Origin of the sequence: Paenibacillus gyeongsangnamensis (assembly GCF_027533625.1) — a bacterium.
In the GTDB taxonomy this organism is placed as follows: domain Bacteria; phylum Bacillota; class Bacilli; order Paenibacillales; family NBRC-103111; genus Paenibacillus_G; species Paenibacillus_G gyeongsangnamensis.
On sequence record NZ_JAQAGZ010000024.1, the window covers coordinates 1 to 57,671 of the forward strand.

A 57,671-nucleotide genomic window follows, 5' to 3' on the forward strand; every position below is an offset into this window, starting at 1 on the left:
GACTCTACGAACCCCAGGAGGTGATCCGACAAAAAGCTTGACATAACACATCCAACACATCCACCTATTTTCTTGCTTATTAGGAAATATCTGAAAACGGCAAGATAGGGTGGGTCTAGTTCGATGCGGACTTTTTTAGGGACACCTCCCAAAAAAGTTACGGTACTTCAAGATTTTTTCCAATTAAGGTCTTGACATCGTACCGCTGCTCTTTTCTTGCCTGCATTAGGCTGTCTTACATTCCCCGTGTAGAGCCCGGAGCCGGAAGCATGATCACTTCCGGTTCGACCGGAACCGGAGCTTCTCCGGCCCGGTTCTTATCCTTGCGCACATCCCGAAGGAAGACGCTCAGCACCAAGCCGAAGACGGAGATGATCGTCGTCCAGAAAAAAGCGTCGTTGATGCCCATCACCGTCGACTGCAGCTTCGCTTGGCCGGCCAGAGCGGACACCGCTTGGGACTGAGCCTGCGCGAGCGGCAGCTGGGCCGAATCCATGATCCGGTGAACGAGAGCGTTAAAGGAATCCATAAATGTCGGATCCGTCGTGTCCATCTTGTCCGTGAAACCGGCGAAATGCACCGTCGAACGGTTGGTAAAGATGGTTGTGATCAGACTCGTGCCGATGGAGCCGCTGATTTGCCGCAGCGCATTGGACATTGCCGTGCCATGCTTGCTCAGGTGCGGCGGCAGCTGGTTCATCCCCGCCGTCATGATCGGCATCATCAGCAAGGACATCCCGAAGAAACGAATCATATACAGGATGAGGATGAAGCCGTAGGAGCTGTCGAGCGTCAGTCTCGTAAACTCAAACGTCGTCACCACCGTAATGATCATCCCGATTACGGCAAGCGGCCTCGGACCGACCCGGTCGAACAGAATGCCGGATACCGGCGACATAATCATCATGACGATCGCCCCGGGCAGCATAAGCAGCCCGGAATCGAGCGGCGTAAAGCCGCGTAAATTTTGCAAATAAATCGGCAGCAGAATCATTCCGGCGAACATGCTGGCCGTGACGAATACGTTAATGACCGTGGACAGCGAGAAGACGTTGTATTTAAATACGCGCATATCCAGCATCGGGCTGCTGGAACGCAGCTGCTGCAGCACGAATACGATCAGCAGAATCAGACCGGAGACACTGCAGGCCAGTACGACCGGATCCGTCCAGCCGTTCGAGCCGGCTTCACTCAGCCCGTAGAGCAGGAGTCCGGTGCCGGCCAGCGAAGTGACCGTTCCGAAATAATCGAGCTTGATATTCCGCGGCTCTTCGATGTTCTTGAGCTTGAAGGCCGCAATGATCAGCACGATGACGCCGAGAGGAATCATGCCCGAGAAGAGAAGATGCCAATCGTAATTTTGCACGACCCAACCGGACAAGGTCGGTCCGACGGCCGGCGCGAACATCATCGCCAGTCCGAACAGCCCCATCCCTTTGCCCCGCATTTCCGGAGGGAAAATATACAGAATCACGCTCATGACGAGCGGAGACAGCACCCCGCCCCCGACCGCTTGAATGAGACGGCCAGTGAGCATAACCGGAAAGGTCGAGGCAAGACTGCAAATCAGCGCCCCTCCGGTGAAACAAAGCATCGCGATCAGGAAAAGCTTGCGCACGCCGAACCTTTCGATAAGAAAGGCGGAGAGCGGAATCAGCACGCCGTTGACCAACATGTACCCGGTCAGCAGCCACTGAATCGTTGTCGTTGCTACGCCGAACTCGGCGGTCATATGCGGAAGAGCGACGTTCAGCAGCGTCTGGTTCAGAATAGCCAGGAACAGCCCCAGCATCAGAACGATCAGCAGCGGGATATGCCCCGACACCCCGCCGCCGCTGCCCGTCGCCGCCTTAGTGGATAAAGCCATAAGAGCAGCGCCCCTTTCTATGCCTGGTGTTCCGGCTTATTTCTTCGTAATTTTCACTTCAGCGTTCATCCCCGGCAATACCGTGTCGGAATAGTTGCCGATCGAGATTTTCACTTGAACCTTTTGCGTGACTTTGGTGAAGTTGCTGCTGGTGTTGCTCGAAGGCATGAGCGAGAAGACCGAGTTGGTCACATGACCGAATTCTTCAACCTTCCCTTTCAGCGTATTGGACGGATCTCCGTCAACCGTTACGTCGACAGCCGAGCCTACTTGAATATCGCGGAGCTGATCCTCGTCGATATTGGCCACAACATAGAGCTTGCGCATATCGACCATCTGTGCGAGGGATTGTCCCGGCTGTACGGCTTGCCCTTCCTTAGCTTGGTTTTTCACAATCGTTCCGTCCAACGGGGCTGCGACGTTCACGGATTTCGTACCGTCCGATACTTGTCCGACGGCGCTCGTTTTGGCGATTACGGACCCTTCTTTGGCCGTCCAGGAGTTCAGCGTCCCCGCGGCCGGAGCCGATACGCTCATGATATCGCCTGCAACGCGCGCATCATCCGTTTTAATATATTGAGACGTTTGGACATAGTAGTAAAAACCGCCCATCACCAATGCGACAATAACAATAACGCCAATAATATTGGCTGCAAATAAACGACCTTTCATACCTCAATATCCCTCCGGTTATTGTTAAAATTTTTAACTACTTTGTTATAAAGTAATTATATGATAAAGTTACTTTAACACATAAAAAAACAGAATACAAATACCAATGAAATCCTGTATACTGTTTTCATAACCAGTTATCATGACATTGAATAAGGAGCAGGAAGATGGACTACTCTAATGAGGAGATTGCCGACCAAGTCGAAGCCATGGACCGGCTGACGGAAACGTTTCTTCGCTATAAGCAGAAGCTGTTAGAGAATATGGACAAGGCTTACGATTTCCGGTTGAACCCAACGAAATATCATATCCTTAAGACGATTTATAAAAAGCAATCCTGCATGGTTATCGACATTGCACGGGAGCTTCAGCTGTCCTCCGGAGCCACGACGATTTCCCTGAATCAGCTGGAAGAAGACCGCCTGATCGTCCGGCTGCGCAGCAAAGAAGACCGGCGGACGGTGAAAACGACGCTGACGGACAAAGGCCGTCAAGTCATCGAGGAGACCATGGCCGCCCGTCAGCGGCTTTTTGCCGATCTGCTGGAGCCGTTGACCGGCGGGGAGCGGGAGCAATTCTTCGAGTTAATTCATAAGATGTCGGAGCAGCTGGCCCGCAAGATCGATTCCGATTCCATTTAACGTAGAAAAGGCTGCGACAACGGAGGTTCCGTCGTCCAGCCTTTTTTAGTTGATAAGACTTTATAAGTTTTTCGCGGGCTTATAGCTTCGCATCAACCTTGATAAACGCGCTGGTCCTTGTAAGACAAGGACGGCGTAGCCGTTTATCCTGGCGTATTCGTTGGCCTGTACCTGATTATCAAGACTGCTTCTTCTTCAGATCGCGATAGAAGTGGACGAGACTGAAATGCATATACGGGATTAACCAGAAGAGTCCGATTCCGAGTGTAAGGACGGATAACAGCAGCCAGCCCAGAAAAGTGAGATAAAGGCAGAACAGCTTCCATTTGTAACCGTCCATCATCCGGCGGCTCTTGGTTATCACCTCGTTCGCCGTAAGCTCCGGCTCGTCGACTCGAATGAATGGCGCCATGGCGTAAGAAAACCCTTTAATGATACCCGGAATAACGAGCAGCAGGCTCCATAAAAACAGGTAGATCCCCATCAGAACATAAAATAGGATGGCCTTGGCATATCCCCCGTTCGAGAAGTAAGCGAATATCGTTCCAAGAGACCCCTCTTCCCCCCGGCTCACCTTCAAATATAATGCATTGACTCCGAGCTGTATGGCATTCACCACGAGCAAGCTGTAGAGTATGGAAAGGATGGTCCCTATACCGAACGTATCCTTGGGATCGATCTTCTCAAGCATATTCGGAATCGCGGCCGTGAGAAGAAGAATAACAAAGGTATATCCGGCAAACGACAGCCATCTTCCCTGCAAGGTCTTGCGCGCCCCGGCGCGTAATTCGGTCAGGCTCAATTCCGCCACCCGCTTTCCATCAAATTGTTGATAAACGAAAACGCGCCTTCGGCCGGATTCGGCTCCGAAAGCGCCGCGATCCGCAATTAAGCCTTGTTATTTCGACCGGGTTGAAGTATGGTATACAAAGATCGTCTCTATTTACAATATTTTAATATTTGGAGTGAATGGTTTTGAAGCTTCTTAAACATGTGGTTCTGGTAGTGCTCAGCTGTCTGTTAAGCTACTGGCTCGTCGGTGGTGCCCTCCTCGATCTTCTCGGCATCTAGACGCAGCAGGTCGGCGATGATCGCTCCGGCCTTCCCCGGGTCCCCTTCAGAGCATCCTAAGGTCATTCCGGCACAGGCCTCATTGTATGATCTCCTTTCATCCCGATTTTTCTGAGTTAAACCCAACTATTAATGAATACACATCCTTCCCGGCCGATAAACCGTACGCCGCAAAAATAAGCCCCGTTCTTCTCGAACGGGGCTTCCTCATACACTTCTCCCCGTTCGCTTAAGCATATGCAAGCAAACCGTTTATCTTCACTCTTACGCAGTGCAGATCCCTGCTTTCTTGCCCGCCTCTCTATAACGAGTGCAGCAGCAAAGCCGCGGCGATCCCTGTGATCGCTCCCCAAATCACTTCCTTCGGCTCATGGCCGAGCATTTCTTTCAGCTGCTGCTTGATCACATTTTTGTGCTGCAGCCCTTTGACCGGATCGATGATCTTCTCGCTGAGCAGCTTATTGAGCGTGACCGCTTGCCGGCCGGCATGCCTCCGGATGCCCATGGCATCATACATCACGATCAGCGAGAAGACGGCGGACATCGCAAACAGATCGCTGGCAAAGCCGTTTCGCATCCCGACGGAAACGGCCAGCGCCGTGACCATGGCCGAGTGGGAGCTGGGCATCCCGCCCGTCGAGAACATCAGCGTGGGCTGGAAGCTGCCGTCCTTGAACAAGCGCAGCGGCACCTTCACGAACTGCGCGAACAGCATGGAAAGCAGCGCAGTGACAAGCGGAGCTTGAAACCAGCCGAGCATACGGCATCCCTCCTTCTCTCCACCTATTACCCTCTTTAGTAATCTATATCATATACTGCCCCAAAAGTATTCCGCCTGCCTAAGAGAGACAAAAAAAGCCGGCTCCTCGTATAGGAGCCGGCTGCTCACGGGTATATCAGCCCTTAACGGACCCTGCCGTAATACCCTCGATAATATGGCGCTGCATGGCCAGGAAGAAAATGATGATCGGCGTCACGCCCAGCACCAACGCGGCCAAGGCCAAATCCCACTGCTTCGTATACTGCCCGAAGAAGGAATTCGTTGCGAGCGGAATCGTCTTCAGCCCGGGACTCTGCAGAATAAGGAACGGCAGCAGGAAGTCGTTCCAGATCCACAGACTGTTCAGCAATATGACCGTTACCGCTATCGGTTTAAGCAGCGGAAGCACGATGCGGAAGAACGTGCCGTAATTGCTCGTTCCGTCCACGACGGCCGACTCCTCGATCTCCTGCGGGATCGACTTGATGAACCCGTGGAACAGGAAGATCGACATTGGGGCGCCGAACCCGAGGTAACAGACGATCAGTCCGAGCCGGCTGTCGAACAAGCCGAACGTCTTGGCTACTTTCACGAGCGGAATCATGATGGATTGGAACGGAATGACCATTGCCGCAACGAACAGCGCGAAGAGCAGGTTGTTCAGCTTGGACGGATGCCGCACCAAACGGTAGGCCGCCATCGCGCTGATCAGGGCGATCCCCAGATTCGCGAATACGGTAATGATCAAGGAGTTGGTCAGTACGGTCGGAAACTTGATAATCGTCCACGCCCGGCTGAAGTTGTTCCACTGAAGCGTTGTCGGCAGACTCGTCGGATCGATCAGCAGCTCGGCGAACGTCTTCAGCGAGTTGACGATGACGAAATAAAAGGGAACGAGGAACAGAAGGCCGATGATGACCGCGATAGCCTCCATACCGAAGACGCGTCCGGTGTAGCGCGGTTTGGATTCCATTACACCTCAACCTCCTTGCTCTTCGTAATGCGCACTTGAATGCTCGTAATGACCGCCACGACGATGAAGAAAATAAACGCTTTGGCGGTGCCGAGCCCGAACCGGTTGTTTTGGAACGCCTCCGTATAAATGTTCAGCGCCACGGACTCGGTCGATTTGAACGGACCGCCCTTCGTCAGCGCCAGGTTCAGGTCGAACATCTTGAACGAGTTCGAGATGGCGAGGAACAAGCAAACCGTAACCGCAGGCATGATCAACGGAACGATGATGCGGGTCAGCAGCTGCCAAGGCTTGGCTCCGTCGATTTGCGCCGCTTCCATCACGTCCTTCGGCAAATTCATCAGGGCCGCGATATAGATCACCATGAAATAACCGGCGGTCTGCCAAGCGAAGACGATGACAATTCCCCAGAAGGCGGTATTCTCGTCGCCGAGCCACGGCAGATTGAAAAACGGGATATGCGTAGCCTGGCCGATGGCGGCGAAGCCTTTGACAAAGATAAACTGCCAGATAAATCCAAGGAGCAGACCGCCGATGACGTTCGGCAGGAAAAAGACCGTCCGCAGCGCATTTCGCAGCTTCAGCGGCTGGGTCAGCAGCATGGCGATGAGGAACGCGAGCAGGTTCGTAATGATGACCGCTACGACAGAGAAGCGGATCGTGAACCAGAAGGCCTTCAAAAAGTCCGGATCGTGAAACAAAATTTGCTTAAAATTGGAGAGGCCGTTGAAGGTGACGGTACCGGATACCCCGTTCCAATCGGTAAACGAATAGTACATGCCTAGAAAGAAAGGCACGATCATAATCAATGCAAAGCAAATGAACGCCGGTCCGACAAACACGAGCTGTTCCAGCCAGCTTGCCGATTTTCGTCGATTCATCGCAATCCCCTCCTTAATTCGAGCTTTTTTTTCGCTGAGAATTTGTCTATAGTACAGAGTGTAATTAAAAATCTCAGCGGAGGACACCGAAGATCATGAACCGTTAGGTGTAAAATATTGACCTTTCCGTCGTTAATGCGCCGTCAAGAGAGGAGGAGCAGACCTGGGACGCAACAGCTTGCGCCTGAAACTGATTCTACTGCTGCTCATTGCAACTATCGCCCCGATCGTTACGTCCATGATTGTGACGAATATGTATACGAAGCAATCCGTGAAGCAGAAAGCGATTGTCGAAAGCACCAATTTGCTGAACCAAGGGAAGCTGAACCTGATCAACTACATGAACCAGCTGAATGAGCTCACCTTTTCCGTTTACCGGAATCAATCGTTCAGCCGCCTGATCGACCTCGGATTTACGGGGTATGAAAGCGAAGCGGAAATTTACAATTTAATGCAAACGATCTCGCTTAACCAGGACGTGTACCAGGTCTATTTGAATATTTTTGAACGGGGCCCGGGAGAGCCGCGGTCGTTCCTTCTGCTCAATTCAAGAAAATATCCCAGTCTGAGCCCGGAAATCACCGTCCCGACGGATCAATGGAGCCGCAAGGATTCGTACGAGTCCGTGGTGGAAACGACGCACCTGAGCCATAATTACAATCTGGGGCCTTCCTTTTATTTTCCTCCCCGGTACGTTTTGACTATTCACAGGCAAATTTATCGGATCCCGTCGAAGGCGCTCATCGGTTCGCTCTCGGTGGATATGAAGACGGAAACGTTGAACGGGCTTCTGGGCCAGCTGCAAAATGAGCAGGAAAACATCTATTTGCTGGATGAGCAAGGGAAGCTCGTCTACTCCAGCAGCCTGGCGGATTCGCTTGGAGTGAAGCCCCGGGACGTATGGGTCGATGAGATTCTTGCACGGCCGGAGAACGACGGGACCCTCGAGACGAAGGACAGCATCCGTATATTCGAGCGCGTGGAAACGCCGTTCATGAAGTGGACGCTCGTGAAGCAAATTCCTTATGAACAGCTGTATCGCGGTGCCCGGGAGCTCACGCAAATTCAATCCGTCATTCTGGGCGCGCTGCTGTTCGTCGTCGTCGCTTTAACGCTCTGGATCTCTCTGCGCTTCACGCGGCCGATCAAGCGTCTGATCGGATACATCAACCAAATTCAGAGCGGGCAGCTGGAAGTGGATATCCAGGTGAACTCGAAGGACGAGATCGGCATTCTCGCCCGGCGCTTCCGCCATATGATGGAGACGATCAACCAGCTGATCAAGCAGGAGTATATGCTGAATCTCGCCAACAAGACGAATCAGCTTAAAGCGCTGCAGGCGCAGATCAATCCTCATTTTCTATACAACTCCCTGCAGTCGATCGGCACGCTCGCGCTGCAGCACGATGCGCCGAACATTTATAAGCTGCTCTCATCCCTGGCCAAGATGATGCGCTACAGCATGAATACGGACGAATCGATCGTCCCGCTCCGCAAGGAGCTGGAGCATATCAAAGCGTATCTGCAGCTTCAGACGCAGCGCTTTGAAGATGATCTCTCGGTGAGGTATCATATAGATGAAGAAACGCTCGACATGCTTTTACCGAAAATGACATTGCAGCCCATCGTCGAAAATTACTTCAAATACGGGTTCGATCCCCGCTCCAAGCCGGACGAACTGGTGATAGCAAGCCGCCTGCTTCCGCAGGACCGCATGGAAATTATCGTTTCCGATAACGGAAGAAGCTTGTCCGAGGAGGAGCTTGCCGAATTGAACCGCAAGCTGTCGGAAGGCGTGCGGCCTGCCGGGGACGAAGGCGAAGAAGAAGGCGGAAGCATCGGACTCTTGAACGTAAGGATGAGGCTATGGCTGTATTTTAACGAAATGGCGGACTTGACCGTGCAAAATAACGAGCCTACCGGCTTTCGGGTCACGCTGCATATGCCCTTCGAACAACGGGCAGGAGGTAACTCAATTGAAAGCGATCATCGTTGATGACGAAAAACATGTCCGGGAAGCGATCAAGCTGCTGGTCTCGTGGGACGAGCATGGGATTGACGAGGTATTGGAGGCTCAGGACGGCCTGGATGCGATCCGGCTGATCGAGGAGAAGAAACCGGAGATCGTCTTCACCGACATGATGATGCCGCTGAAAAACGGAATGGAGCTGCTGATGTGGCTTCAGCAGCATGCTGCCCGCGCCAAAACGATTGTTATTAGCGGGCACGACGATTTCGAGCTCGTCCGGCATACGATGCAGCACGGCGGGCTGGATTATATCCTGAAGCCCATCGATGCGGATCAGCTGGAGGCCGCCGTGAAGAAGGCCGTCTCCTGCTGGAAGAAGGAAGAGGCGGAGCGGAAACGGCAGCAGGAGCAGAATATGGAGCGCAATCAATACAAGCCGGTCTACTGGGAGAAAATATGGTCCGATTCCCTTACGGAGCCTTCCGGCCAATCCGCGCTGCGCAGCAGCCTGGATATCGGAGTCAGTCTGACGCAGCCGTTCCCCGGGGGACTGGCCGCAGCCTACGGCGAAGCGAAGACCGCGCTGCGGCGGCGCAATCTGCTCTCGAAGACCAAGGAAGTGCATGAATATACAGCGGAGCCCCCTCCGGCCAAGCTGCTGTCCTTCAGCGAATTTGCCGAAGGCATCCGTCTCGCCATCCGCAGCGGGAGCGAAGAGCAAATCCGCAAGCAGCTGGACGAATGGATCGCCTCCGTCCGCCGCCTCGACCGAATCAGCATCGAGCAGCTTGAGATGTGGTGGTATGAATATAACGCCTTCCGCAGCCGCTGGCTTGCCGAGCTGCCGGGCGAGCAGCCTTCGCCCGCCGCTGCCAAGGAAGGTCTCACCCCCTTCTCGGTGCCGCTGGACGAGCAAGGAACGCTGTCCATCGAATTATGGCGGGAGCAGCAGCTCCGGAGCCTGACCGAGTTGTCGCGGCAGTTTCTCAGAAGGCAGCATCAAGACAGCAATGTTATCTATGAAATCGCGAAGCATATTCAGAATCATTATCATCAAGATATCACTTTACAAGAGATCGCCAGCCATTTTTACTTGAGCCGTGAATATATTTCCCGCAAATTCAAACAGGAATTCGAAGTCAATTTATCCGATTATATCAGCGGTATCCGCATGGATAAAGCCAAGATGCTGCTTCTGAACCCCCACCTCCGGATCTCCCAGGTGGCCCAAATGGTAGGATACGAAGACGAGAAATATTTCAGCAAAGTGTTCAAGAAAATGGTCGGCCAATCTCCGAACGAATACCGGAAGGAGAACCAGCCATGAATCAATTACCTATCGAGCCGGCCGCGGAACAGCCCTTCACGCGAACCGGCAAAGTCAAGAAAGAACAAGAGCATCCAAGAACCTATCTTTATCTGTTCCTCGCCTGGGCTCTCTTGATCGGTCTCGGCGTCTGGGGAGCGAAGGCCTATACGGACCATCTGCGGCACCAGATCGCCAGCGAGATTGCGAAGCAAACCGAAGATCAGCTGGCTGCCGTGCAGGAGGATTACAAGAAGCAGGTGACCCAGCTGAAAGACAGCGTCACCGCCGATATGTCGAAGATGCAGGCCAAGATCGATTCGGTGAACGAGCTTCTCGCTTTCACGAAGGATAGCGCCAACAGCAAGACCGACAACAGCAATCAGCTGTATACGCAGCTGGCCGACGTCAAGAAGAAGCTGGACGATCTGAAGAAAAATCTGGATGCACTGCAATAAGGCGGGTGAATCAACGAAATGAATGCGATACAAGGCATTAACCGGACCATGCTGCTGGCCATGGCCCCTTTCCTCGGACTTATGCTGTTTCTGTTCTTCTCGCAATTATCCGTGCCTCTGCCCCAGCCGCAGCCTAAGTCCTCTTCCACATCGGGCTTCGCGATCGATTTGCAGTCGGTACTGACGAAGCTCGACCGGATGAACACAGACGCCGTACAGACACGCAGCACAATCGAGAAATATTACGAGCTGTACGCGAAGAGCTCGGCCGATTCGGCGGTTATGGTGCAAACGGCTGACGCCGCATCGAAGCGGCCGGCCGCCGTGTTCGACTCCCGCATTAGCGCCAAGCTCGGCGGCAAGCCCTCCCGCAGCTCCAATTCTTCCAATGTCGATCTGAAGCTGTTCACCTTTAACGAAACCAATTATCAGGGCTATGCGCTGAAGGTGGACCTGCGTACGGAGAAGGGCATGGCGATGGTGCTCGGGAACGACAAAGTCGGCGGCAGCGAGACGACGCTAAGCGCGGCCCGCCGCTACGGCGCGATAGCCGGAGTGAACGCGGGCGGCTTCGCCGACGACAGCAAGACGGGCAAACGGTTCCCGCTCAGCACGACGGTCATGAACGGGAAGTATGTCTACGGCTTCGAGCCGACCTTCGAGGACTTGACGTTCATCGGCATGAGCACGGACCGCAAGCTGATCGGCGGCAAGTTTTCCCGCCAGGAGGATCTCGACAAGCTGAAGCCGGCTTACGGCGCCACCTTCGTCCCGGTTCTGCTGCAGAACGGCAAGAAGCAGCCGATTCCGCCCCAGTGGCTGAATTCGCCGGCCCGCGCCCCAAGGACGGTGGTCGGTAATTTCAAGAACGACCAGCTGCTGTTTATGGTAACGGACGGATTCGATGAACGCGGCAATTCGGGTGCCACGCTCTCCGAACTGCAGGATAAGCTGCTGGCGCTGGGCGTCAAGGACGCCTACAATCTGGATGGAGGCGGCTCCTCGACGCTGATCTTCGACGGGCAGGTCATCAACCGTCCGTCCGATAACGGCCGCCTGCGTCCGCTCGCTACGCATTTCTTGTTTTTCAAGTAAAAAGTTCACATATTTATAAGTTTTCAAATGTTTTCCCGTTGGTTATAATAAGGGGCAGGAGGTGCAGCCGATGTCAGCCACTTTTTGGATCACAATTGTCGTTTTCCTTATGTTCATCACAGCGATGCTTACCGCTGCTTACAACGAAGACCAGACCAAGGGTCTGTAATAGGCTACTCCTTATAAGGATCGGTTTGCCCCAGGCGAACCGGTCCTTATTGTGTTTGACTCCGCCGAGCAACAAAGAGGGAGATGAAAAAAACATCACGGCAGCTTTCCTAAGCTGCATTCGTGATGTTTATTTTTTCCGGGGCTATTTGGTTTCTTTCAGGACGTTCATCTCAGTAAGGCATTCGGCGCAAATATGCCGCTCCTTAAATTCGCTGACCTGCTCCATTGAACTGCAGAAGACGCAGCGCGGGCGGTATCTTTCCAAAATAATGTGATCGCCGCTCACCAAGATCTCGACAGGATCGCCCTCATTCATTTGATATCGTTTACGAAGCGATTTCGGAAGAACAATTCTTCCGAGCTGGTCCACTTTTCTGACAACTCCCGCCGGCTTCATTATCAATTCACCTCACCTTTCACATACGTTCCCTATGTTTCAATATAGAGTTCGACGCAGATGTGAAAAATCCTTCCTTATTCCGTTAGTTTTTCTCTGCAATTTCATGAGAGAACCGGCTCCCGATCCGGCGGATTTCGGAGGATATGAGGATTAATACCCTGATTCGGTTACACTGAAACCTTACCGGAGCATTTTATTATGAGAGTCCGCGAAAGCCTGTCTGTCTTAGTCCTTCGTATAAGATGATCGCCGCGCTGTTGGACAGATTGAGCGAGCGTACGGCATCGGTCATCGGCATTTTCATAAGCTGTCCCGGATGCGCTTCTAATATGTCCGAAGGCAGCCCTTTCGTTTCTTTCCCGAATACCAGGAAATTGCCATCTTGAAATGTAAATTCTGTGTAAAGCTTATCCGCCTTCGTTGTCGCAAAAAAGAAGCGGCCATCCGGATACCGGTCCTTCACTTCCTGGAACGAATCGTGATATTCGAGTTTGACCGAATGCCAGTAATCAAGCCCGGCCCGCTTCAGCGTACGGTCGTCCGTATCGAAGCCAAGCGGCCTTACCAGGTGCAGCCACGTTCCCGTCGCGGCGCACGTCCGCGAAATGTTGCCGGTATTCGCCGGAATCTCCGGCTCCACAAGTACAATGTGAAATGCCAATGTCCCTCATCCTTATATACAAATTTAACACTCGGTTTACCTTTCATTAATATCCGGTTGATAGTCGTCTGAGATAATAGAATCATTACAGCGCTTACTCAAAAGGAGATTCCCCGACATGATGAAGAAGAAAATTCTTGTCGTTGATGACGAACCTTCCATTTCCATGCTCATAGAATTTAACCTAAAGCTAGTCGGTTTTGAAGTGCAATGCGTGTATGACGGCGAGGCCGTATTCCAGTCGATTCAGCATTTCCGTCCCGACCTGATCGTTCTCGACCTGATGCTGCCGAAGATGGACGGCATCCAGGTGTGCCGCAAGCTCCGCTCGCAGAATAATCTGGTGCCGATCATTATGCTGACTGCGATGCAAGATTTGACCGACAAGATCGCAGGACTGGATAACGGTGCGGACGATTACATGACGAAGCCGTTCAGCCCGCAGGAGCTCATCTCCCGCATCCAAGCGATTCTGCGCCGCATTCAGACGCTGCCGTCCACGGCGGAGCAATCGCCGATTCAGATCGGCCAAATCGCCATACAACCGGATCAGCGGGAAGTAGCCGTTAAAGGGCAGCCGATTGAGCTGACGCCGAAAGAATTCGATCTGCTGCTGTTCCTTTGCAAGCACCGCGGCAAAGTGCTGAGCCGCCAGCAGCTGCTGCACGGCGTATGGGACTATCACTTCCTCGGCGATACACGGATCGTTGACGTGCATATCAGCCACCTGCGCGATAAGATCGAAGTCAACGCGCGCAATCCTGAATATATTGTAACCATCCGCAACGTCGGCTACAAGCTGACCGAGCCGGCTATCAAAGAATCGCTTGCCTAAGCTGCGTTCGTTTTTCCCGCCTTACCCGATAGAAGAGGAGTGCTGCTGCCTTGCGCCGGTGCTCCTCTTTTTGGCGCCGGTATCGGTTTGGAATTGAAAAGAGCCCCCGCAGCGGAAATCCGCCGCAGGAGCCGTCCATTCAGGGCAAATCGTTAGCTATTGCGCTTCTGGAAATCCGCCATGAATTCCGCCAGCGCCTTGCACGCTTCATAGGGCACGGCGTTGTAAGTCGAAGCGCGCAGACCGCCTACGCTGCGGTGTCCCTTCAGGCCTACGAAGCCGTTCGCTTCGGATTCCTTCACGAATTTCTTCTCGAGCTCCTCGTCCTTCATGCGGAACGTGATGTTCATAATGGAGCGGTAAGCTGGATCGACTACGCCGGAGTAGAAGCCGCCGCTGCCGTCGATCGCTTGATAGATCAGGTCCGCTTTCTCGCGGTTCCGTCGCTCCATGGCCTCCAGTCCCCCGTTTTCCTTAATCCACTTCAGCACCAGGTTAACCATGTAAACCGAATATACCGGAGGTGTGTTATATAGCGAATTGTTCTTGGCGTGAATCTCGTACTTCAGCATGGTCGGAATGTTCTTGGGAAGGTCTTCGAGCATATCCTCCCGCAGAATGACGACCGTTACGCCGGATGGGCCGAGGTTCTTCTGCGCGCCTGCATAGATCATCGCGAATTTGGAAATATCTACAGGACGGGACAAGATATCGCTGGACATATCGACGATGAGCGGTACGCTGCCGGTATCCGGGTATTGCTGATACTGGGAGCCTTCAATGGTTTCGTTCGAGGTAATATGAAGGTAAGCGGTGTTCTCGCCGAGTTGAAGCCCGCTCAGGTCGGGAATCTTCGTGAACTTGTCCGCCTCGGAGCTCGCCACAACCGCGGTTTCGCCGAACAGCTTCGCTTCCTTGAGCGCCTTGTCCGCCCAAGAGCCGGTATGAACGTAAGCGGCCGTCTTGCCGGCTTTCAGGAAGTTCATTGGAATCATTGCGAATTGCGTGCTTCCGCCGCCCTGCAGGAACAGCACCTTGTAGCCGTCAGGGATGCCGAACAATTCCTTCATCAAGCTCTGCGTTTCTTCGTTCAACTGCTCGTACTGGGAGCTGCGGTGGGAAATTTCCATGATGGACATGCCGATTCCCTGATACTCAACCAATTGCTCCTGTGCTTTCTGAAGCACTTCCAAAGGAAGCGCAGCCGGTCCCGCGTTAAAATTGTAAGCGCGCTTAGCCACTGATCTCACACCTTCGCTTTTTCATTAGGATATGGTTATGATAGCAAAGTTGGACACGCTTCATCAAGTGTACGTTTCATGACAATCGAGGGAGGTATGGACCGCTTGGAGCCGAAGCAGCGGCTGTTTGTTGCGGTGTCTTTGCCGCAGGAGATCAAGACGTTCGTAAACGAATGGATGGAGGAGCTGAAGACGGAGCTCCCTTTTCAAAAATGGATGCATCCGGAGGATTTGCATGTGACCGTGAAATTTCTCGGGGAAACGGAAACGGAGAATTTGGCCCTCATTCGCCAGGCGCTCCTGCCAGCGGCTGCAGCTGCGCCAGCTCTGAGACTAAAGCTGACGTCGCTCGGGATCTTCGGGAAACCGGCGCTTCCAAGCTTGCTATGGGCCGGAATTGCCGGAGATACCGAGGAATTGACCACACTTCAAAGCCGGGTCGAGGACGCGATGGAGCCGCTCGGCTTCGCCAAGGAGGATCGGGCTTACAAGCCGCACCTGACGCTTGCCCGAAGAGGCTGCGGCTCTTCGGGCCGGCAGTACGGTGAGCTGAATCGGCTTAAGCCCCATGACGGCTTCCAGCCGGAATGGGCCGCGAACGCTTTGACCGTGTATCGGAGCCGCTTAAACCACAGGCCCATGTACGATCTGCTCATGACGATTCCGTTCCATGAATTGAAGAATGCAACTGCCCGGGAGTTGGAAGAACTGAATTAAACTTTGGAGGATTGCGGGGAGGCGGGTAGAGGCATCCCGTTACTCCAGTTTTCCGATGATGGGGTCCCGCTCTGAATATCGAGCTCCGGCTGGGGCCCTTTTTCCGCTTCAAGCGACATGAAAGCCAAAGCCTTGTCCGGATTGATCCCTAACTGACGGAGCGCATGCACAACATCTAAAGGTATGGTTTTCTCCATGGCTACCTCTCTCTCGTCTCTTTTTCCGTGACCTGCTAATTCTTTTATCGGAAAATATGCAGCTTATAATAGTCATTAAACGGCATTTGTTGAGACTATAAAGATTTTTTTAGACGGGCCGCTGTATACCCGTTCGAAGGAGAGGATTTCCTATTTAACGAACGGCCGTGTGATCAAATGCGATAGCCTCGGTTGTCTTAAGCTGGGTGAGCATGCTTCGAAGCGAGTCTTTATTAATTCCGAGCGCGCTCAGCTCTTGAATAATTTGTACCCATTCCGTATCGAGAGGATCCGGCTTATCCGTTTGCTCCTGAAGGATGAGCGATTGTACGTTGACCCCCAGAACCGGAGCCAGCTTGCGAAGAAATTGGATCGAGGGGTTGGACTGCAAATCTCTTTCAATGGAGCTGAGATACGACTTGGCTACCCCTGCCCTGGCGGCAAGCTCCGTTAAAGACATCCGTTTTTGCTGGCGAAGCCTTTGGATTTGTGATCCGATCATGTGCATTTCCTCCTTATTTGTCAATGGGTTGAAAAATGTTAGCCGATTAGCCCCATATGTGCTGAAACTAACTTCACAAACAACGATACATAATGTATAATCTAGTAGAATAAATTACATTTTTCGACAGAATCTCAATCCGCGGCTTTTTACCTAGCGGACGGATAATCCAAGCCGCATGGACTGCAGCTGGAAGTAGTTCTGTGAATTAGACGATGCTTTCATTCAGACGAATGATTAGAGTGGTGATTCGAAACCAAGACGAGACAGCAGTGCAGCGCGAAATTAGTGGAGAACTGTTCATTCATGTCGGGGCTTGTATACTAATTGTAGCATGGATTAGATACAAAACGTATCCCTAATTTTATAAATTTTTCTTTAGAGTAAGAAGCTGTTGATGTCCTGTCCGAACGCTGCCGCTGACGAACTGTCCTTCACAAATACCGATACATATTGTATAATTTCCATAAATAACCTGGACTACAGCAGGATCAAGGGCAAACGGAAGAGCCGCTTTACGTGAATACTTACGATCCCTTTTATAGTCATATAGAATTACCGCTATGAGAATTTAGAACCAATTAAAGGATAATGGATTGGAGGAACCCCAGTGGGCCAGATTGGTAATCGCATCGCCTACCTCAGGGAAAAGCATTCGTTAACCCAAGAAGAGCTTTCCCACAAGCTAGACATATCCCGCGCTTCGCTGTCGCACTACGAGAAGAACCGCCGAGAGCCCGATTATGAGACGCTAGGCAAGATTGCGAGCTATTTCGGCGTATCTATCGACTATTTGCTCTCGCGTACCGACGACCCGGAAGTGACGTTGGATCAAGAGGTGGGCGTATTCGTGGACAGCCTGGAGCTGTCCAATGAGGAAATACTGGATAAATTTACCTTGACAATCGACGGAACCAAGCTGTCGGAGGAAGAAGCCAAACGCTTCATCGCTTTTATTCGGGCCGAACGCTCTATGCGAACCGCGCTTTAATCCGGAAGGCAGCCGTACCTGTTCCTTCCCATGCCTTGCTTATTCCAGATGGCCGTTCACCCAGGAGCATAGCCAACGCTTTTCCTGCTCCGGAATTTCAATGCAAGGAATAACTTCAATCGCCGCCTTCAATTGCGCTACGTTCTGTTCTGAGATGTCTTTATGAATGCTTTCTTTAATGATCGTTCCGACGTAGCTCATCACCATAGCTTCCATATCTTAATTCCTCCATTCGATGTTCAACTACCGGGGGGATGACCCTAGGTTGTCACCCCATCCGTTTTTTACCCAAATTGCGTCCTCTCTTACCGCGTCTATCTTTCATTGCGAACCCAATCGAACAAACCGTGATCCCGATCATGCCTCCCGCGGCATCCAGAATAACGTCCTGGTACATTCCGGTCCGGTAAGCCCGAAAGGTTTGATTCCATTCATCAACCGCAGCTACCGTCAGCACGGAAGCCATTACGATCAGCAATACGGAACCCGCGGACAGACGGTACGGTCTTAACGCGAGATGGCCGCATGCGGCAAGCATCGCATAGATCGTAAGGTGCGCGCCCTTGCGGATCACAAACTCAACAAAAGCGAACGGCGATTGCTTCGCACGGATATGCTTTTCACCGTAATCAATAGTCACGTCCGGGAGAAGGCGGCTAAGCTCCGTCTTGTTTACGTGCTGCGTTAAGAAGGGCGTGAGCGATTGCTTGTCGTAGGACTGTGAGGAGAAAAAAAATACCAACGCTGCGCAGATCAGCAAGGGAAGAGCCATTAACAGCGGTTTGACTTTGTCCACCCGGGCTCCATCCTTTCCGCGGCCGGAACGGGCAGCTTCCTCCCGTGCGGGGAAACAAGCATCGTCAGGATTTGTTTCTTTGCTTGGAGCGGTATTCCCTCTGATAAGCTCTGATTTTCTCCTTGTTCTTGGCTCGCCACTTTTTGTAATATTCCCCGCTCTTGCTCAGTTCTGCCTGAACCTTCTTCAGCTTTGGAGCGACCGGCATGACGTACAGGCCGTTCACGCAGGAGCTTAAGCTGTACAGCAGCTCGTAAGCCCTCTTCTTTCCATAAACCTGGTTGTACATTTTGTCGTGGAGCATAATCCCCCACTTCATCGGGTACCCTTTTGCTGCCAACGACGCTCATCCCCTATGGACCGCACAATAATCTATAATTTCATCCCAAGTCATGCACAAACGGATAATATCCTCTTCGACCAGCTCGGAGCCCGTTTGGACTTCAATGATTTCCAAATCCCGGATCGCCCGCAGGCTGTGCCGGGATTCCTTCGGAATTTTGAGGACGTCGCCCGCTCGGATGAGTTGAATCTGCTCGTTCAAGATGAATTCCCCTTCGCCTGCGATGACCGTCCAGACTTCATCCCGTTTAAAATGCATCTGGTAGCTCAAATTTTTACCGGCCATGATGCAGATCCGTTTGGTAAGCACCTCGCCGGTGTCCGGAAACTTCTTATAATCGAGCACGCGGTACGTCCCCCAGCGACGTTCCTCGAACATGGGCCGCTGCTCCAGCGGCTTGATCAGATCCTTGACCCGGGGACTGGCGCTCTTATCCGCCACAAGAATGCCGTCGGGGCTCGTGGAAACAATCACGTTCGAGAGGCCCAGTACGGCAACGGGGATATCCAGTTCATTAATCAGATGCGTATTGACCGAATCGTGGCTGACGGTGCCGTGGCCGATAATCGTGCTCTCCACTTCCTCGGTGAGCGTATTCCAGGTACCCAGATCTTTCCAGTACCCGTCATAAGGGATGACGGCGATGCGGTTTGCCTTCTCGACCACTTCATAATCGAAGCTGATGGAGGGAAGCTTGCCATACTGCTTCAGCATCTCATCGTATTGGATGGGAAGACCTTTGTCCGCAAGAAGGTTGATCATATAGTCCAGCTTAAAAGCAAAAACCCCGCAGTTCCAAAGCGCGCTTTGCTCGATCAGGGCTGCCGCTTTATCCTCCCGGGGCTTCTCGATGAAATGGCTTACCGTTAAATAATTCGACGTTTCCTTCGCCGTTTCCGTCGGTACGATGTATCCGTATTTCTCGGAGGGGTACGTCGGCTTAACCCCCATCAGCGCCAGATCCGCGCAAGACTGCCCGATGACGGCTTCCAACCGGCGGATCCGCTCGAAAAAGTGGTCTTCCACATAAGGATCGACCGGCAGCACCGCGACCGTCTCGTTTACGCTGACGCCTTCAATCGAATACAAGTACGCTGCGGCCAGCGCAATCGCCGGGAACGTATCGCGCCGTTCCGGCTCGACAATGATAGGGGCCTCCATCCCGACCTGGCTGTGGATCATGTCCACCTGCGCCTTCCCCGTCGCAATATAGGCATCGTTCCGGAAACCGGCTTTGCGAAGCTGTCCCCACACTCGCTGAACCATGGACTCCATCGTTCCCTCTTCGCTCTTCAGCACCTTTAGAAATTGCTTGGAGCGGGAATCGTTCGACAACGGCCACAGCCTCTTGCCGGAACCTCCGGACAGCAGTACAAGTTTCATTGATATCCACCCCTTATTATTGGTCCGCAACTGCGGCTAACGATTGTTTTAAGGCAGGATGCTGCTGCGTTGCGTTTTGTATAAAGCTTAACAATTCATGACGGAACCGCTTCTCATCGAATTGCTCCGCATGCCGGCGGATCCGTTGCGAATCCCAAGCATGCTTCTCCACCCGCTCCAGAGCGGCCGCCAAGGATTCCACCGTATGTTCTTCAAAATGAAACCCGTTCAAGCCGGGAACGATCGTATCCAAAGCGCCTCCTCCGTGAAAAGCGACTACCGGTCTGCCGCAAGCGTTGACTTCAAGCGGAGTGATCCCGAAATCCTCCAGTCCGGGAAACAGGAAGGCGCGGCATTGCTTCATATAGCGCACAACCTCTTCATCGTGCAGCCGCCCCTTGAATTCCACCGATGGGCCTGACATCGATTGCAGCCGTTCACGGTCAGGACCGTCTCCGATGACGATCAATTTCTTGCCGAGCCTTGAACAGGCTTGTACCGCTAAATCCAGCTTTTTGTAAGAAACCAATCGGGAGACGACCAAGTAATAATCCTGAACCTCCGAGACGTCCGCCAAGGAAAACCGGGAGATGTTAACCGGAGGGTAAATGACGGATGAGGGCCGGCTGTAAAAATCCTTGATTCTTGATTGAACGACACTGGAAATCGCCACAAAATGATGAACGCCCCGCGCCGTCGCCACATCCCAGCTGCGCAGGGGAGCGACCATGGCTTTGGCCACTTTTTTCACCGTGCCGGGAACTTGAATTCCCTCCATATAGGTGTTGAAATCCCATGCAAACCGCATCGGAGTATAGCAGTAGCAGACATGCGTCGCCTCTTTGCCGGTCTTAACGCCTTTGGCATACGCGCTGCTGGAGCTGATAACCAGGTCATAACCGCTTAAATCCATGGACCTTACGGCAAATGGATACAACCAGAAGAACTGCTTGAACCGTTTGAAGATGCCCGGAATATGCTGCATCCAAGTGGTTCGGATATCGGCATCCTTCAGCTCGGGAAACAGCTTTTCCCTATCTACAATGGTCGTATAGATCGGAGCCTCCGGAAACAGCTCATGGAGGACGGCAACAACCCTTTCGGCTCCGCCCATTTGGTTCAAATAATCATGAACAATCGCCACTCGCATGGTTTTCATCGAGAAAGCTCCTTCCTGGCGCTGTTTTCGATAGAAACTCGGGCATTCGGTTGAACTGAAACGATTTCCTGATAGATCGCTTCGATCTTTTCCACGGTTTTCTCTATCGTGAAATGCTCTCTTACCCGTTTGAGCGCCAAGCGTCCCATATCGTGTCTTAGATTAGGGTACCTCAGCAAATAGGAAGCATGGTCAACCAGCTGATCCACCTGGGCCACTTCATACAGAAAGCCGGAATAATCGTCCTCGATAATCTCGGGAACGCCGCCGGATCTTGTGGCAACGACCGGGATCGATTGCGACATCGCCTCGATCAGAACGCGTCCGAAGGGCTCGCTATCCGAGCATAATAAAAGAAGATCCGCCGCTGAGCAGATCTCCAGCACATCCTTCCTAAAGCCTGTGAACCGGACCCGGTCTTCTATCTGTAATTCGGCTGAAAGCCGATGAAGGTCGTTCCAATAGACTTCATTCTCTTGTCTAAACTTAGGTTCTCCAACTACCCACAGGTATACTTGATGACCGTTCTCTATCAAACGATGAACGCCTCGAATGGCGTCTTCTTGCCGTTTCCATGGAGCAATTTGTCCGATAATGGTTAACACCAAACTGTCCGCAGGCGTTTCCAGCTCTTCTCTTATCTTATGCCGCAGATCGGCTTTTTCTGAGTCAGGTATCTCTCTTAAAGGTATCCCGTTATGTACCAAACGGAGTTTATCCGAAAGCTTCGGTTCATGAAACCCGTCAATGACCGATTGGGAGATTCCGATAATATTTCTAACCGAAGACGAGGCTAACCATTCAATGGCTTTACCGATCATCCCTTCCGGCGGATTATCGCGCACATGCCAAACAACCGGACAGCGGTGAATCCAGCCGAACAGCGCAGCCATAATACCGGCACGAAGCGAATTGGCATGAACGATATCCATCCGATGCTTCCGGATCCGGATGGCGAACAGATAGCCGGCCCACAGCATGCCTATAAGATGAATGAGCAGCAGCAGCGGGTTTTTAGTGAGCCTCGCCCGGTAGCTCGGAAGACTTACCGTCTCCAGACCGCTTTCCCGCGCTCTGCGGAGCAGTTCCCCCTCGGGAGCAAAAAGCACGGGCACCGCTTTCGTCAGGTGCTTCGTGGTTAATAATAGACTGATCTCCGCTCCGCTGACATCGCTGGTATGGTTATAAAAAGCTATCCTCATCGGTATACAAGCTCCTTCCGCTCCTCCATCGCTTGCTCAAACACATCTGTGATTTCCTTCGCGGCACGCTCCCATGTAAAATGCTTCAATACGTATTTTTGACAAGCTTGGCGGGATGGTATTTCCGTCCTGCCTAGAAGGATGGAGTTGATCCGCTCCGCCATCGCTTCCGGCGAGTGGTCTTTAAATAAAAGATTCCCCGAAAGACATTCCAATATTTCCCTAGTCCCGCCATAGGGGGTTCCGATAACCGGCGTCCCGCAAGCAAGCGCTTCTACCGTGACGAGACCGAAGCCTTCCAACGTCAAGGTCGGCACGATACTTAGATCGGCGGCTTGATACCATCTAACCAAATCCTCGTTGGTTACGCGTCCCAAGAAACGCACTTTTGCACCCAGACCCAACTGAGTGGCCAACTGTTCCAATGCTTCCCGCAGCGTGCCTCCACCGGCAATATAGAGCACGGCCTCGGGAACTTGAGCGGACACCCGCTGCATGGCCTGAATCAAGTGATCGATTCCCATGCGATGGACTAATCTTCTTGCACAAAACATGACTTTCTCGTCCTCTTGGATCCCCAGTTCCAGACGGAGCTTCTTGCGGTCCGGGGAAGGCACGAACCGATGCAGATCAGGTGCCGCCGGAATACGGTGAATGCGTTCTGCGGCAATGCCATAATCATTGGCAAGCAGATTCTTGAAATAATCGCTTAGTACGATAAAATGATCCGAGCGCCGGTAAGCCATCAGCTCGACCCGTTTCTTCATCTCGTAGCGCAGCGCTTGCCCCCATTTATTGCCCCGATCCTCCACTTGTGATTCTTGAGCCCAGGGGCCTTGAAAATGAGTGACGATAGGCAGCGAAGAGGGAAGCTCATTGCGCGAAATCAGTGAAGCATACAACGCAAAATGCGGATTAAAGATATCAGGCCGCAGTTGTTGCACGGCACAGCCTATCGCTTGTTTAAAAGCCTTCATTCGTGCCCAGGTTCCGAGCTTTATCGGCTGCTTGACCACGTCCTCTATGTAATCCGGGGCTGTTGTCCGCTCTCCGAAAGCCGTCATATAACCTCGGACTTCATGCCCGTGCCGTCTCATCGCCTCAAGATAATCGGCAAAATACCGGTTTAACCCGCCTGGCGTATGTTCAATCCAACCCATACCGGCTGCGAGAATTTTCATGGCTGTTCCTCCTTTTAAATCGAAGCATGTTTAGCTGACGTGTCAGCCATGCTCTTACTTCTGAGGTGTGGGCTTCCGTACATCTCGAAATGATCCAAGCATAAACCAGGATGAAGAGCGCTATCATCAAACCTAGCACAATATGGAGAAGATCGGGAGGCCAAGTTCCCCAGTGCCCGTCCCCAAGCCAAACCCGTAATAAATTGATGATAGGGTAATGCGTTAAATATAAGGTATAAGAAAACCCGGCCAGAAACACATGGATGTTAAAGCTTGATGCATTGCCGGCGGCAGGGTAATTATAAGCGTGCAAGAGGATGTAGATTAATCCGGCAAAACAAACGGACACGGCTAACTGAGGGAGAAATCCCTTCATTAAATCCGCATCGCTTCGGTGGATCAGCAGCTTGTCTGCGAGCATCACCAATACCGCCATACCGGCGGTCAAAGGAATGCCTGCTCCCGCAAGCCGTTTCTCCGATACCCTAGGCGCCGGCAGAATCACCAACAGCGCCCCTAAAAGCCAAATCAGGAAATACAGCATGATGGCTTTACCGAGCATTACGGATAAACCGGCGACTGCAATTCCATATACCGTTTTTGAGAGCCACGAACGAGAAGCGACCATTAGGACCAGACAAGGAAACAAAATATAATACCAAAACTCGTAGCTTAAGCTCCACAGCGGCAAATTCCCCCCATAGTTAGGGAAAAAGACGCCCTGAAGAAAAAATAAATTTCCCAGGAAATCGGACCATTTTAAGTTATTAATAAAAAAATCGGAATCGGGAAAAAGGTTTAATTGCAGCTGCGCCAGCAGGGAGGTCAAGATTAAGGCTGAAATCAGAACCACCCATAATCGGGTGAAACGGTTGATCAAATAGGTTTTCCAAGAAAATGTCCCGTTCTTCACCGATTTAAGAACGCTGGCGGAAATTAAAAAGCCGCTTAGCACGAAAAACAGCATCACGAATTCATATCCCATGCTGGTCAGCAGATAGGCAGCCTTCACCAGCGCGTTCTTGTTCTCCACCTGATTAAAGCCTTGAAACAACACGGGACGCAGATGGTAAATCATGACGTAGACTGCGGCAATCCAGCGCAGAGCATCCAAATAATGCGATGCTTTACTGTTGACCTTTAAGGCGGTGAAATTCCATCCGGCCATGGTTTTATCATCCCTCATCCATTAAGTATGGTGGTGCTTGCTTCAGACCATTGTCCTACGGAGAAATTTGGATGATTTGGCCGGGAAGAAGCATACTCCAGGAACTGCTTTACATCACCGAAAAGCGGATAGGCCTCCTCGATGCTCCGGTCATCCCAAGCCCACCACTTGGTTGCAAGCAGCGCCTTACGTATATCTTCATCGAAACGGTATCGGATGACTCGGGAAGGAATGCCTACGGCGATCCCATAGGCTGGCACATGCCCTCTTACAACCGCACCTGCTCCGATAACTGCACCGTCTTCGATGACGGCCCCGCGAAGGACAGTTACTCCCGTTCCGATCCAAACGTCATTCCCGATGACAGGAGGCGGTTTGACATTATCCCAATTCCTTCCATGAACCTTTACGTGCCAATGCATATGTGTAGTGACTGCATCCAACTGATGCTCGCCGGAGCCTATGACTACATTGTCAGCAATACTGGTGAATGCACCGATTTGGCCGGAGACGATCATCGATTGCCTTCCGACAAAGCTTCGTTTGCCTAATTGGACTTCTTTCTCAATGTGCGCCCCGGGAGAAATCGTTACGGAAGAATCGATTCCATACCTCCGGCGCATATCCGCCGACAGCCAATAATCTATAAATCCGGTTACTTTTCTAACCAGCCTGCCTTTTATGTCATTTGGGTTCATTCGATAATCCTTCCTTTACAGGACCGATTTTTGGCCGCCAATAGACTTCCAAACCGGCGACAGCGCCTCGGAATATTGAGAGATTCGCTGACGGTTATCCCACTTTAGTGCGGCCATTCTGGCGGCGTGAGCCATTTGAATTCGATATGCTTCGTCATATTTCAGTCTTGCAATGCTCTCCGCTAAGCTAATTACATCCCTGGAAGGAACAATTAAGCCGTTCAGATCGTTATGTATGGCATCTTTCATTCCCGTGGCTTCCGTTACAATGGTCGGCAGCCCTGCAGCCATGGCCTCCAAGGGGGCGAGTCCGAATCCGTCTTCTATGGCCGAATGTACGCAGATATGAGAGTTTCTTAGTGCTGGAACCGGATCACCCGACCCCAGCTTGATTTGGACCCCAGAATCCATATAATCGTGAATAAGGGTCCTGATCTTTCTCCAGCCTATTCCTCCGTACAGGGTTACCTCAATCTCCGGGTCTCTAAGCTGCTTAACGGCTTCCAGCAAGTATTGAACCCCTTTTCTTAAGCATACCTGTCCGACAGAAATGATTCTGAATTTCTGTTCTTTGGTCTTTGGGACGAGGCTTGGTTGACTTTGCAGGGGGCGGAATCGGTCGGTGTCCACGCCAAGCGGGGCAAACAACAGCTTACGTTCAGGAATACCGTTTCTCAAAAAAGATTCCCGCTGCAATTGGGAGGCAACCGTAATATAGTCGGCCAGCTCATACTCCCTCATGACTCGCTCAACCCATGCTCTGTTATAAGGCGAACCTTCCATCTTATATTTGCGGTGTTCTTCGTTCGTTTCGCGGAATAAATCCTTCACATGCGTTGTGGCTGCCTCCAACACGGAAATGCCGCCGTAGCTGCGCACCTTTTTAAAGCTGTATTCCGCATAACCCGGAAAAGTATGGTACACGATCGGTGATCTGGGCAGCTTCTCGCTAACGGCTTGATCGAAATGGATGCTTTCCCAATAAACTTTCGTTGCCGGAAGCCATCGAACCGGAGTTAACTGAATCCAATTTTGCCATGACGGTCCGGGAATACTTATTACTTGCTCGGAAGATGAGGAAGAGGACGTAAATATCCCGGCGTTGCCTCCGCTATGCTTCACGGCGTTATACACAAAGTTCAAATGGCCGCCCAATCCCCCTTGACCCAATCCTGCGGCGCAGCCCATCTTCACATCATGCACCCGTCCTCACTCCCCCCAATATGGCATCAACCAAATCAACCCGACTTTTTTTGGATTGATGAGGTACTTGATTGGACAATTCGGTTGTAAACAAATCTTGTTTTTTAACGATGATATTGGCAATGGTATCAGCCAAATGAGCGGCATCGGCACGCCTAGCTATATAGACGCCATCCATAAAATCCGCCCATTCCGGAAGGCCTCCGGCATCGAACACTACGACGGGCTTCCCTGCTTTTCTGGCTTCCGGTACAACCAAAGGAGCAGGATCGGGATAAATCGACGGGACAACGACCACATCCGACTTGGCATACCATTGATTGATCTCTTTCCCGGATATCCTTCCGACAAATTGAACATATTGTTCCAGTTGAAGCTTACGGGTGAGTTCATGGAGCTGACCACTGTACCATCCGTCGCCTATAATATTGCAATTCACCTGAATGCCTTTCTTGAGCAATTGAGGAATGGCTTGCAACAAATACTGTACTCCTTTGGAATAGACTAAACGTCCGACATAAAGGAGCTTAATTTCGCGCTTCTTTTCGGGAAGAATAAGCGGTCTTAATTCTTCAATCTGCTTCAAAGTGTTATCAAACACTTGAATTTTATGCTGAGGGATTCCCTCGATCATTAAAAAATCACTAATTGCTTTACTTACGGCATAAACCCCAATGCATTGCTTAAGAGCGCTTATCATCGAAAGATGATTAGAGACAGCCTGAAAAGCTTTTACGGGAGAAATATTCGTTCCGCATTTTCTTGCATACCAATTCAGTATGCAGGAATATCCTCCCCGTTTCATGCACAGCGCCTCGTTATCCCTATATAACCTCATACCTGACGGACACATGACGCTGTGAATGGTTGCCACGGTCGGATATTTAGATGCCAAGAGCTCCACCGCCTTGGCCGTATGCGGTATTCCGTGCCATACGATCAAGTCCGGTCGGAAGCTTCCAGCGTATACGGCCCACTCGCTCGGATCTTCGGGCAAAGCTACGGTGTGAAACTCTTCCTCTCCCCAGCTTCCGTTGTAATTTACCTTTAGTGCCGCCAAGGTGGTCTCATGGCCTTTCCTCATTAATTCGATGGAAAAATTGTAAATGAATCGTTCGAGGCCGCCTGCAGAATTGAACTCATCGGCAATCTGAAGTATTCTCATAACACCCTCCGGTCGTTTCTGGCGGTATGGGTCCGCGCCGCCAGTGCTAAAATTTCGTTTAAATGGCTTGCCACCGCTTCATCCGAATAGTTGCGCAAATATAAACTTCTGGCTCCCTTCTCCAGACGCCGCCTTAAGCCTTCCTGCTGAGTGACGGAGCAGATCCGCTCAGCAAACACGGCCTCGTTTTCATCGGGTACCAGAAGAACATTTTCTCCGTTAATGAAATCGGGATCCGTTTCCAAACCGTCAATAGCCACAATCGGCCGGCCGCTTCGTAAATACGCCGCTATGACCGTACGCCTGCCGGACGGACCGGAGGATTCAATAAACACATTAACCAAACTGCCATGCAAAATGTCGCTTAGCTCATCGTCATCGGCAAACCCCAGGATCACCAGACGGTCGGCAAAGCCTTGCGCTTCTGCAAATTGTTTTAGGGCTTCCACTCTTGGAGTATGGACGTTAAAACCTCCGACCAGCACAAGCCGGAGCTCTTTATCCTTGTCCGCCAGCCTGGCAAAGGCCTCGCACAATTGCTCCAGCCGCTGAAGCTCGGAAAGCGTGCCGAACCAAGTAATATAAGGCCACGGAAAACGAGTTTTCCGCAGAGACTCATCTTTCCGCCCGCTAACGTTGCCAGCCGGAATCCGAACCACCTTGCGGGACCAAATCCGCTTCAGCTCGTTTTCGCGCCTATGATTCGTAACGATTTGAAACCGGCTGAAAACGCCGATCATGAACAGCTGGATATGGTGGCATAAAGCAAGCAGAAACTGTTTAGGCTTCAAGCTCCAATCGTAATGCAGTTCATGCATAAAGCTGATAACAGGTATTCTATAAAGCAGACGGATCCATATAGGGAGTAATGCGGCGAAAGGCGCAACGCCCGCTTTCCCCCACATATGGGGCACATATTGGAAAAGAATCACGTCCGTTTTCCTCGATTTATGAATATGCGACAATTGACGGAGGAAATCCCGGTAACCGGCGTATTCATAAACCTCTTGCTCGCCGGCATAAGGCGGTATCGCTAGAGAACGGTCTGCCGTTTTCTCACACAACACGGTTACAGAACTGCAGGTTTGCTTCATGAGACTGCGCATTAATTCTGTATGATCGGAGAGACCATTACGTATCGGGGAATAATACCTTGTCAGGATCAAAACGTTCATATTTGCGATACCACCTAAACTGGATTCTTGTATTCTATAACAAGCCGCTCATTCACCTGCGACAGTTGGCCCGCTTCGGGTTCTCCGCAGCTTCATCTTTACCAACCTTAGCATGCTTACGAACGGCTCCGGATAGAAATACAAAAGCCGGCTCCATGCAATCCCGAGCCTTGTGCTTTTGTATGCAAGAAAGCCCCATTTGACAAGCCCGATCATCACGACGCCCAAAGCCGCCCCGATCCCTCCAAGCCAGGGCAGCATTATAAAGGCGGTGGCCGAACCGCTTAGAAGACCTGCAAGCTCCGCAAACGTCACAAAATGAAATTTGTTTTCCGTTGACAAATAATTGGTCAGGACGACATAAGCGACGTTAAGCGGAGCGCATACCAGCAAAATTTGCCCCATCAGAATGGCCTCGGCGTATTTGGGGCCGTACATGATCGGAAGCACAAAGGGAAGCAAAAAAGCCGCAATAGCGGCTAAAGATAGAGTAGTATAAAACAAAGTCCCATGAATGCGTTCCACTTGCCTTTGCCTTTGCCGTACCTCCAAATCCATCAGCTTGGGAAACAGATACGTACTGATTGCGCCGACAAGCACTGAAGGCAGCATGGCTGCAATGCTAGCTGAGACGGTATAAAGACCGAGCGTATAGGTAGTCAGGAATAAAGAAATAATCAATTGATCCAGGTTGCTTCCGAATGTGGCTACGATGAACCCCGAATAGATCTGCAGCCCTTTGCCGAACAGCTCCCGACCATGCTTGATGATGCCGGAAACCTTAGGTCGAACGATGCTTAAGACCCAGAATAGGGATATAGCGAACATGCCTAGAGACCAGAACAAACTGCAGATAATAAAGCTGCGCACGGAATATTGATGGATGACCAGAAGGGTGGCGATCAGCAGCAGCGTTCCGGCCGGATTTAAAATCCGGAGTGCTAGCACCTTGTTAAACATGTTTTTCGTTTGGAGCGTACCGATCAATCCGTCCGATAAAAGTCCGAAAGGCAGCGTGATCATAGCGATTTGAGCAAGCGCAATGACTTTTTCCGATTGATTGCTCAGCAAATGCGGGATAATGAATTCGCCTGCCGCCATGCCGATTAGACCCATTGAGGTGCCGATCACCAGATAAACCCCGAAATACTCCCTTTGCTTTTCGGGAAATTGCTTTCCTAAATAGATGACGGCACCGGGGAGTCCTATCGTGAAGAAGATGGTGAACAAACTGCTCCAGCGGGTGGCGGTAGCCAGCTCCCCTCTCCCTTCCGGACCTAAATATCGGGCACTGAGGATCCCGGTGATCAAATTGATGGCTATGACCAATAGATTAACGCCAAGACTGGATAGAAAGAGTTTTCTCATCGACTTATCTTGGCTTTAATGTTTTTACCAGTCTTTTCACTTCACCAAACGGGGTGTCAATGGCTTCATAAACGTTCACAGTCAATTGGTCTTCAAATTGCTCGGTCCGGATATTGTCGAATGTAAGATACTGATTTCCCGTGACTAAACGGTTAGCTCCGATGAAAGGCAGCGTTTGCGAACCCAATACGCGTCCTAAGACGTCGACGAGCTCAACCTTCATCTTTGAGAAATTCTGATCGACCACGATATTATCCAGTCTTTGGATGTCCAGATCCAGATTCATTTTGTATTTGTATTTCCCCTGGTCGAATAGGGCGATCATCGACCAATCATTTACTTTGACCTCGAACGGATAGAAAGCCAATACTTTATCGTCCGTTTCCTTCTGAACCTGTGTCCGGTAGGAAGCGATCGGGATGCTGTAGGGGGCTGCCAGCTGCCCGTCGAGCAAATTCATGATCAAGTCCGTACCTTTCTCCGAGTTCGGAAGATTGAAGGAATAGTTGATGATATACCCCAAGTTCGGAAGCAGCTCCTGGGAAGCGGTCGTTTGTCTTGCGCCTGCGTAGCTGAACCCGTCCAATGTCCGGAGCTCTGCCTGAAAGTTAGGAACAGGAAGCGGACGATCCGTTTTATTCTGCAGCTTGAATTTGGCGACGGCCGTTTGATAGCCTTCCCCTTCAGCTCCATGAAGATGGAGCTCTACCATGGATACCTCGACCCCTTGCTGGACAAGCTTGTTTAGCGGATCAAATGAAATGGCTGATCCCGGAATGATCAGCTCGGGCTGCGCCGTTAACGCCGGCGCTCCGGTATCCAGCTGAATAGCCAAGCGTCCGATGTTAAAATCGACATTCGTTTTATCGGTATCATTTTTTTGGAAGCTCTCCTGATTAAGCACCGTCAAGCTCTTTAACGTAACGCCGGTTTCGAGAGGAACGGCATAATACAGCTGCTGCTTTTCTCCAGCTTCCAGCGTTACCGTTCCGGATGGAGCGATTCTTTTGCCATGATAAGCTTTTTTATCCGAATTTCCGTCAATCAAAATATTAGGCAGCGTTTCCTTCATCGTACCTTTATTTTCAACAATGAGCCCAACAATAGCTACGGGTCCCTGCGTACTGTTCTGATAGGTCAATTGGAACGGCGTAAACTGTAAATTTCTCGACAGTACGGGAATCGTAAACGGCTGCTTCCACGGGATGATTTGTCCTTGTTCCGACAACGAGGCATTATTTCCTTTCCACTCACCGGTTAATGGCAGTGTCAGCACCGTTGTTTCTTTGATCGGATATTCAAATTCATCAATATTTACCCAGTACAGAGAGGTTAAAGAAAAGTCATCGTTTCGGTCCAGTACGACGAGATAAGAAAGCTCTACCTTTTCCTGAGGCTGTATAGATGGAGCATTCGTTGCGCTGGGACGCAGCGTATATTCCGTGCCGTCACCGCTCTTGACCCTCAGGGCGTAATCAGGCACCCGGGTCATGCGATTTCCCGTATTATACAATCGGACGACTACCCCCACTTTTGTACCGTTTTGCGTTCTTTCGTTCAGTACGCTCTTTACCTCTACCTGAACCGTATTGGTGAGGTTATACCGAACAACGATATCGGTTGTGGAAGGAGCATCGCTCGCGATGGCGGTCATATTTGCCGCAGCGGCTAACAAAGAGGCGGAGATGGCGACTGCAGCCAAAGCTTTATTCCATTGTAGTTTCATAGGTTATGCCCTCACTTTTTCGCTTGGCCAACAGCCGAAGCCAGTTGAACCTTTTCTTGATCTTTTAATTGATTCGGATCGGAAATAATCAGGTTGTCTCCCTCTTTAACGCCGGACAACACTTCCTGATTCAGCTCATTGTCGCTTAAGCGGCCGAGCTCCACCTTACGGCGTTCAACCGTTCCATTGACTAAAATAAACACAAAGTTTTCTTCGCCCTTTTTGAGAATGCTGGCCACGGGGATTGCCAGTACGTTTTGCTCACTTTCATCCATAAGCTGAATACGGGTTTTCATGCCCGGTTTAAATTTCAAATCCGGGTTTGGAACCTCCAAGCTTAATTCGTACCCTTTCGTTTGGGGATCAATGACACTCGACAGGAAGCTGATGCCGGCTCTCATCTTATCGGAAGTCCCGGGCAGATAAAAGGACAGCTCGCTTTTGCCGCGGACCAGACGCGCCGCTTGCTCAGACAGCTGGGCTTTCACTTTAACCGGATCCAATTTTTGAATGATGCCTACTTTGGAACCCTTCCCGGCCGGCATTCCTACTTGCAGCTGCATTTCAGTTAGAATTCCATCGGCAGGCGCCTTGACTTCAAGACCGGAAGAAAGCTCATCGAAGCGCTGTAAATTCATTTGCGCTTCTTGCAGCGAAGTTTGGAGCGAAGATGAGTCGGCAACGGTCAATGCTTTCAGCTTTTGCTTTAAAAATTGCAGATCCAGCTGGGCATTGGATAATTGGGATTCGGCTTGCTGAACTTGAGTCTTATTAGCAGTACCCGCCTCATAATCGTTCTTGGTCTTGTTTCGGTTCCGTGTCAGCTCAACGATTCCCTGCTCCGCTTTCTGAATGGATTGAGACAGCTCCGTACGGCTCAGCTCCGCGTCCTTGCGGGCTTTATTGATCGCATCCTCCGTGGATTTTACGGCTAATACCAGTTTTTCACGTTCAAATTTGGCATCCCTCGAGAATAAACGAAGGATAACATCTCCTTGTTTAACCGTCTCCCCCCGCTTCTTGAAAATTTCCTCAACGACACCATCGGTCTCGGCGAGCACGTCAAACTGGACGGATGCCGTGATTTCTGCAGCCTGCTCGGGAATTTCACCGATTTTCTGCTTCACTACTTTTAACGTTTTTACCGTCTTTACCTGCTGCTCCTGAGCCATCGCTTCTTTCTCCGGTTGAAAAAGTTTAATGGACGAGCATCCTGCTATAACGGATAAGCTTAATCCTAAGACGGCAACGGTTTTGAAATTCCGATAGCTTGCTTGTCGGCGATGGCGTCGTTTTCTGCGCATGTCAATAATTCCCTCCTGCGTTTTAAGGTTAGTACATCCAGATAACCGATACTCAGCCAGATGATAGCACTTGCGGAGTAATTTCCGCCAATGGACCAGCTTCCGAGAGTCGCAAGCAATATTCCCAGGATAATCAATCCATGGCTGCTTGCTTTGGCTTCCTTAAAAGCTAAACGAAGTGCTTCAAGGATGATTAACGCATAAATCACCCCTCCGATCACGCCGTCCGATATCATCATGTTGCTAAGATCAACCTCGGAGCTGGCTCCGTTGTTGGACAATTTCATACCTGCTAATGTGGTTACCCCAAGTCCTCTGCCGATCGGCATGGACAATCCTTGTATAATACCCGATTGAAACATTTGGACATGGATAAGTGCCGTTGAATGTTGTTGATCCAAAGGGTTAGCCAGCCCGTTCACTTGATGGGCAATCAGGGCGCTGCTAGAAGTATCCAGCTTCGTAATGACCGAGAAGGCCCCAACGAGAGCCACCGACATCAGGATGGCCGTAAACCATCGGGTAGAAGCTTTTTTGGCATTGATAATCGTAAGTACCGATAACGAAAAGGCGGTTAGAATGACCGGAGTCCGTACGGATTGTAAAAACATACCATAAAAGAGCAAAGGGAGGATGACTATTGCAATCACCTTTTGTATAAATGTCCCCCGCAGCAGAAGCACCCACGCGATAACGATTGCCATTACCAGATAAATGGTATATTCGGCTCCATTCGTAAAGAAAGAAAAAGCTCTGGATTCGGTTTGGCTAACCATCAGCGCGGCATAATTGGCGATATCAATCCATTGGTTCTCAAAAGATGAAAAACCATAAAAGATTTGCTTTAATCCGTACAATGCACTAACGACTCCGACGGTACATACGGTGCCGTAAATCACGCTGATCCATCGAGCATTGAAATGCATTCTGGTAAGTACCATCCAGAATAAGGGAACGACATAAAAAATAACGCCCCCAAGTCCCGTCAAAATGCTTCCTTGAAGCGGATTTACAATCTGTATCATATCGATAAAGATCATCCATCGCACCAGCTTAAACAACCGGGTGTCCTTTTCCTTGGGAACCCCTTGCCTTCGAAGATAAGTCCAATAGACCCAATAAGACCCGAGCAGCATGACCATGGATGGAGCCAGTATGACAAGCGGGTCGAATGAACTCCAGCCTGACGATGGGATAAGCGCCCGCCGGAAGAAACCCATAAACGGAAGGTAGATCAATATACCATAGAGCATCCATGCCGGACGGCGGATGCTTAGAGCAACCATAATCAAACTGATCGAAATAAAAAAGAGAAGGCGGATTTTGGTCGGGTCCATCACTGTCCGTCCCAGCAAATATCCGCACAAGCCGAACAATATCAAGCTAACTAGGAGGCTAAGAATGCGGTTTCCCTGAATTTTAAGGATCATTGTGCTCAACTTCATACGCCTACTTCCTCTTAAGTCTATCCCTGCTTACCAAAAAGCAATTCGGTTCTATGCGATCCTGATTCGGGGTGTAGACGCGCGCTCCCGCGTTGGATCCCAAATTGCAGGTTACTGTCGAATGTAAGAAATAAGAAAAGAGGTTACCCGCAAGACAGCACCTGTCTTGTGATAACCTCCGTCATTCATAACCTTTATTTTTTTACACATGCTCATATTTTTTTTTATTTCGTGTACCGATGCCTAGATAGTCCATATCTGCATTCTCAAAATCAGACGCTGCCATCGCATTTCTTCCGTCAATGAATACGGGCCGCCGCATCAGAGACCGAATCTCCTCCGCGCTTAGGCTTATATATTCCGGCCATTCCGTAACCAGCAATGCGGCATCCGCATTCCTGAGCGCTTCCTTAATTTGTTCGGCGAAATGCACACGATCCGGAAGCAGGCTCCGAGCCTTATTCATAGCCACCGGGTCATGAACCCTAACATCTGCCTTTTCCGCCAAAAGCTCGAGGATAATAGGGATGCTGGGGGCTTCCCGCAAATCGTCCGTACCCGGCTTAAACGAAAGCCCCAGGACTGCGATCTGCTTGCCGGCAAGCTCGCCAAGCTGCTCGCGCAGCTTTTGAAGCATAATGTACTTCTGGGAGTGATTTACTTCAATTACGGCCGAAAGCAGTTTAAAATCATATCCGCTCGTATCCGCTATATATTGCAATGCCCGCGTATCCTTGGGAAAACAGCTCCCGCCATAGCCGATACCCGCCTGCAAAAAAGATGAGCCTATACGCACATCCTTACCGATGATCCCGGCAACTTGCTTGACGTCAGCTCCCACACGATCGCACACATTGGCAATTTCATTAATAAAACTGATTTTCATGGCTAAAAACGCGTTGGCCGCGTATTTCGCCAATTCAGCACTTCTGCGGTCGACCAGGATATATTCCGGAGATGTATATCCTGCCGGACGAGGAGCATAGGCCGGCGCTGCAAAGGATTGATTCAATACGCCGGAGTAGAGCTGACTTAGTATCGCATCCGAAACTTCGTCGCCCCCTACTACGATCCTATCGGGGTAGAATGTGTCTTGAATAGCCCTCGCTTGCCGAAGGAATTCAGGATTGGAGGCGACTCGGACCGTCGTTTCAAGACTGGCCTCCTTCACCTTCTGCGCGATTTTATCGCCGGTGCCTACAGGAACCGTGCTTTTATTAATAAGAACGGTAGACTTTTCCTTCATGCGCAAATAGCCTACCGTCTCCTCAACGGCCGAGAATAAGTAGGTAAGATTGGGCGATCCGTCCGACTGGGCGGGAGTGCCGACGGCAAAGAAAATAACGTCTGCCCCCATCACGGCTTCCCAATAAGAGCTGGTAAAATGAATGCGTTCCGGATGCGATTGAAGCAGCTCTTTCATGCCCGGCTCGTAAAAAGGCATTATCCCTTGGGACAGTTGCTCGACCTTCTTTTCGTCTACGTCGACACAGGTAACCTCATGCCCCAGATAGGCTAAGGAGGCCCCCGTAGTCAACCCTACATATCCTGTTCCTATTACGGTAACATTCATATAAGATCTCCTGACGGATAAGATTAGGTACTAATAAGCGTTCTTCGGGTTTAACATAATCCAAAAGGTTTTGACGATCAGCTTCATATCAAACCATATGCTCTGATTCTCAATGTAATACAAATCAAGTTCAACCATTTGCTGAAAAGTAAGCCCGTTCCTTCCGCTGACCTGCCAGAGACCCGTACAACCCGGCGTAACCGCGAGCCGCTTCTTATCGTAGCTCGTGTACTGCTCCACCTCCCTGGGAAGCGGAGGCCTGGGACCGACAAGACTCATGTCTCCCTTAAGTACATTCCACAGCTGCGGCAGCTCATCCAAGCTTGTTACGCGCAGGGTTTTCCCGACTCGTGTGATCCGAGGGTCATCCTTCATTTTGAACATGGCCCCTTGAATCTCGTTCTTTTCGAGTAATTGGCTTAGCAGTTCCTCCGCATTCCATACCATCGATCTGAACTTATACATATGGAATAGCTTGCCTTTCTTCCCCACCCGGGTCTGCTTAAAAAATACCTTGCCCTTCGGGTCCTCCAGCTTGATCAAAATCGCAATGATCATAAACAAAAAGAAGCATAGAATAAGTCCGGCCGAGGCGAAGATCACGTCAAGAGCCCTCTTCATAATGAGGTAGAACCTCAGTTTATCGCCGGCAGCCTTGACTCTTTCATCCCTGTAGTAGGAATGAGGCTTAAGAGCTTCCCCTTCATTAGAATAATTGGACATTGAACCATCAAACTCCTTCTAACCGATGACATTCGGAAGGGAATTTTTCTCGAGCATGGTCTCAATCGCATGGATGAGCGGGCCGCGAAGCTCTGGATTGCGCAAAGCGAAGTCGAGCGTAGTCAGGATGAAGCCCAGCTTCTCTCCCACATCGTAGCGGATGCCCTGGAAATGATAAGCGAAGACGTGCTGTATTCCATTTAGTTTTTGAATGGCATCCGTCAACTGGATTTCTCCGCCCGCCCCTTCCTCTTGAAGATCAAGGAACTGGAAGATCTCCGGCGTAAGCACATAGCGCCCCATGATGGCCAAATTGGATGGGGCTTTACCCGGCTGCGGTTTTTCAACAAAATTTTTAACCTGATATAAGCCTCCCACCTTGGTCAAAGGGTCTATGATCCCATAACGCTGAGTCTCATTATCGGAAACCGGCTGCACGCCGATGACCGAAGCTCCCGTATTCTCAAACTGATGAATAAGCTGCTTCAGGCAAGGCGTTTCGGATTGAACGATATCGTCTCCGAGCAGTACGGCGAACGGCTCGTCCCCGATAAACCTTCTGGCACACCAAACGGCATGCCCAAGACCTCTCGCTTCCTTTTGACGTATGTAATGAATGTCTACTTTGGATGAGCGCCGGACTTCTTCAAGCAGTTTGATTTTTCCTTTTTCAGCGAGATTGGTTTCGAGCTCAAATGCATGATCGAAGTGATCCTCAATCGCCCGTTTGCCTTTGCCGGTTACGATGATGATATCCTCAATCCCGGACTCGACAGCTTCCTCAACAATGTACTGAATCGTCGGCTTGTCAATAATCGGCAGCATCTCTTTAGGCATCGCCTTAGTCGCAGGCAAGAACCGCGTTCCAAGTCCCGCAGCAGGAATAATCGCCTTTCTTACTTTTTTCATTCGGTTCCCTCCATCGTATTTATAAATAAAACACCTAACTCCGCTGTCTTATATGCCGATATAAAACAGCATAGGTAGATTTTTTATGTGTAAAGGGGCATCTAACCCCGCCTCACGCCACACCCTTGACAATCGTGTCTAAGGTCTTTTGACAACCCACAGCATGGCCGAGTGCCTACAGTGATAAAGGTTCAGTAGACATAACCTTAGGCTGAAACCGCCTTGATGATTTAGGAACTCTTTCTAACGACTTTGTTCAGAACCGTGCCCAATAGCCGGGCCTCCGCGTGAACAAGCTCTTCCTTTAGCTTCAAAGCCGCCGCCGGCTTTACTTTTCCGTATTCCAACACAAGCAGGACGCCGTCGCATTTTGAAGCGGCAATCTTTGCATCTATGTGCTGCAGTGCAGGCGGCGTATCCATAATAATCAGATCAAAGCTTTGCTTCAATTCCGCCATAAGCGAATCCATTTCAACGGAAGACAAGAGCTCCGAGGGATTCATAGGCGAAGTTCCCGCGGGAATGTACATCAGGTTGGAATATCCAGAGTCTTTCACCAGCTCGCCGTAAGGGGTCCGTTTGGCCAAATAAGTACTTAACCCGGTTTGATTGGAGTCCCGGAACCAAGAATGAAGCGAAGGATTTCGAAGGTTCGCATCCAGGACAACGACTTTCTTGCCTGCTTTGGCATATAAGACGGCGAGGTTAAGGCAGCAGGTCGTCCGGCCCTCGCCTTGGCCTGCCGAGAGAATGGCCAAGCTTTGAATACCGCTTTTTTTAATAGAAAAGTCCAGATTGACTTTGAGCTCGACATACGTTTCTTCTACCTGCGGAAGCTTATCAAAATTATCCTTCCATGTTGGCATAACGGCCCTCACCTGCCTGCTTTTGGGATGAAATGTTTTTGAACGGCGTGATCTGTTTCTTTTTCATTTTGGGTATGGAGGCAAGAACCTGAACTCCAAGCAATCGCTGAACCTCTTCTTCCGATTTGAACGTATCGTCAAGATATTCCAGCAGGAAGGCGATACCTATGGCGAACAACAGGGCGACAGCGGCGCTGATGACGATATATTGATTGGATCTTTGATTGATCGCCTGCGGAGCGTCATCCAGGCTCGCCGAGTGCAGGATCGTCACATTATTCACTTTCATAATTTTGGGAATTTCGCTTTGGAATACCGAGGAGACGGCATTGACGATTTTCGTAGCTCTTTCATAGGAGTAGTCAACCACCGTAATCGTCATGACTTGCGTATTATTTACGGATTGAACGTTGATCATGCTGCTGAGGATTTCGGGACTCAGCCCCAGCTCGGGATACCGCTGAACTACTTTATCGAGAATGGCCGGCGTTCTAATGATTTCTTTATAAGTATTAATTAATTGAATATTAATCCCCATGGCAGAGAAATCCATTTGCTGCTGCCCCATTTGCTCGACTTCCACGGTCTTATTGACGATAAACTTCGTTGAGGCCTGGTATAGAGGGGTAAAAAACTTGTAGCTGTAAAAAGCCGTCGTCAGCGTCGCTATAACAACACACAGGATAATAAGCAAAACTCTTTTCTTAATGATCAAAAAATACTGTTTGAGCTCCATAATCAACCTCCGTATTATACTCCTTAAATTGATTTACACCGTCGCCTTAGATACATATCGTATCAAATCTACACCCCTAACTCTATGATACAATTTGTATCTTGTCAATTGTTTTTTTTCATAATTTCCCGAATTAAATCGGATGTATTCCGTTTCGACATACAGCACTGATACAATATGGAACTAAAATTTTATTTAGGATGTAGCAGTCCAAACCTACTAGACACTAGAGTATCCATCGATTATAATATGACTGTGATACAATTCGTATCTATATCATTTTACTATTGAGGAGGTGAAAAATATGCAGAAAAAGCTCTATTCCAAGCCTGTAGTTATGAATCATGAGCTAATCTCGTTTGAAACGCTGCTGTCTTGCAAACCTCCTAACATTCCAGGTCAACGTCTGGACAACGGCAACCACGTCTGTTTAAAACCAGGCGGCACCGGTTGGTTCGAGTCCAAGTAATGCATCATCGGGAAAGAGCGGGGACGACTTCGTCCCTGCTCTTTTTTTATTAACAAAATAAAATGCAGCCTTCCTAAAATAAGGATTCAGCTGCATTTTTTTGTTTATGCGTTTGTCAACCCGATTTGTTCATTTCCAACTCGTCTCGTTCTTTACTGTATTGAATTTGATAAAGCCGCGCATATAGCCCCTTCTTGCTCAACAGTTCATGGTGAGTCCCTTGTTCGATCACTCGTCCCTTGTCAACAACCGCGATCAAATCGGCATGGTGAATGGTCGATAACCGGTGAGCGATCACAATGGTAGTCCGTTCCTTCATAAGTCTGTCCAGCGCCTCTTGGACCTGATGCTCCGTTTCACTGTCCAAAGCCGATGTCGCCTCATCCAATAACAGGATGGGCGCATCCTTCAAGATCGCTCTGGCAATGGCAAGCCTCTGCTTTTGTCCTCCGGATAGTCGAACCCCGCGTTCTCCGATTTCCGTATCGTATCCATTCGGCAGCGACATGATAAATTCATGGGCGTTCGCCTCTTTAGCCGCGCGAATCAGCTCCAGCTCGCTAGCCCCGTCTTTGCCGTAAGCTATATTTTGCCTGATTGTCCCGTCGAACAAATAAGTTTCTTGGGGAACATAAGCCGTGCAGCCGCGAAGCTGAGAGCTGGAAAGAAGATGAATCGGCTGATCGTCAAATAAAATCGTTCCGGTCTGGGGCTTGTAAAAGCCCATCAAGAGATTGAACAGTGTACTCTTCCCCGCTCCGCTCGGTCCGACCAAAGCCACTACCTTCCCTGCCGGGATCATGAGATTAAAGCGGTCCAATGCATTGGTTTGTCCTTCATAACTGAACCGTATATCTTTCATTTCGATGGATCCCTTAAACTCGGGCAACGGTTCGCCGGAAGGGAGAGTACGGGTTTCGGGAGGCTCGTTAAACACCTCCTGCACCCTTTCCATGGCGGCTACGGAGCGCTGAAAGGCTCCCCACATGCCGGCTAATCCCGTCAATGGATAAACAAGATGCTGAACAAGATTGATAAAGGCCAACAGATCTCCTACGGACATGGAGTCTTCCATCAGGTAATGGCCGCCCACTCCCAGACATACAAAGAAGGATAAAGCGCCGGCAGAACCCGCTCCCGCCTGAAACCACCCTCTCAGCTTCGCAAGGGTGAATTCCAGAGACATTAGCCCTCCATTGATGGTCTCGTATTGTTTATAAATCTTTTTTTCCATTGTAAACGATCGGATAACGGTGTACCCTGCGAAGCTATCGTTTAAGAAGCTGTTCAGCTTGCCGAGCGATTCCTGGACAACCTTGCTGTAACGACGCAGCAGCTTTCCGAATACTAACCCCGAGAGCGCTGCGATCGGGCCAAGCGCAAGGCATATGACGGTTAGCTTCCCGTTAATTTGGAACAAATAAATAAAGGCGCTCAGAGCCATTATCGGAAGCCGGATTACGTTCAGCATGTTGCTTCCGATAGCGCCGTCAATGCCGTTAGCATCGTTCGTGAGCCGCGATACCATCTCTCCGGAGTGATGGCTGCCATAATATTTGGCCGGCAGCCGCATCATATGGTGAAACAAGGCATTTTTTAAATCGGTGCGTACCTTGACCACCGCTGCGGCTTCGAGATAAGTGCTGAAGTAGCTAATGAGGCTGCTCAATACCGTAAATAAAACGCCGTACATCAGCATGGTTCGAACTTCGCTGACGTTTCGCCGGATAGCCGCGTCAATCATATGCTGCAGGAACCAAGTAAAGAAAAAGGTTAATCCGATGCTGCTGAACAACAAAAGGAATAACCAGAAGTAGGTTTCCCAGTATTTCAGAACATAGGGCATAATCATGGCAAGGGGCTTCCGAATATCCCCGACTTCCAAGAAGCGTTTCCATTTGGATGCTGCTATTTTCAAGAGGCCCATAGGCTATTTTTCATTCCCTTCAATTTTCTGGAGACTCTTAGAAAGGAGTGAACGGATAAAGAAATAAGAGGAAGGCGAATGACGAGCCTCCCCCAAAGTTTCAGCCGCGGGCTGGAAGTGATCATCGTGCCGGAAGGCTTACGGATGGAAACCATTTTGCCGATAATGCTTTCTTCCGGCACCGGTGCGTCAGGATGTAAATTGGAATCCCCTTTGCATATGACCATCCATTGATCGTTCATCCATTTCCTCTCCAGATATCGGTGTCCAACCAAAATACCGGTATCGGCTTGAAACAAGATAATATCCCCTCTTTGCAGTTCTATGGGATGAACGGGTTCAAACCGGCAAATATTGCCCGTTCGGATCAAAGGAAGCATGCTCACGCCATGCGAAGGGATTTCGATGTAGCCTTTATTGTTCAGGATTTCCTTAAGAGCCCGTGAAGTTACCCCCGCCTTAGCTTGCATATTCTATCAGCCCTAATTGAGAAAGTTGATCCAGGAACGCCTCCACATCCCTTTCCGCTTCCTCAGCCGTGATTTCATAATGGCTCTGCAGTTCAAGAGCAAGCGACCCTACGGTTTTGGGCTCTTTCAGAAGAGACCAACATAATCCGCCGACTTCATTCAGCTTCGTCACCGTATACTGCTCGGCATTTAGAATCAGCCACTCCTCGTCCATTTCGAGCGCTTCCACATTCATACTGCGTTTATATAACATGTTCATGAGATTTCCTCCCAAAAAGTATCGTTCTTCTGAAAAAACAGCTCATATACAGGTACCCGCTCGGCCAAAAGCTTGCACATCCGGAAAACTTTCTTGGTTTCCTCCGGGTCATGAGCCCAATAGAAAATCCGCTGCAGCACCTGTTGGATCCCTTCCATGCCGCCCATTCGATGCCTTCGGTTATCCAGCGATTGACGCAGGATTTGTATAGCGGTTAATGGATAGGTGCCTGGAATATCGGGCAAATCCGTGTCGCTGCGGAAAGGCGAATTGTAAATTACAATTTCCTCTTCGGATATTTTTACGATCGTCGCCTCATCCGACAGCACCGGACGAGGCTGCGATAATTGGACTACGGTAGATTTACCGGCTCCCGAATGCCCGGCGAACAAATATGCCCTGTCTTGTTCCAGCAAACAGGAGGAATGAATAAGAAGCCCCCACATCTTTTGAGTAATATAGGCACTGTATAAGTTGACCATCGCATGTTTTAAAGCAAAATCATCGTGAACAAAAATGTTGACGTTGCGGTAATCCGCATCCGCTTCAATGAGATAATCCGTCCGCTTATATACGGTAGTCTTCCCGGTCACGGTTACTTCCACATCGTAATCTTCAAAAGGAGCGCCGTAGCCCTCTCGGATATGCACAACGATATCCGCCTCATTAGACAAAGGCTCAGTTAATGGAACCGCGCCATATTTTTGACAGATGAACTCTTCTACAAATGCGGAATCCGTTTCCGTTTCAAGTACCAATAAATGCTCGGCAATACGCGTTACAAAGCTGGCCCTCATGCTCATCCACCCTCATCTTCTATCTAGTTAATAAGCCCTTCGAAGCGACTTCATTTGGTGCTTTAAAGTATCAAAAATTAAATGCTTGAAGAAAAATTTATAAATGAAGTACTCTTTTTTCCGGATTCCCAGTTTGGCATCCCTAATGACAGCATAATTCCAGTGCATGTCAATAACCTCGAAAGGCAACGGGTTATACTCATATAAATGAGGAAATTGCTGGTATACAATCGAAAGAACCGCTTGAATTCTTTTATAGGTTTTGTCGTAGGCCGCCTGCTCCATCAATTCCTTATAGTCCAGCCGATGGCCAAGACGATGTATCATTTGCACGATATCGATCAAGTACCGAACGGAATCCAATTGATGTCTTGCTCCATGCAAGCAAATAAAATAAAACGTATGAAGATCCGACAACCGCTTGATATGCCGGTAATCGCCCAGAGGCTCCGCTTTGTGCCAGAAAGGCTCCACATGAAGATCGGACCAGTGCATTTTATCCAGTGTCCAATGCAGCTCCACCATCAACCCGTCCTTATTGTGAAGCCGGGCATGATGATCCTTGATAATTTCAAATTCATAACCGAGCTCCTGGATGCATACAATGGCTTGATCCAACCGGGCTTTGGGCACAAGCAAATCGATGTCACTGCTAACCCTGGCGGCAAAATGCCCGAAGTAGCGTTCGGCAAAATGAATTCCTTTTAATGGAATCGCCTCTAAACCTTCCGCCTCGAATTTGTTTATTGTTTCCTGCTCCTTATGCCTCATAAAAAGGTTTTGATGCGAACCTCTCGCGTATTTCTGCTTTAGTTTTTCGACAAAAGATTCGGGCAATAGTCCGATATTCCTCTCGCTTATTAAATGATAAACTTGGGAGAAGAGGGAGAATATCTCAATATCTTTTAGGATATCCTCGTATTGAGAGTTCTTAATTGAGAGAGGAGTTTTGGAATCATACAGAGACTGGAGTAAAGGGATAACCATGTTGCCCTCCGATAATTTTGATACAATTCGTATCGCGTATTACTTCCACTTTAGTATACAAATTGTATCATGTCAATATCCATGTCGGCTTTCTTTACAAAAAAATATGGAGGAAATAGGAATGAAACTTAAAGTACTTAAAATAGTACGTCACCTCATAACTCCCGTTCTCTTAGTTAGCATTTCTTGTTCAGGAATAATGAAAACCAGCGATTCTCGGCACGTATTGGCAGCTTCCGCTTCTAATGCTAGCTCTTCAACAAGCGATAAAATGAAAAAAATTGGAACTTGGGACGGAGTAACGGAAAAAGTGACCCTCGAAACTCCTTATATTGATCCGGCTCAACAAGAAGTTAATTTTGGGATGAGATCGTTTTACCATGTTCCTTGGCGCGGCTATATGGACACTTGGGATTCCAGCCGATTCCTGAACGAGCTCGGCATGGGTATGAATTCCATTTATGCAAACGAAGCCGATGCAACGATGCAAGTACTATCGGAAGCAGGAATCACCCATGGGCGAACCGAAATGGGCTGGGGATTATTTTCCTATGATGACGAAACGAAATTTAGAGATCCGAAAAATCAGAGGAACCTTGAAGCCATATTAGCGGCTTACAAAAAATATAATGTTCGACCGCTCATTCTACTAAATGCGCACTCTTCAGCACCAGTGCCAAATAAAACCATTCCTATTCGATTAAAGAAAGAAGCAAATGCGGGGGATCGGCAAATATTCGTTGAAAATACAGCCGGAATCATACCGGGCTATACCGGATTGACCGGACAAGCCGTACGCGCAGCTATGTTTCCGGTTTTTACGGCGGTTGACTCGGAGTCGGGAGCGATCACTTTATCTGCGCCGCTTGAAAAACCAATAAAAGACAGCATAGATGTAAATGCCGTAATATTTAAATATCAGCCATTCCAAGGCATACAATTTTCAGACGGCAAGCCGAATCCTGCCGGCATGGAAACCGTAAACGGATGGATTAAATACGTTGAGACGGTCAGTGAATTTGTTCGTACGCAGCTCGGAACGGAAGGTAAAGCGGATGCCGGCTTCGATCTCGAAGTATGGAATGAATATACTTTCGCAAGCGAGTTTTTAAACTCCGATAATTATTACAACCCGAAGCTTAGTTTCTCCAAACCCCTTTCTTACACAGAGGGCGGGCAAACCGTAACGGGATCTGAAGCCATATTAGGTTATACCTCTAAATTCATTTATAATCATCAAGAGCGTTTCCCCGGCGTAAATGTGATCAGCGGTTTTTCAAACCAGAGACCCTGGGAAACCGGATCGGGCATATGGTCTGGGCAAGCAGGATTTAGTAAACATTTATACACAGGCTATGAGTCCGGTCCTATTTCTCCGGAATCCAAATTGCTTAACTTCCCGGTCGATGCCCTCAATCAGCCTGATAACTCAGGATTTTCGCCCGTTTTATACCGGTCGTTTCCGGAATATTGGTATTACTATTACCAAACGGAAAGCTTAGTGCGAGATTCGACCCCCTACCCTAATGCTTACACTGTACACTCTCGCTTCTCTTCCCCGGGAGAGGGAAGGAATTTTCAATTGTGGGAGAGTGAAACGAACTGGAACCGTGCCTTGCTTTCCGATGAATTAACAAAGACAACTGGGCTGAAAGCTAATGATCCTTCGATCACAAACCTGCTTCATCAAATCGGTGCAAAAGCTCTTCTTAGAATGTATACGTTTTTCAGCAGCAAGGGAGTTAATACCATTACCGTATATAATGCCAAAGAAAATGACAGCTCTTATGCCGTAATTCCAAATTCCTTTTTCACTAAACTTCAGCAAAACAAATACCAATTGTCGGATGAAGTGCGTAAAGAAATAGGTCCTCAGCTTAATGTCATCAAGAATATTGTAAACTTGATGAAAACGGGAAAGAAAATAGAAAATCCAAGGCCTCTTGGCGTGGATAAACTGGTTGAATATAAACCGCAATTGGTATTTGAGGGCGATGGAACACCAGAGCATCCAAGCCGCTTTAATCGGGATGACTTCGCAGTGCTTCCTTATCAGCTTGACGATAACAAGTTTGCTATCGGATATTACGTGGTGACAAAAAATTTAGCGCAAGTATACGACCAAAGCAAGTCCGTTACCGATCCATCGAGGTATCAAATGCCGGACCAAACTTTTGATCTGAGCTTAACCAATATTCGCGGTAAGAATGCCAAGGTTTATTCTTATGACCCTGTGACGGATACAACCACTTCCGTTGCTGCACTAGAGGAAGGCGTTACGAGCTTATCCGTTAAATTGCAAAGCACAGACTACCCGAGATTTCTAATTGTAGAGGAAGACCAGTCGGGGCCGGCAATCAATCAAGCAACCATTGGGAAAATATCGTCTGGAGGCGTACTATCTTTTACTTCCAACATCGATGCGACAGCAACGGTAAGCTGGGGACCTTATCCGCTTAGGACAACCGGAACATTCAACTTAGAGGAATGGAACGACGATCTGTTCAATAGCTATAACGGAGTAGCCCAGGTCGAACAAATCAATCATGACAAATCGCTGCCTGCCCGAAAAGGTTCTTGGAGATGGACCGGTACGATAACTCCGAAATACTCAGAGAAATATTTGTTTATGGCGAATACGGACGGTGCAATTAACGGATTGTGGATCGATGATCAGCTCGTCATGGATAAAAACCAAACAACAGGGTACATTGAATTGCGGGAAGGGGAAACCTACAATCTAAAGCTTGATTATGCTAACCCTTATGCCACGCCGCATTCCATGTCGCTTTATTGGTCCAGCCCGAGTCAACAAAAAAATCTGGTTGCACCAACGGAAGATGGAAAGCATAAGACGACGTTACAGGTTAAAAAAGATCAAATCGTTTCAATTCCTCTTGATGGGATGACAACAGGCGATGGCGTGAAGCTAGAGCTTACATCGGACGATGGGTTATATAATGCTTTTCCAAGATGGGATAACGATACAAGAGGTGTGATTTATAATAATACTCTAAGGTATACCCAATAATGCCGGGGTAAAAGAGTATAACCCTTTTTATACTAAGTAAATAACCCGGAGGAAGATACTTCAAAAATAAGTATCTTCCTCCGGGTATTTTTTTGTACATAAAAAATAAAATAATATTTAGAAACAAAATGTATCATTTTACATTGGTTTTATTTTATATTAAATGAGAAGAAGGAATAAAATATTTTTTTAAGGAGATTCGAATGAGAGTTCTATTATTAAGCATATCGCCTAATCAATCCGGTAACAGACAACGTACTGATTATTTAGCTGATGCACTTCGAATGATGGGACACGAGACACATATTGTTAGATGGAAAGCTTGGAGACAATTGACTGAGAAAAACGAACATGCCTCGGATGATTTAACAATCCAGATTCTTCCAACATTCGCCAGATTAATGTCATCAAAAACCCCCATTTGGAATCAAACACTTGCTTGGCATAAGATTAAAGAAATCGTTCGTAAACTTAAAATTGATGTTATTTTTTGCCCAAACAACTGGTATGTAATAGGATACCCTCCCCAACAGTTTGAAGTTCCCATAATAATCGATTATTTCGATTTATTAAATGATGAAATGGAAAAAAAATATCTACTTAACGGACGAACCGTTCTATGTACTTCCATGGAATTGCAACAAAGAGCCCTAAGATGGACTCCTAATGCTCATTGGATTCCTACACCAATTGATGTTTCCAAGTTTAACTATTCAAATAACCAAGCAAAGCAATTAATTGGAATATCACCTAATACCATTGTGATAAGTCTAATTGGTTTAACTGCATCGCCGAAACTTTACTTTATTGATGCAATTGACCAAATTCAACTAACAAATGTTAAATGTTTACTTATAGGTGACGGAGAATTATTTGAACCAATCAAAAAGAAAATATCAGAAGTAAATCATCCTGAACGATTTGAAATGTTAGGGAAAATATCCTATTTCGATGTCCCCAAATATTTCTGTGCATCGGATATAGGTATGTATCCAGGTGATGATGAAGATTACTATCATTGTGCTTGTCCGATTAAAGTGCTTGAATATACAGCTGCCGGAGCGCAAGTCATTTCAAATGACTTAAGAGAGCTTAGGAACTGGAGCTTTCCCAATGTGCATTTAGCTAAACCCACCCCAGACGATTTCTGTATGTCGATAGAAAAAGCTATAGTTACACACGGAAAATTAGGAGACTTAAATAAATTTTCACTAAAAGCGGTTACTTCACAATTGGATGAAGTCTTATATTCTGTCATTAAAAAAAGCCCTGTCATTAACGGATTATAAACCAATAAGGAACATTAGGCAAAAGCGACCCCATCGCCATCCGGATTGAGTTTTGTCCTTGGCGATGGGATACCACAACAACAATGGTTCTATTAAGTACTTCTCTGATGATGTAAAATTTTCATGACTTTTTCAGAGTGCACCCCATTCCCCTTTCACCGTAGCACCTATGGTCATTGACTAAACCTACAATACCGGATGGATTACAACGTTATCCAGATCATAGCCCACGGCATGAGAGCAGAAACCATGACATGTACCGTTGGATAGATTAGCTGTGCTAGTTATTGTCTTGACAATAACGCCATTTACGTAGAGAGTGATGGATGGCCCCTTTGCTACGATTCTTAATACATCCCCGTCTTTAGGTACAACCGTAGTCGGTGCAATTACTTTGAAGTCTGACCAGATCGCATAGGTTCCGGTAGTCGCATCTTTAACCACCATGTTGTAATGCCCGATGCTAAAGTTCAGGCCACGGAATACCAAACCCGTCATGTTGCCTTGCTTAACTACCTTAACTGAAATGTCTACATCCGAAGGATTAGCGGTCTTTCCATTAAGGTCCGTATACAGGAAGTCCAAGGTGTGCTTGCTCAGGGTAAGATGAACTCCGTTATTACCCAAATCAAAGATGCCGTCAGCGTTGTTGATCTTCCAAGTAATCCCCCCTACCGAACTGGTGCCGATCATACCGCTTCCGGTCGATGTTCGATTGAAATCGTCCGCCACTAAAAGCGTAACTGGATTAGCTGCAAGAGGAACAGCCGGGTCGGCATAATAGGAAGGAAGAGCCCCCTTGTAGTCATAAGACCACATGGGGAACTTGCTCCTCACAACTCCATCGGTATAGCTCAGTTTAACCCCATCGCCGTCCCGCAACCCTGCGATTTCATACCATGTGGTTTGGTCTTTATATACATTGAGAGTTACTTTATTTGCAGGCAATCCCGTATCCGAAGAGACTAGAGGCTCCTTCTCCTGGCTATCGCTGTACCAGTAAATCGAAACGGCATTTCTTTCGTTGTATGCCGATGTAGATTCAAACAACAAGTCGTATTCGACCCCTGCTTGCAGAGCAATCTGGTTGTTCCAGTCGAATGAACCTATTTTAAGAAGCTGTACATTGTTAATATAAAGATTAACATTCGGTGTATCGGCATACATACTAAAATTGTAAACTTCGCTGTATTTCGGCTTAATTTTCCCGGTGATTCTCGTTTGGCTTCCCTTAGCCAATGGGTGCAAACCACCTCTGTCCATAAAGTCAATTGTATCAATGTAGTCTATCGCAGTCGGAGCTTTAGTACGCCAGTTTGCATCATAATGATCCCAGAATTCTCGCTTAAACTTCGAGGTCTGCCGAACCGGATACCGCCCCCAAGTAACGTCCACAGTACCCGTAAAGTTAGGCACGAAACTGATAGCCCCGCCGCTTGCCGTCTTGTCTAGGGTGAACCCTGAGATTTGAGGACCTGCTGCCGCTTCCTCGATATTCAGGAACCGTGGGTAATCGGTAACCTCCAAATTTACCTTCATGGAATTAGCCGTAGAGGAAACAATCGTCACCGGAACCGACGTATTAGTAATCGGGTCATAAACCGATACGATGGCTTTAAATGGGTTAATGTTCTCAAGAGTTAAGTCAAACATCTGAGGAGGCATATCGTAAGCTGTTGGGTCAAGATCATCCTTGGTCCCAACCCACTTAAAGCAGGTATCCTGCGTCATGACATAGTACGGAATCGTGAACTTCTTCTCGGTAATTTGGAAAGGCAGGACCACGAAGTTGTCTCGGTTATACATATCAGGATGTCTATCCGTCCCATCACCCTTGAATACTAAACGAGGTTTATATTCCACCACTTCGGCAACCTTAAGCTTGCGGGGATTCTCAAGGATCACCGAATTGTTAAACATCGTTATCGCATTCTTAAGCGACCTGAGCTGTTCTCCCGCAATAACTCGCGCCGTATCCGTAAGGACGTAGTTATCGCTTTTAAGCTGATTGAAAAAGGCAGTTCGTATGACCGCAAAGCTTACGTCCGTCTCTTTAGCGTTATAGATGATATTCGTGGCTAACCCCTTATGGTTTTGAAACAGAAGCATCCGAAGGAACGTCTTAGCCGCGATATGGAAACGGAGGTCGCCCAATCTTGAATCAGTGCTGGAAATTCCTTTTTGGTTAGCCAACGTTTGCGTATAGTTGTTCGTGAGGAAGTTGTTTTCGCTTTGCCACACCTCAGAATAGATCCCGTCAAAGTTGGAAAAACGGTAGTGGTCTTTGAAACCGCTAGGGAAAGGAACTACATCATTGGTTATGGTTTCAGTTACATAGAAAGTATAGTTATGCTCTGGAAGGGCGGCCGTAAAGTAAGGAACGAAAGAGCTTGGGGTATTGCCTTGAGCATCTACCGTAACGTTAGGACTGTATTTCCAGTCAGACGCTAATCCGTTCCATTGAGATTTCGTAGTATCGTAGGCCGGATAGTAATGTCGGCTCAGTCCGTCGACCCCTTTGTGAATCCATCGCCCGTTCGGAAATGGGGTTTGGTTAGCGAATCCGTTAATGACCTTCGTTCCGGGATATCCAGTAACCGGGTCTTTTACAATATCCGCCGTCATAGCCAGAAGACTTTGATACCCGAATACCACTTCACCGGATTTCGAGGTATACATATAGTCACTGCCGCTTTGGTAGATCGTCGGTGCGGGGTTATAGTAGTTGCCAATGCCGAGGAAGGAGCTGCCAAAAGTCATCTCGTTCCAGACCTCTACATCGAACCCGCCTACTCCACACTGAGCCGCAGCTAAATTGCAAACGATTTTCACATACTTAGCCCACCCGGCAATCGACTCGTCGCTCGCAGGATTAACCGTACCGTTCGCAAAGTATTTCGGGGAGAAAGGTTGATACTTTAGTTTCGTAAGGTTATAAGCCCCGACCGGGATTGCGATATTCAGTGGAACGGAAAGCTGAGCGATACCCGTTGTAGAATCCAGGGAGGTAATCAGAGGAAATGCATTTGCTCCGCTTTGACCGCTTAATCCGGTATAGTTGACTATAATTCCCGTAAGCTTGGCGGGATCTAACTTAATCTGTCTATCCCCTACCGCCGCGGCAACCGTCAAAGCCGTAGGTACAAGTTTCATCGGGCATGGGCCGCCATGGTAAGAGCTAAGCAATATGAGCGGACGCAAACCATACTGTTTAAAGAGTGCTAAAGTGCTTTTAATTTCAGCCTGTTTTAAGGCGTTAACCCCAACGATTGTCTCGTCATCGTATTGGAGAATCCCCCAACCGATTTCATACCGGGTATGGGTCAAACCGGACTCAACAAGTAATTGAATGGTCGGCTCGATCTCCTTGTCATAGATGGAGTTAAACATTACGCCAATACCATTCTTGAACTTAATTCCCAATTGGGTATCCATGTAGGCCCGCCAACCCGCCTTATAGAAGGAGCCTCCTCCAAAAGGTACCTCCATTTGCGTACGATCTTCATATGGCCTTTCCAATCTAGCGCTTTTGGTAACTCCATCCCATGTTCCTATCAAATCTCTTGGTGTTGTCATATAAATTTCCCCCATAAATTTTTTTTTCCATTGCGCGAATGGTATTGTATATATGTAAATAGGTACTCTTTACGAGTATTTATTTATATATATGCAAATAAAATAATTATGAAAGAGATACTCGTACCACTCCCAAAATGAACGGTTAAACCAATTAGAAAATATGGAATTTATATGTAGGGGAACTGAGCTACTGGCCCGGAGAGATGGATATCGTAGCTCTTTTGATGGGGATCATACTCGTATTAATAGAAGTAAGGCAGTGCAACGGTACGGCAAGCTCGGTATGCCAGAGGGGATATTGATGGCGAAAGAAGAGGCAATCTTAGCCTCCCTCGAAGAAATTAAATAATTTCACTTTCATAACTGTTACCTATGACAATAAACAGCCAGCACCGTTTGAAAATTTCGAGGCAACTTTTGCTGATAATTCATCTCTTGCCCAAATTTAGCTCCTTACTAATGATCTTAATTGTCTTGTGTAATTTACTGGCATAATAAGAAATTAAGATTCCTACAGAATCAATTACAACGTCATAGATTCTTCCATCCCGGTTAAAAAATAACTGTAAAATTTCCGTTAATAATGCCAACGTAATAGTAAGCAAAGCTGCGTAGGTTCTTTTTCTTGTCCACCAAAAGAGGAGAAAATCCATGATTGCAAATCCTATGACGTGCCCTAATTTAACGATGATCCAATATGGGTGAACCAAATTATAATCCAAATAAATAAACAGATCTCTATACTTTGGATGGGGATTGATGATAAATAATATTTTATCATTAAGAAGAGCGTGCAAACTGATGTTGCATGTGAAAATAAACAGGACAAGAGCCCATAAAATAACTGCAAATAGACGAATTTCAACCCCCTCCTACTTTTTTCTATTTACAATTTTTCACTAGATATCCTATGAAGATCCCACTTTTCGAGCACCAAATGGCGAAATAAGGTGAATTACGCTAGTGTTTGTGTCGCCATAAGCGCATTCGCTATCCAATCACCATTCAGATAAAAGATCTTGGTAAAAAAGCAGCCGATAAAAGGCTAATGCCGATTATCGACTGTAACATACGTTAACTCGCTATTTTTGTTTCTCCACCAAATGAGTGTTTCCTTCAAACCCTCATAGAAATCAGTTCTCGGCTTCCATCCGGTTTGTAACTCTAGCAATCTCGAGGAACCGACAAATAAAGGGACTTCGGATGGCCTCCACTTCTCGGTATCTGTAACGATTTCAATAGGAGTGTTGGACAGTTCCAATAGGTGATCCAGAATGTCTTGAATCCTTCTTGGCGTTCCGGAACATACGTTATACATACCGTTGGGCAAGGGCTTCTCGACGATCGAAACATAAGCATCGATAATATCTGCACAATAAGTAAAATCCCTTTGTGCCGATAAGTCCCCGACTTTAAGTATGGGGGAAATCAAGCCTTTTTCAATCTTAACGATTTGAGAGGCAAAGTCGCTTATAACAAAACCTTCTTCTTGACCTGGGCCGAAATGGTTAAATGGTCTCAAGTGAATCGCTTGAAGCCGATGCTTTTTAGCCAGCTGGATAACAAGCTGACCGGCGGCATACTTACTTACGGCATACGGATTTTGCGGAAGACAAGCGGCTTCTTCAGTGAGCGGCTTGCCATCCTTTCCCGCTAACCCATATTCCTCACTCGAGCCAACGTTGATAAACCTCGAGTCAGGGCAAACTTCTAACATCGCCTGCATAAGGTGAATCGTTCCCAAAGTATTAGCGGAGATCGTCGCTGACGGATCCTGCCACGATTTCATGACTTTCGATTGCGCTGCCATGTGGAACAAAATGTCTGGCTGTGTGAGTTCAATAAATTGCTTAATTAAAGAGTAATCGGTAAGGGGAAGACTAGACAGACTTCCGATGTGTGGATCCTCTCGACTTGTTAAAGCAGTAGCGATAACCTCGTGATTCCTACTTCTCAGCTCGGCAACAAGATGCTTGCCTACGAATCCTCCAGCTCCGGTGACCAGCACTCTCATAAGAAACGACTCCTTAAGCTCCTAAAATAATCGCAGGAGCGATACCTTCTTGAGTTTCTTTTCCGACGCGCTGCAAGTCAGCCTCCACCATCATGTGAATCAGTTGTTCCAAACTCGTTTCAATTTCCCAGCCTAACTGCCTTTTGGCTTTCGACGGATCTCCCAATAAGATATCCACTTCCGCCGGTCTGTAAAACTGAGGATCAATGACTACAAAATCTTCATAATTCAAACCGACATAATTAAAAGCAATTTTACACATATCTCTTACCGTTGTAGTTTTACCGGTTGCCACCACGTAATCATCCGGAGAATCCTGCTGCAGCATGAGCCACATCGCTTTCACATAATCACCTGCAAAGCCCCAATCTCTTTGGGCATCGATATTACCGAGACGAAGCTCGTTCTGCCTTCCTAATTTAATTCTCGCTACGGCATCGGTGACCTTCCGCGTTACAAATTCAATGCCTCTCAAAGGAGATTCATGGTTGAATAAAATACCGCTCGATGCGAAGATATTGAAACTTTCCCGGTAGTTAACCGTAATCCAATGGCCGTATAATTTGGCTACGCCATATGGGCTTCTAGGATAGAACGGTGTTTTCTCAGATTGCATGGGCTCCTGGATCAAGCCGAACATTTCGCTGGTTGAAGCTTGGTAGAACCGGATGGACGGATCGGTCAAGCGGATAGCTTCCAAAATATTTAATACACCGACGCCGGTAACGTTTGCTGTTGTGATAGGCTGATCCCAGGAAGTGCCGACGAAGCTTTGAGCAGCCAAGTTGTAGACTTCCTTCGGCTTTGCAACCTGCAATGCTCTGATGAGCGCAGAAGGGTCTGTCATGTCCCCCTCGAGCAGCTGCACTTCCCTTTCGATGCCAAGAAACTGGAGTCTCCACAAGGAGCTTGTGCTTCGTCTCGCAACGATTCCATAAACCTTATAACCCTTATCAAGCAACAGCTTAGCCAAATATGCTCCATCCTGTCCCGTAATCCCGGTAATCAATGCCGTTTTCATCGTCTTCACCTCATAATTTTTTGTAAGACACTTATAAGAATTCTATTAATACATTCACTAAGTACAAAATAATCATAACACAACTATGATACGAATTGTATCATTTTTTCATGTTTTTTACTGGTCTTAAGTACATTATTTAATCGCATACAAGTTATATGGGATCCCCTGAAAATAAATGGCTCTTTTGTATTCCATTTGAATACTATAGTTTTTCATGATTTCTTCCGGGCTATCTTTTAATGTTGTAATAAGGTAATCCGGTTTTATCAATGCTGATCGATAAATGAACTTTATTTCACCGAATTCATTGTATGGCACAAACAAGCTCTGATCGAGATAAGGAAAGAATACTGTTGGCGCAGCAATTTTTTTACCAGAAACTTCATTCTTAACTTGTTTAATAACTGCATCCTGCCAAAAGGCTTCTTTATGAATTTGGGATCTTAACATCGTATATTCTTTGGCTTGAGAATATTGATAAATACCTATATTCACAAAGAGCACAAGTAATACTAAATAATTTATTGAGTAAGTTTTATTATTGAAAGTTATTCTAGGGGAAGATTCCAGTACATAGGCAAATAGGATAGACACTGAGGGTATAGCGACAGAGAAATAGTAATGCCATTTAACAGGAAGTAAGAGAAGATATATTAAACTAATAAAAAATATGTATTTTATTATTTTCTCTAATTCACTTTTACTTTTAAAAAAGAGAGAAATTAAAGCTATAAGTATGAAGGGCACGACTAGCGGATATGCATTAAAGAGGTCAAAATATCTTTGGTATTCTCTATAAAACGGCAATTTATGAAAAGATGTATTAGCATTATACATATAGCCGTTGACGAAATCTTGTAATGTGCTATCCCAAGTTAACGAAACGTAAAATAAAATTAATCCTACGCAACCTACAGGAATCAATAACAACAAATATTTTAATTTGATTATTTTTCTATAATAAATAAGAGTAAATAAATTAATCAAAAATCCAAAAATTCCATTCGGATGCATTGAAAAAGAAATAAAATTAATGATCAGACTTAAAAAGTACACTTTCCCAATTTTTTTATCTTTAAATATTACTCCAGCATATATTGATAATATCGTGGAGAACATATACATTGATTCTGGCCGAAGAGATATACCATTGGCTCCATATAAACTCCAAAAAGTGAATAAGAAAAGGCCGCCTATGGAAGAAACGTAATTAAAATTAAGTTTCCTCATTATTAATTGTAGAAAAAATAGTGATAAAAGAGCTAAAGTCAGACTTGGCAATCGATAAATATAATAATGTTCGTATGAAGATAGTTGATTCAATTGACTTAATAAATAAAACCAAAATCTCCCGAAATCAAGAGGCTCATTATAGACTACATTGATGAATTGTTTTGTATCCAAATAGTTCTTGGACATAAGCAAATTCCATCCTTCATCAGGAGACCATTTGACGCTAAATATTCCAAAGACCAGAAATAAAACACAACACATTTTACTTAGTCTATTAATCATTTTTAGATTTATAAATAGATTCAAAATATCCACTCCATTGTTTATAGATATAAATCTGCTAAACCTCTTGTGTTACAGTAATTTTAGCTTTTCTATTGGATTTGGAGGCTTCCCAAGTCCATTTATTATTCGCCAAATAGTTCCATGATGTAGCAACAATTATTCCAGCTAACTGTCCTAAAAATATGTTAATTCCAATCCATGAAGCTAACCATGCAAACGCCGCCGTAATTCCGATTCCAACCCCACTGATAACGATAAATTGAGGAAGCCGAAGTACTCTTCTCCACATGATCGGTTGTTTTTTTTCTTTCCATGTAAAATTATCATTCCATAAAAAATTATGAAGCATGGCAACACAAGAAGCTCCGATCGAAGCTGCCAACGAATGTATAAGAAAAATAATTAATAATAGTTTTAATACCATTAAGTTAACCAATACCCCCAAGGCTCCTACCATACAAAAGAGATAAAACCTTCGGTCATCCGGACTGCTCCAAACCAACTTAAAGATATGTTTTAGATAATTCCATTGTTCAATAGTGCTCATCTTGGATGTCCCTGCGTCACGTGCTTCAAATGAATACGGAATTTCATGAACGGTCTGATATTTCCCTTTTACTAAAACTTCCATTAGGATTTTCCATCCAACTGGATCCAGAGTTACTCCTTCAATTACGCTCCTATGTAGTCCAAAATAACCTCCTGTACAGTCCGAAATATCCCGCATTCGTTTAATTGAAATTCGACCGATTGTTCTTGCAGTCCAAGATACTAGT

Annotated in this window: 54 protein-coding genes (1 of these 54 running past the window's edge); 11 read left to right on the forward strand and 43 right to left on the reverse strand. The window is 48.1% G+C overall.

The genetic code is table 11. The features are described 5' to 3' along the window. Nucleotides 1-235: 235 nt before the first annotated feature. Both O9H85_RS29475 and O9H85_RS29480 read right to left on the reverse strand, forming a co-directional pair. The gene (locus O9H85_RS29475; RefSeq protein WP_269884980.1) at nucleotides 236-1,867 is read right to left on the reverse strand and encodes a DHA2 family efflux MFS transporter permease subunit; all 1,632 of its coding nucleotides are present in this window, start codon (nucleotides 1,865-1,867) and stop codon (nucleotides 236-238) included. A gap of 36 nt (nucleotides 1,868-1,903) precedes the next feature. Then, nucleotides 1,904-2,539: an HlyD family secretion protein gene (locus O9H85_RS29480; RefSeq protein WP_269884981.1), complete on the reverse strand. Its 636-nt coding sequence runs from the start codon at nucleotides 2,537-2,539 to the stop codon at nucleotides 1,904-1,906. A 167-nt stretch (nucleotides 2,540-2,706) separates the two neighbouring features. Here O9H85_RS29480 and O9H85_RS29485 point away from each other — a divergent pair, with 167 nt between their 5' ends. Next, entirely contained in the window at nucleotides 2,707-3,180 is a 474-nt protein-coding gene (locus tag O9H85_RS29485) for a MarR family winged helix-turn-helix transcriptional regulator (protein WP_269884982.1), read from the forward strand. Nucleotides 3,181-3,358: 178 nt separating this feature from the next. Here the strand turns inward: O9H85_RS29485 and O9H85_RS29490 are convergent, their stop codons facing one another. From O9H85_RS29490 to O9H85_RS29505, 4 genes are all read right to left on the reverse strand, one after another. Continuing rightward, on the reverse strand, nucleotides 3,359-3,991 hold the full coding sequence (locus O9H85_RS29490) for a DUF975 family protein (protein ID WP_269884983.1): 633 nt from the start codon (nucleotides 3,989-3,991) through the stop codon (nucleotides 3,359-3,361). A 561-nt stretch (nucleotides 3,992-4,552) separates the two neighbouring features. Beyond that, a complete protein-coding gene (locus tag O9H85_RS29495; RefSeq protein ID WP_269884984.1) occupies nucleotides 4,553-5,011 on the reverse strand; it encodes a divergent PAP2 family protein in 459 nt (152 codons plus the stop codon). 136 nt (nucleotides 5,012-5,147) lie between these two features. Beyond that, nucleotides 5,148-5,984 (reverse strand): carbohydrate ABC transporter permease, encoded by an 837-nt coding sequence (locus tag O9H85_RS29500; RefSeq protein ID WP_269884985.1) that lies wholly within the window; start codon nucleotides 5,982-5,984, stop codon nucleotides 5,148-5,150. Then, entirely contained in the window at nucleotides 5,984-6,865 is an 882-nt protein-coding gene (locus tag O9H85_RS29505) for a carbohydrate ABC transporter permease (protein WP_269884986.1), read from the reverse strand. The genes O9H85_RS29500 and O9H85_RS29505 overlap by 1 nt, the downstream gene beginning before the upstream one ends. Nucleotides 6,866-7,043: 178 nt before the next feature. On the opposite strand from O9H85_RS29505, the gene O9H85_RS29510 reads away from it, so the two are divergent. Genes O9H85_RS29510 through O9H85_RS29525 form a run of 4 tightly spaced genes read left to right on the forward strand, consistent with a single transcriptional unit; the run spans nucleotide 7,044 to nucleotide 11,693 of the window. Continuing rightward, the gene (locus tag O9H85_RS29510) at nucleotides 7,044-8,861 is read left to right on the forward strand and encodes a cache domain-containing sensor histidine kinase (protein ID WP_269884987.1); all 1,818 of its coding nucleotides are present in this window, start codon (nucleotides 7,044-7,046) and stop codon (nucleotides 8,859-8,861) included. Beyond that, entirely contained in the window at nucleotides 8,842-10,161 is a 1,320-nt protein-coding gene (locus tag O9H85_RS29515; protein ID WP_269884988.1) for a response regulator transcription factor, read from the forward strand. The genes O9H85_RS29510 and O9H85_RS29515 overlap by 20 nt, the downstream gene beginning before the upstream one ends. Continuing rightward, nucleotides 10,158-10,598, forward strand: coding sequence for a hypothetical protein (locus tag O9H85_RS29520; RefSeq protein ID WP_269884989.1), 441 nt, complete (start codon nucleotides 10,158-10,160; stop codon nucleotides 10,596-10,598). Before O9H85_RS29515 ends, O9H85_RS29520 begins: the two co-directional genes overlap by 4 nt. 18 nt (nucleotides 10,599-10,616) lie before the next feature. Continuing rightward, complete coding sequence (locus tag O9H85_RS29525) at nucleotides 10,617-11,693, forward strand: phosphodiester glycosidase family protein (RefSeq protein WP_269884990.1); 1,077 nt, start codon at nucleotides 10,617-10,619, stop codon at nucleotides 11,691-11,693. Nucleotides 11,694-12,006: 313 nt separating this feature from the next. Here O9H85_RS29525 and O9H85_RS29530 read toward each other — a convergent pair whose 3' ends face one another. Continuing rightward, nucleotides 12,007-12,261 (reverse strand): AbrB/MazE/SpoVT family DNA-binding domain-containing protein, encoded by a 255-nt coding sequence (locus O9H85_RS29530; RefSeq protein ID WP_269884991.1) that lies wholly within the window; start codon nucleotides 12,259-12,261, stop codon nucleotides 12,007-12,009. Nucleotides 12,262-12,460: 199 nt separating this feature from the next. Beyond that, nucleotides 12,461-12,925, reverse strand: coding sequence for a tRNA (uridine(34)/cytosine(34)/5-carboxymethylaminomethyluridine(34)-2'-O)-methyltransferase TrmL (gene trmL / locus O9H85_RS29535; protein WP_269884992.1), 465 nt, complete (start codon nucleotides 12,923-12,925; stop codon nucleotides 12,461-12,463). A gap of 118 nt (nucleotides 12,926-13,043) precedes the next feature. Between trmL and O9H85_RS29540 the strand changes: the two genes are divergently transcribed. After that, nucleotides 13,044-13,760: a response regulator transcription factor gene (locus tag O9H85_RS29540; RefSeq protein WP_269884993.1), complete on the forward strand. Its 717-nt coding sequence runs from the start codon at nucleotides 13,044-13,046 to the stop codon at nucleotides 13,758-13,760. 152 nt (nucleotides 13,761-13,912) lie between these two features. Here O9H85_RS29540 and serC read toward each other — a convergent pair whose 3' ends face one another. Beyond that, on the reverse strand, nucleotides 13,913-15,001 hold the full coding sequence (gene serC / locus O9H85_RS29545) for a 3-phosphoserine/phosphohydroxythreonine transaminase (protein WP_269884994.1): 1,089 nt from the start codon (nucleotides 14,999-15,001) through the stop codon (nucleotides 13,913-13,915). A gap of 78 nt (nucleotides 15,002-15,079) precedes the next feature. Here serC and thpR point away from each other — a divergent pair, with 78 nt between their 5' ends. After that, nucleotides 15,080-15,718: an RNA 2',3'-cyclic phosphodiesterase gene (thpR, locus tag O9H85_RS29550; protein ID WP_269884995.1), complete on the forward strand. Its 639-nt coding sequence runs from the start codon at nucleotides 15,080-15,082 to the stop codon at nucleotides 15,716-15,718. On the opposite strand, the gene O9H85_RS29555 is transcribed toward thpR, so the two are convergent. Together O9H85_RS29555 and O9H85_RS29560 are read right to left on the reverse strand one after the other, a co-directional pair. Beyond that, complete coding sequence (locus tag O9H85_RS29555; RefSeq protein WP_269884996.1) at nucleotides 15,715-15,915, reverse strand: hypothetical protein; 201 nt, start codon at nucleotides 15,913-15,915, stop codon at nucleotides 15,715-15,717. The genes thpR and O9H85_RS29555 overlap by 4 nt on opposite strands. Nucleotides 15,916-16,069: 154 nt before the next feature. Beyond that, nucleotides 16,070-16,417, reverse strand: a complete 348-nt coding sequence (locus tag O9H85_RS29560; protein ID WP_269884997.1) for a helix-turn-helix domain-containing protein — start codon at nucleotides 16,415-16,417, stop codon at nucleotides 16,070-16,072. Nucleotides 16,418-17,027: 610 nt separating this feature from the next. On the opposite strand from O9H85_RS29560, the gene O9H85_RS29565 reads away from it, so the two are divergent. Continuing rightward, nucleotides 17,028-17,408: a helix-turn-helix domain-containing protein gene (locus O9H85_RS29565; RefSeq protein WP_269884998.1), complete on the forward strand. Its 381-nt coding sequence runs from the start codon at nucleotides 17,028-17,030 to the stop codon at nucleotides 17,406-17,408. Nucleotides 17,409-17,447: 39 nt separating this feature from the next. Here the strand turns inward: O9H85_RS29565 and O9H85_RS29570 are convergent, their stop codons facing one another. From O9H85_RS29570 to O9H85_RS29670, 21 genes are all read right to left on the reverse strand, one after another. Then, nucleotides 17,448-17,624, reverse strand: a complete 177-nt coding sequence (locus O9H85_RS29570) for a hypothetical protein (RefSeq protein ID WP_269884999.1) — start codon at nucleotides 17,622-17,624, stop codon at nucleotides 17,448-17,450. A gap of 52 nt (nucleotides 17,625-17,676) precedes the next feature. After that, complete coding sequence (locus O9H85_RS29575; protein WP_269885000.1) at nucleotides 17,677-18,204, reverse strand: VanZ family protein; 528 nt, start codon at nucleotides 18,202-18,204, stop codon at nucleotides 17,677-17,679. Between the two features lie 64 nt (nucleotides 18,205-18,268). Then, nucleotides 18,269-18,544, reverse strand: a complete 276-nt coding sequence (locus O9H85_RS29580; protein WP_269885001.1) for a hypothetical protein — start codon at nucleotides 18,542-18,544, stop codon at nucleotides 18,269-18,271. Nucleotides 18,545-18,550: 6 nt separating this feature from the next. Beyond that, nucleotides 18,551-19,930 (reverse strand): sugar phosphate nucleotidyltransferase, encoded by a 1,380-nt coding sequence (locus tag O9H85_RS29585; protein WP_269885002.1) that lies wholly within the window; start codon nucleotides 19,928-19,930, stop codon nucleotides 18,551-18,553. 16 nt (nucleotides 19,931-19,946) lie between these two features. Then, on the reverse strand, nucleotides 19,947-21,089 hold the full coding sequence (locus O9H85_RS29590) for a glycosyltransferase (RefSeq protein WP_269885003.1): 1,143 nt from the start codon (nucleotides 21,087-21,089) through the stop codon (nucleotides 19,947-19,949). Then, nucleotides 21,086-22,291 carry a glycosyltransferase family 4 protein gene (locus O9H85_RS29595; protein WP_269885004.1) on the reverse strand — a complete coding sequence of 402 codons (1,206 nt, stop codon included), beginning with the start codon at nucleotides 22,289-22,291 and terminating at the stop codon, nucleotides 21,086-21,088. Before O9H85_RS29595 ends, O9H85_RS29590 begins: the two co-directional genes overlap by 4 nt. Continuing rightward, nucleotides 22,288-23,472, reverse strand: a complete 1,185-nt coding sequence (locus O9H85_RS29600) for a glycosyltransferase family 4 protein (protein WP_269885005.1) — start codon at nucleotides 23,470-23,472, stop codon at nucleotides 22,288-22,290. Before O9H85_RS29600 ends, O9H85_RS29595 begins: the two co-directional genes overlap by 4 nt. Then, nucleotides 23,438-24,640 (reverse strand): acyltransferase family protein, encoded by a 1,203-nt coding sequence (locus O9H85_RS29605; RefSeq protein ID WP_269885006.1) that lies wholly within the window; start codon nucleotides 24,638-24,640, stop codon nucleotides 23,438-23,440. The genes O9H85_RS29600 and O9H85_RS29605 overlap by 35 nt, the downstream gene beginning before the upstream one ends. Before the next feature lie 14 nt (nucleotides 24,641-24,654). Then, nucleotides 24,655-25,338 carry a CatB-related O-acetyltransferase gene (locus tag O9H85_RS29610; RefSeq protein WP_269885007.1) on the reverse strand — a complete coding sequence of 228 codons (684 nt, stop codon included), beginning with the start codon at nucleotides 25,336-25,338 and terminating at the stop codon, nucleotides 24,655-24,657. A 15-nt stretch (nucleotides 25,339-25,353) separates the two neighbouring features. Next, nucleotides 25,354-26,541 carry a glycosyltransferase family 4 protein gene (locus tag O9H85_RS29615; protein WP_269885008.1) on the reverse strand — a complete coding sequence of 396 codons (1,188 nt, stop codon included), beginning with the start codon at nucleotides 26,539-26,541 and terminating at the stop codon, nucleotides 25,354-25,356. Continuing rightward, on the reverse strand, nucleotides 26,534-27,706 hold the full coding sequence (locus O9H85_RS29620) for a glycosyltransferase family 4 protein (protein ID WP_269885009.1): 1,173 nt from the start codon (nucleotides 27,704-27,706) through the stop codon (nucleotides 26,534-26,536). Before O9H85_RS29620 ends, O9H85_RS29615 begins: the two co-directional genes overlap by 8 nt. Further along, the gene (locus O9H85_RS29625) at nucleotides 27,703-28,881 is read right to left on the reverse strand and encodes a glycosyltransferase family 4 protein (protein WP_269885010.1); all 1,179 of its coding nucleotides are present in this window, start codon (nucleotides 28,879-28,881) and stop codon (nucleotides 27,703-27,705) included. The genes O9H85_RS29620 and O9H85_RS29625 overlap by 4 nt, the downstream gene beginning before the upstream one ends. A 48-nt stretch (nucleotides 28,882-28,929) precedes the next feature. Then, complete coding sequence (locus O9H85_RS29630) at nucleotides 28,930-30,249, reverse strand: oligosaccharide flippase family protein (protein ID WP_269885011.1); 1,320 nt, start codon at nucleotides 30,247-30,249, stop codon at nucleotides 28,930-28,932. A gap of 4 nt (nucleotides 30,250-30,253) precedes the next feature. Further along, nucleotides 30,254-31,975 (reverse strand): hypothetical protein, encoded by a 1,722-nt coding sequence (locus O9H85_RS29635; RefSeq protein ID WP_269885012.1) that lies wholly within the window; start codon nucleotides 31,973-31,975, stop codon nucleotides 30,254-30,256. Nucleotides 31,976-31,986: 11 nt separating this feature from the next. Next, a complete protein-coding gene (locus O9H85_RS29640; protein WP_269885013.1) occupies nucleotides 31,987-33,279 on the reverse strand; it encodes an efflux RND transporter periplasmic adaptor subunit in 1,293 nt (430 codons plus the stop codon). Further along, nucleotides 33,213-34,724: a hypothetical protein gene (locus O9H85_RS29645; RefSeq protein WP_269885014.1), complete on the reverse strand. Its 1,512-nt coding sequence runs from the start codon at nucleotides 34,722-34,724 to the stop codon at nucleotides 33,213-33,215. The genes O9H85_RS29640 and O9H85_RS29645 overlap by 67 nt, the downstream gene beginning before the upstream one ends. Before the next feature lie 202 nt (nucleotides 34,725-34,926). Further along, the gene (locus O9H85_RS29650) at nucleotides 34,927-36,297 is read right to left on the reverse strand and encodes a UDP-glucose dehydrogenase family protein (RefSeq protein ID WP_269885015.1); all 1,371 of its coding nucleotides are present in this window, start codon (nucleotides 36,295-36,297) and stop codon (nucleotides 34,927-34,929) included. A gap of 30 nt (nucleotides 36,298-36,327) precedes the next feature. Next, the gene (locus O9H85_RS29655; RefSeq protein ID WP_269885016.1) at nucleotides 36,328-37,020 is read right to left on the reverse strand and encodes a sugar transferase; all 693 of its coding nucleotides are present in this window, start codon (nucleotides 37,018-37,020) and stop codon (nucleotides 36,328-36,330) included. An 18-nt stretch (nucleotides 37,021-37,038) separates the two neighbouring features. Then, entirely contained in the window at nucleotides 37,039-37,929 is an 891-nt protein-coding gene (gene galU, locus O9H85_RS29660) for a UTP--glucose-1-phosphate uridylyltransferase GalU (protein WP_269885017.1), read from the reverse strand. Between the two features lie 230 nt (nucleotides 37,930-38,159). Next, nucleotides 38,160-38,795, reverse strand: coding sequence for a CpsD/CapB family tyrosine-protein kinase (locus O9H85_RS29665; protein WP_269885018.1), 636 nt, complete (start codon nucleotides 38,793-38,795; stop codon nucleotides 38,160-38,162). After that, nucleotides 38,776-39,531, reverse strand: coding sequence for a YveK family protein (locus O9H85_RS29670; RefSeq protein ID WP_269885019.1), 756 nt, complete (start codon nucleotides 39,529-39,531; stop codon nucleotides 38,776-38,778). Before O9H85_RS29670 ends, O9H85_RS29665 begins: the two co-directional genes overlap by 20 nt. 304 nt (nucleotides 39,532-39,835) lie before the next feature. Between O9H85_RS29670 and O9H85_RS29675 the strand changes: the two genes are divergently transcribed. Further along, nucleotides 39,836-40,000 carry a hypothetical protein gene (locus O9H85_RS29675; RefSeq protein WP_269885020.1) on the forward strand — a complete coding sequence of 55 codons (165 nt, stop codon included), beginning with the start codon at nucleotides 39,836-39,838 and terminating at the stop codon, nucleotides 39,998-40,000. 115 nt (nucleotides 40,001-40,115) lie between these two features. Here the strand turns inward: O9H85_RS29675 and O9H85_RS29680 are convergent, their stop codons facing one another. The 5 genes from O9H85_RS29680 to O9H85_RS29700 all read right to left on the reverse strand — a co-directional run bounded on the left by O9H85_RS29680 (nucleotide 40,116) and on the right by O9H85_RS29700 (nucleotide 44,440). Beyond that, on the reverse strand, nucleotides 40,116-41,852 hold the full coding sequence (locus O9H85_RS29680; RefSeq protein WP_269885021.1) for an ABC transporter ATP-binding protein: 1,737 nt from the start codon (nucleotides 41,850-41,852) through the stop codon (nucleotides 40,116-40,118). Nucleotides 41,853-41,914: 62 nt separating this feature from the next. Continuing rightward, nucleotides 41,915-42,397: a signal peptidase I gene (locus tag O9H85_RS29685; RefSeq protein ID WP_269885022.1), complete on the reverse strand. Its 483-nt coding sequence runs from the start codon at nucleotides 42,395-42,397 to the stop codon at nucleotides 41,915-41,917. Beyond that, nucleotides 42,387-42,656: a PqqD family protein gene (locus O9H85_RS29690; RefSeq protein ID WP_269885023.1), complete on the reverse strand. Its 270-nt coding sequence runs from the start codon at nucleotides 42,654-42,656 to the stop codon at nucleotides 42,387-42,389. Before O9H85_RS29690 ends, O9H85_RS29685 begins: the two co-directional genes overlap by 11 nt. Further along, nucleotides 42,653-43,453, reverse strand: coding sequence for a hypothetical protein (locus O9H85_RS29695; protein ID WP_269885024.1), 801 nt, complete (start codon nucleotides 43,451-43,453; stop codon nucleotides 42,653-42,655). Before O9H85_RS29695 ends, O9H85_RS29690 begins: the two co-directional genes overlap by 4 nt. A gap of 27 nt (nucleotides 43,454-43,480) precedes the next feature. Continuing rightward, the gene (locus O9H85_RS29700) at nucleotides 43,481-44,440 is read right to left on the reverse strand and encodes a nucleotidyltransferase family protein (protein WP_269885025.1); all 960 of its coding nucleotides are present in this window, start codon (nucleotides 44,438-44,440) and stop codon (nucleotides 43,481-43,483) included. 121 nt (nucleotides 44,441-44,561) lie between these two features. Here O9H85_RS29700 and O9H85_RS29705 point away from each other — a divergent pair, with 121 nt between their 5' ends. Both O9H85_RS29705 and O9H85_RS29710 read left to right on the forward strand, forming a co-directional pair. Further along, a complete protein-coding gene (locus O9H85_RS29705) occupies nucleotides 44,562-47,471 on the forward strand; it encodes a PA14 domain-containing protein (RefSeq protein WP_269885026.1) in 2,910 nt (969 codons plus the stop codon). A 203-nt stretch (nucleotides 47,472-47,674) separates the two neighbouring features. After that, nucleotides 47,675-48,760, forward strand: a complete 1,086-nt coding sequence (locus O9H85_RS29710) for a glycosyltransferase (RefSeq protein WP_269885027.1) — start codon at nucleotides 47,675-47,677, stop codon at nucleotides 48,758-48,760. Between the two features lie 186 nt (nucleotides 48,761-48,946). Here the strand turns inward: O9H85_RS29710 and O9H85_RS29715 are convergent, their stop codons facing one another. The 6 genes from O9H85_RS29715 to O9H85_RS29735 all read right to left on the reverse strand — a co-directional run. After that, nucleotides 48,947-52,336 carry a PA14 domain-containing protein gene (locus O9H85_RS29715; RefSeq protein ID WP_269885028.1) on the reverse strand — a complete coding sequence of 1,130 codons (3,390 nt, stop codon included), beginning with the start codon at nucleotides 52,334-52,336 and terminating at the stop codon, nucleotides 48,947-48,949. A 431-nt stretch (nucleotides 52,337-52,767) separates the two neighbouring features. Then, on the reverse strand, nucleotides 52,768-53,199 hold the full coding sequence (locus tag O9H85_RS37965; RefSeq protein ID WP_409348222.1) for a VanZ family protein: 432 nt from the start codon (nucleotides 53,197-53,199) through the stop codon (nucleotides 52,768-52,770). Between the two features lie 185 nt (nucleotides 53,200-53,384). Next, entirely contained in the window at nucleotides 53,385-54,353 is a 969-nt protein-coding gene (locus O9H85_RS29720) for a GDP-mannose 4,6-dehydratase (protein WP_269885029.1), read from the reverse strand. A gap of 13 nt (nucleotides 54,354-54,366) precedes the next feature. Further along, complete coding sequence (gene gmd, locus O9H85_RS29725; protein ID WP_269885030.1) at nucleotides 54,367-55,374, reverse strand: GDP-mannose 4,6-dehydratase; 1,008 nt, start codon at nucleotides 55,372-55,374, stop codon at nucleotides 54,367-54,369. Nucleotides 55,375-55,509: 135 nt separating this feature from the next. Continuing rightward, nucleotides 55,510-56,796, reverse strand: a complete 1,287-nt coding sequence (locus O9H85_RS29730) for a hypothetical protein (RefSeq protein WP_269885031.1) — start codon at nucleotides 56,794-56,796, stop codon at nucleotides 55,510-55,512. A gap of 154 nt (nucleotides 56,797-56,950) precedes the next feature. Further along, nucleotides 56,951-57,671, reverse strand: the 3' portion of a protein-coding gene (locus tag O9H85_RS29735; protein WP_269885032.1) for a glycosyltransferase. 401 nt of this gene lie beyond the right edge of the window; 721 of the gene's 1,122 nt are visible here — the last part of the coding sequence; the start codon falls outside the window, past its right edge — the gene reads right to left on this strand; the stop codon is at nucleotides 56,951-56,953.

Excerpts from the sequence above, each read along its gene's own strand:
- O9H85_RS29475 (WP_269884980.1), bottom strand. The coding sequence starts at position 1,867 with ATGGCTTTATCCACTAAGGCGGCGACGGGCAGCGGCGGCGGGGTGTCG.
- O9H85_RS29480 (WP_269884981.1), bottom strand. The coding sequence starts at position 2,539 with ATGAAAGGTCGTTTATTTGCAGCCAATATTATTGGCGTTATTGTTATT.
- O9H85_RS29485 (WP_269884982.1), top strand. The coding sequence starts at position 2,707 with ATGGACTACTCTAATGAGGAGATTGCCGACCAAGTCGAAGCCATGGAC.
- O9H85_RS29495 (WP_269884984.1), bottom strand. The coding sequence starts at position 5,011 with ATGCTCGGCTGGTTTCAAGCTCCGCTTGTCACTGCGCTGCTTTCCATG.
- O9H85_RS29500 (WP_269884985.1), bottom strand. The coding sequence starts at position 5,984 with ATGGAATCCAAACCGCGCTACACCGGACGCGTCTTCGGTATGGAGGCT.
- O9H85_RS29505 (WP_269884986.1), bottom strand. The coding sequence starts at position 6,865 with ATGAATCGACGAAAATCGGCAAGCTGGCTGGAACAGCTCGTGTTTGTC.
- O9H85_RS29520 (WP_269884989.1), top strand. The coding sequence starts at position 10,158 with ATGAATCAATTACCTATCGAGCCGGCCGCGGAACAGCCCTTCACGCGA.
- O9H85_RS29525 (WP_269884990.1), top strand. The coding sequence starts at position 10,617 with ATGAATGCGATACAAGGCATTAACCGGACCATGCTGCTGGCCATGGCC.
- O9H85_RS29530 (WP_269884991.1), bottom strand. The coding sequence starts at position 12,261 with ATGAAGCCGGCGGGAGTTGTCAGAAAAGTGGACCAGCTCGGAAGAATT.
- O9H85_RS29540 (WP_269884993.1), top strand. The coding sequence starts at position 13,044 with ATGATGAAGAAGAAAATTCTTGTCGTTGATGACGAACCTTCCATTTCC.
- thpR (WP_269884995.1), top strand. The coding sequence starts at position 15,080 with ATGACAATCGAGGGAGGTATGGACCGCTTGGAGCCGAAGCAGCGGCTG.
- O9H85_RS29555 (WP_269884996.1), bottom strand. The coding sequence starts at position 15,915 with ATGGAGAAAACCATACCTTTAGATGTTGTGCATGCGCTCCGTCAGTTA.
- O9H85_RS29560 (WP_269884997.1), bottom strand. The coding sequence starts at position 16,417 with ATGATCGGATCACAAATCCAAAGGCTTCGCCAGCAAAAACGGATGTCT.
- O9H85_RS29570 (WP_269884999.1), bottom strand. The coding sequence starts at position 17,624 with ATGGAAGCTATGGTGATGAGCTACGTCGGAACGATCATTAAAGAAAGC.
- O9H85_RS29585 (WP_269885002.1), bottom strand. The coding sequence starts at position 19,930 with ATGAAACTTGTACTGCTGTCCGGAGGTTCCGGCAAGAGGCTGTGGCCG.
- O9H85_RS29590 (WP_269885003.1), bottom strand. The coding sequence starts at position 21,089 with ATGAAAACCATGCGAGTGGCGATTGTTCATGATTATTTGAACCAAATG.
- O9H85_RS29595 (WP_269885004.1), bottom strand. The coding sequence starts at position 22,291 with ATGAGGATAGCTTTTTATAACCATACCAGCGATGTCAGCGGAGCGGAG.
- O9H85_RS29600 (WP_269885005.1), bottom strand. The coding sequence starts at position 23,472 with ATGAAAATTCTCGCAGCCGGTATGGGTTGGATTGAACATACGCCAGGC.
- O9H85_RS29605 (WP_269885006.1), bottom strand. The coding sequence starts at position 24,640 with ATGGCCGGATGGAATTTCACCGCCTTAAAGGTCAACAGTAAAGCATCG.
- O9H85_RS29610 (WP_269885007.1), bottom strand. The coding sequence starts at position 25,338 with ATGAACCCAAATGACATAAAAGGCAGGCTGGTTAGAAAAGTAACCGGA.
- O9H85_RS29620 (WP_269885009.1), bottom strand. The coding sequence starts at position 27,706 with ATGAGAATACTTCAGATTGCCGATGAGTTCAATTCTGCAGGCGGCCTC.
- O9H85_RS29625 (WP_269885010.1), bottom strand. The coding sequence starts at position 28,881 with ATGAACGTTTTGATCCTGACAAGGTATTATTCCCCGATACGTAATGGT.
- O9H85_RS29630 (WP_269885011.1), bottom strand. The coding sequence starts at position 30,249 with ATGAGAAAACTCTTTCTATCCAGTCTTGGCGTTAATCTATTGGTCATA.
- O9H85_RS29635 (WP_269885012.1), bottom strand. The coding sequence starts at position 31,975 with ATGAAACTACAATGGAATAAAGCTTTGGCTGCAGTCGCCATCTCCGCC.
- O9H85_RS29640 (WP_269885013.1), bottom strand. The coding sequence starts at position 33,279 with ATGCGCAGAAAACGACGCCATCGCCGACAAGCAAGCTATCGGAATTTC.
- O9H85_RS29645 (WP_269885014.1), bottom strand. The coding sequence starts at position 34,724 with ATGAAGTTGAGCACAATGATCCTTAAAATTCAGGGAAACCGCATTCTT.
- O9H85_RS29650 (WP_269885015.1), bottom strand. The coding sequence starts at position 36,297 with ATGAATGTTACCGTAATAGGAACAGGATATGTAGGGTTGACTACGGGG.
- O9H85_RS29655 (WP_269885016.1), bottom strand. The coding sequence starts at position 37,020 with ATGTCCAATTATTCTAATGAAGGGGAAGCTCTTAAGCCTCATTCCTAC.
- galU (WP_269885017.1), bottom strand. The coding sequence starts at position 37,929 with ATGAAAAAAGTAAGAAAGGCGATTATTCCTGCTGCGGGACTTGGAACG.
- O9H85_RS29665 (WP_269885018.1), bottom strand. The coding sequence starts at position 38,795 with ATGCCAACATGGAAGGATAATTTTGATAAGCTTCCGCAGGTAGAAGAA.
- O9H85_RS29670 (WP_269885019.1), bottom strand. The coding sequence starts at position 39,531 with ATGGAGCTCAAACAGTATTTTTTGATCATTAAGAAAAGAGTTTTGCTT.
- O9H85_RS29675 (WP_269885020.1), top strand. The coding sequence starts at position 39,836 with ATGCAGAAAAAGCTCTATTCCAAGCCTGTAGTTATGAATCATGAGCTA.
- O9H85_RS29680 (WP_269885021.1), bottom strand. The coding sequence starts at position 41,852 with ATGATTATGCCCTATGTTCTGAAATACTGGGAAACCTACTTCTGGTTA.
- O9H85_RS29685 (WP_269885022.1), bottom strand. The coding sequence starts at position 42,397 with ATGCAAGCTAAGGCGGGGGTAACTTCACGGGCTCTTAAGGAAATCCTG.
- O9H85_RS29690 (WP_269885023.1), bottom strand. The coding sequence starts at position 42,656 with ATGAACATGTTATATAAACGCAGTATGAATGTGGAAGCGCTCGAAATG.
- O9H85_RS29695 (WP_269885024.1), bottom strand. The coding sequence starts at position 43,453 with ATGAGGGCCAGCTTTGTAACGCGTATTGCCGAGCATTTATTGGTACTT.
- O9H85_RS29700 (WP_269885025.1), bottom strand. The coding sequence starts at position 44,440 with ATGGTTATCCCTTTACTCCAGTCTCTGTATGATTCCAAAACTCCTCTC.
- O9H85_RS29705 (WP_269885026.1), top strand. The coding sequence starts at position 44,562 with ATGAAACTTAAAGTACTTAAAATAGTACGTCACCTCATAACTCCCGTT.
- O9H85_RS29710 (WP_269885027.1), top strand. The coding sequence starts at position 47,675 with ATGAGAGTTCTATTATTAAGCATATCGCCTAATCAATCCGGTAACAGA.
- O9H85_RS29715 (WP_269885028.1), bottom strand. The coding sequence starts at position 52,336 with ATGACAACACCAAGAGATTTGATAGGAACATGGGATGGAGTTACCAAA.
- O9H85_RS29720 (WP_269885029.1), bottom strand. The coding sequence starts at position 54,353 with ATGAGAGTGCTGGTCACCGGAGCTGGAGGATTCGTAGGCAAGCATCTT.
- gmd (WP_269885030.1), bottom strand. The coding sequence starts at position 55,374 with ATGAAAACGGCATTGATTACCGGGATTACGGGACAGGATGGAGCATAT.
- O9H85_RS29730 (WP_269885031.1), bottom strand. The coding sequence starts at position 56,796 with ATGTCCAAGAACTATTTGGATACAAAACAATTCATCAATGTAGTCTAT.